A 41,599-nucleotide genomic window follows, 5' to 3' on the forward strand; every position below is an offset into this window, starting at 1 on the left:
TGCTGTTGCTGCACCGGCTTCGGCTGCTGGACGCGCGGCTGTTGCTGCGTGGTCTGCTGCTGAGTCTGCGCCCACTGTTGCTGCTGCGCCTGCTGCTGTTGTTGTGCCAGACGTTGACGCTGCAGCGTCTGCTGACGCTGCGCCGGCGTTTGTTCGTTCCACGGCACTTCGGTCAGCTGCGTGGGCTGCTGACGCATATCCGCCTGCATCTGCGCCAACAGTTGGCGCTGCTCGTCGGTTAGCTGCTCGGGTTTCATCACTTCGCCGCCGGCGGTCGGCTCGGTAGGCGCGCGAACGCCCGGCTGGCGGCTTTCCAGCTCTTTAATATAGCGCCAGCGCTCTTCCGGCTTCGGCGGAAGACCGTTGCCTGCCGCCTGGCGGTTTTGCAGCGCTTCCGCTTCTTCTTTCTTGTGATGGGTAATGAAATACAGACCACCGATAAAGGCCACCAGCACGGCCGCCGCGATCGCAACCATAGTCGGTGAAATCGCCGGAAGGCTACTTTGCTTGTTCCTTGAGCTTCGGGGGCTGCTCTTTTTGCGCCGCGAAGGAGCCGGTTGGCTGCGGCGTACATAATCTCGTTGTGCCACTATCGTTTCGCTGTCTTATATTCGTTCGTCAGCCCGCCATGTTACTTAAGCGGCGGGCCTTTGACCAGAAGAGCAGGCCCGAAAGCCTGATGGTTATCGTCTGATTTTTTGCGTACTGCCGCGAACGATCAGTTCGCAATCGAGCAGACGCGAGCCGCTGTTGACGTTACGGCCCTGCATTTGCTCGAGTAAAAGCAGCATTCCTTCACGGCCGATATCAAAACGCGGCTGTGAAACGGTGGTTAACGGCGGATCGCAAAATTCAGACAACGCGATGTTATCAAACCCAACAATCGATAAATCCTCCGGCACCCTCAGGCCGCGGCGTTTGGCCAGCGACAACGCGCCCAGCGCCATGACGTCGCTATGGCAAAAGACCGCGGTCGGCGGCACCGGCTGCGCCAGCAGTTGCTCCAGCGCGTTGGCACCGGCTTCAAAGGTAAAGTTGCCGCGGGCGATGTAGTGCGGATCGACGGTGATACCGCTGCGGCGCAGCGCCTGAACGTATCCCTGCAGCCGGTAATGGCACAGCGGCATATCCTCCGGCCCGGCGATACAGCCGATACGTTGATGCCCCAGTTCGTGGAGATAATTGACGGCATTAAACGCGGCGGTCAGGTTATCGATATGCACGGTAGGGAGCTCCAGCTCCGGCGCGAACTCGTTCGACATGACCATCGGCGGCAAATTACGCTGCTCTTCGACGCTGGCGTCGAACGGCAGGCGCGAGCTCAGCAGCACCATACCGTCAATTTGTTTGGTGATAATGAGATCAATAAAGGTTTTTTCTTTCTGATTCTGATGGGCGCAATCGCCGATCAGCACCAGATAGCCTTCGTCGGCGGCAGTCACTTCAATACCGCGAATCACCTCACTGAAGAAGGGATCGCAAATATCCGGCACGATCACAAGGATCGTCCGCGACTCATTGCGTTTCATGTTACGCCCGAGCGACTGCGGTAAATAGCCGACTTCCTGCGCCGCCTGCTCCACCCGACTACGGGTTGCCTGCGACACTTTGTCGGGATTCATTAGCGCACGGGATACGGTTGCCGTTGAAACGTTTGCCTTCAGGGCGACGTCTTTCATGGTGGCGGCAACCATTTGTTTTTTGGGCTTCACCTGGTTTCTCCTCGCTGACTGCGCAGACACATCCCTTGCGTGCTGACATCAGCAACATTTTTAACAGATAGTACAGCCTGAGAGTTACAGAATTTTCATGAAAAACGTGACGGTTGTTGAATTTTTCGATCCGCCTCGCAAGAGAAGACTTAGCCTTCAATAGGATCGACATCCAGTACCCACTTCACTTTACGCGCTTCCGGCAGGGTGTTTATCAACGCCAGCGTACCGCTGACGATATGCTGTAGACGTATGCGGGAAGGGTGCTGGAGTAGAATTTGCCAGCGCCAGCGCCCGCCGCGCTTCGGCGCCAGCGCGGGAACCGGGCCGAGTACCCACAGTTTATCATCAGCCAGCGGGCTGGCCTGCAGCAGGTTACGTAGCTGCTGTAAAAACAGCGGCGCCTGCTGGTTATTATGGTCTTCGGCGCGGATCAGAACGTGGCTGGTCCACGGCGGTAGCTGCATGGTTTGCCGCTCCGCCAGCGCCTGCTCGGCAAACGCATCGTAGCCTTTATAGAGCAGGGTCTGCAGCAGCGGGTGTTCCGGATGGTGGGTTTGCAGGATCACTTCACCTTGTTTGCCCGCGCGTCCGGCGCGGCCGGAGACCTGGGTATAGAGCTGGGCAAAACGCTCCGCCGAGCGGAAGTCGGCGGAAAACAGCGCGCCATCGACATCCAGCAGCGACACCAGGGTGACGTCCGGGAAATGATGTCCCTTAGCCAGCATTTGGGTACCAATCAGAATGCGCGCGCCGCCGCGATGGACGTCGGCAAGATATTGCTCCAGCGCCCCTTTACGGCTGGTGGTATCGCGGTCGATGCGTGAGATTGGTACATCAGGAAACATCGGCGCCAGCGCTTGCTCCAGCTGTTCGGTCCCCAGACCGACTGGCACCAGGTGCGTCGACCCGCAGGAAGGACATTGGCGCGGAATGGGGCGCTGGCTGTCGCAGTGGTGGCAGCGCAGATGGTGTTGCGCCTGATGCAGGGTGTAGTAACTATCGCAGCGCGGGCACTCCGCTATCCAGCCGCAGTCGTGGCACAGCAGCGCCGGGGCGAAACCGCGGCGGTTCAAAAACAGGATCACCTGATTGTCGGCCTGCAGATGCTGGCGCATGCGATTAATCAGCGCAGGCGAAAGCCCCGCCTGTAGCTGTTGGCCCTTTAAATCGAGCACGTGCTGCTGCGCCGGGCGGGCGTTGCCCGCGCGTTTGGTCAGCTTTAACTCACGGTACTTACGCTGGCGCACGTTGTAGAGCGTCTCCAGCGCCGGGGTCGCCGAGCCGAGGATAATCGGGATCTGTTCGCTGTGGGCGCGCCATACCGCCAGGTCGCGAGCGTGATAACGCCAGCCTTCCTGCTGTTTATAGGAGCTATCGTGTTCTTCGTCGATGACAATAACGCCGAGGTCTTTAAACGGCGTAAACAGCGACGAGCGGGTACCGATAACGATCGCCGCTTCGCCATTTTTCGCCTTTAGCCATGATGCGAGGCGCTCGCTGTCGTTCAGACCTGAATGCAGCACCTCCACCGGGGCGTTAAAACGCTGGCGGAAGCGGGCGATGGTCTGCGGCGTCAGGCCGATTTCCGGTACCATCACCAGCGCCTGTCGACCCTGCGCCAGCACGTTCTCCAGTACGCTAAGATAGACTTCCGTTTTCCCTGAGCCGGTAATACCCGCCAGCAGCCAGGCGGAAAAACGGTCCGAGGCGCTATGAATTGCCCCGACGGCGGTCGCCTGCTCGGTATTCAGACGCAGCCGTTCGCCGGGCACAGCGAAGCTGGTCCGCCAATCGCTAATGGCTGGGGATTCGCTGGCCAATTCCGCCAGCCCTTTGCCGCGCAGCGCCTGTAGCGCCGCGTCATTGAATTCAAGCTCTGCGACCTGATAGCGCCAGATTTTGCCCTGGCGCAGCGCCGCCAGCGCCTGCTGCTGCTTCGGCGAGCGTTTAAGGCTATTGATATCCAGCGCTTGTCCCTGTTCCGTCGCAAACCAGTACCACATTGGCGCGGCGCTGGCCGGTTTGCCCTGGCGCAGCATAATCGGCAGCGCGTGGAACAGCACATCGCCGATGTGATGATGATAGTAATCCGCGGCCCATAGCAGCATGCGCCAGACGGTAGAGGAGAATACCGGTTCGCTATCCAGCGCTTCGGCGACCGGTTTGAGTTCCGCGAGCGGGAGTTCGCTACGCTCGCTGACCGACACCACGATACCGATCCGCTCCTGTTTGCCGAACGGCACGCGTACGCGACAGCCCGCCTTGACCGGGATGCCTTCAGGCAACAAATAGTCAAAGGTGCGGGGCAGCGGAACGGGCAGGGCGACATGAGCGACGGACATGGAATCTTCCTGACTTGAAATCTGGCGGGTTAGTATACACATTACCGAAGGCGGCGCGGATAAGTTTGCATCTGCTGGTCAAATTCTGTATGATTCGCCGCCTTTGGTGCGCTTTATGCCGCATCAAACTCCCAAAACCCGGGAAATTCGTTAAGCCGGTATGCGCCAGCTGTGCGAAGGTCGTCGGGAAATTATTAATATCGCGTGGTGTCTGGCGTTAGGGCTGGAAGAGCGACGCGGCCTTAACTGAGGTTCTCCCATGAAAAAAGGTATTCACCCAAATTACGACGAAATTACTGCTACCTGTTCTTGCGGTAATGTCATGAAAATCCGTTCCACCGTTGGTCACGACCTGAACCTCGACGTGTGCGGTAAATGCCACCCGTTCTACACCGGCAAACAGCGTGATGTTGCTACCGGTGGCCGTGTTGACCGCTTCAACAAGCGCTTCAGCATCCCGGGCAGCAAGTAAGTTGCCAGAAAGAGCCGCCTCAGGGCGGCTTTTTTGTATCCTTCGTCTGGCAACGCGAGGAATAAAAAAGCGGAAGATATCTTCCGCTTTTTTTATGTCTTAGTATTCCCACGTATCCGGGTCGATGCCCAGTTCACGCATAATCTCTTTCGCCGCTTCCGGGATTTCATCGCTGCGCTCTTTACGCAGGTCTTCATCGTTAGGTAACGGTTGACCGGTAAAGGCATGCAGGAACGCCTCGCACAGCAGTTCGCTATTCGTGGCGTGACGCAGGTTGTTCACCTGACGACGCGTGCGTTCATCGGTGAGGATCTTTAACACCTTCAGAGGAATGGAAACCGTAATTTTTTTTACTTGCTCACTCTTCTTACCGTGCTCAGCGTATGGGCTGATATATTCGCCGCTCCATTCAGCCATGAGATACCTTAATCCTCTGTTTATTAGTTAAGGGCCAGAACATTACGCCCGGCCATAATTGCGCGTAGTTTACCGTATGAGCGTGCTTTCTGACATGAGATAAGCCGCCGCCGACGTGCGCTAATGCATATAATTTTAACGGCTATTTGTCTTTTGCTCAATCTATACGCAAAGAAGTTTAGATGTCCAGATGTATTGACGTCTATTGTGACAATGATTACTCTGAGGCCTGACTTCTCACCGAACAGCCCAGGAACTGTCCAACATGACGCGTAAACAGGCCACCATTGCAGTGCGTAGCGGTTTAAATGACGACGAACAGTACGGTTGCGTTGTCCCGCCGATCCATCTCTCCAGCACCTATAATTTCACCGGTTTCAATGAACCCCGCGCCCACGATTATTCCCGACGCGGCAACCCGACTCGCGATGTCGTACAGCGCGCGCTGGCGGAACTGGAAGGCGGCGCCGGCGCGGTACTGACCAATACCGGAATGTCGGCTATTCTGCTGGTGACCACGGTGTTCCTGAAGCCGGGCGATCTGCTGGTGGCGCCGCACGACTGTTATGGCGGCAGCTATCGTCTGTTTGACAGCCTGGCGAAACGCGGCTGCTATCGCGTGCGCTTTGTCGATCAAAGCGATGAACAGGCATTACGCGAAGCGTTAGCGGAACAACCGAAGCTGGTGCTGGTCGAAAGCCCGAGCAACCCATTGCTGCGGGTGGTCGATATTGCGAAAATCTGCGGGCTGGCGCGTGAAGCCGGCGCGGTGAGCGTGGTGGATAACACCTTCCTCAGCCCGGCGTTGCAAAATCCGCTGGCGCTGGGCGCCGATCTGGTGTTGCATTCGTGCACCAAATATCTCAACGGCCACTCTGACGTGGTCGCCGGGGTGGTGATTGCCAAAGATCCTGAGACTGTCACCGAACTGGCATGGTGGGCGAATAATATCGGCGTCACCGGCGGGGCGTTTGATAGCTATCTGTTATTGCGTGGTTTGCGTACCCTTTCTCCACGAATGGAAGTGGCGCAGCGCAACGCGCAGGCGATAGTCGACTATCTGAAAACCCAGCCGCTGGTGAAAAAGCTGTATCATCCGTCCCTGCCGGAAAACCAGGGGCATGAGATTGCGGCGCGTCAGCAAAAAGGTTTTGGGGCGATGCTAAGCTTCGAGCTCGATGGCGATGAGCAGACGCTGCGTCGCTTCTTGAGCGGTTTATCGCTATTTACGCTGGCGGAATCGTTGGGGGGCGTTGAGAGCCTGATTTCCCATGCGGCGACGATGACGCATGCGGGCATGGCGCCGGAAGCGCGTGCGGCGGCAGGGATCTCGGAAACGCTCCTGCGTATTTCGACCGGTATTGAAGATGGTGAAGATTTAATTGCCGACCTGGAAAATGGCTTCCGGGCAGCAAACGAGGAATAAAGATGAGTGTGATTGCGCAGGCAGGGGCGAAGGGTCGTCAGCTGCACAAATTTGGTGGGAGTAGTTTAGCGGATGCGAAATGTTACCTGCGCGTCGCCGGGATCATGACCGACTACGCGCAGGCAGGCGATATGATGGTCGTCTCTGCCGCCGGTAGCACCACCAACCAGCTGATTAGCTGGCTGCAGCTAAGCCAGACCGATCGTCTTTCTGCGCATCAGGTGCAACAAGCGCTGCGTCGCTATCAAATGGACCTGATCGCCGGCCTGCTGCCGGCGGACGCCGCCGACGCGCTGATCGCGACGTTTATTCACGATCTTGAGCGTCTGGCGGGCCTGCTGGATAGCGGCGTCACCGATGCGGTATATGCCGAAGTCGTCGGCCACGGCGAAGTGTGGTCCGCGCGCCTGATGGCGGCGGTACTAAACCACCTTGGCGTTGAAGCCGCCTGGCTGGACGCGCGCGCTTTCCTGCGCGCGGAACGCGCCGCGCAGCCGCAGGTTGATGAAGGCTTATCCTACCCGCTGTTACAACAGTTGATGGCGCAGCACCCCAACAAACGGCTGGTGGTGACCGGCTTTATCGCCCGTAACAATGCCGGGGAAACCGTACTGCTGGGCCGTAACGGTTCCGACTACTCCGCCACCCAAATCGGCGCGTTGGCCGGTGTTTCCCGCGTCACCATCTGGAGCGACGTGGCCGGGGTTTATAGCGCCGACCCGCGTAAAGTGAAAGATGCGTGCCTGCTGCCGCTGCTGCGTCTTGATGAAGCCAGCGAGCTGGCTCGCCTGGCGGCGCCGGTGCTGCACGCGCGTACGCTACAGCCGGTTTCTGGTAGCGATATCGATTTACAGCTGCGTTGTAGTTACACCCCGGACCAGGGTTCGACGCGCATTGAGCGCGTGCTGGCATCCGGCACCGGCGCGCGTATCGTCACCAGTCACGACGACGTCTGCCTGATTGAATTCCAGGTACCGGCCGGTCAGGATTTCAAACTGGCGCATAAAGAGCTGGATCAGATTTTTAAACGCGCGCAGCTGCGCCCGCTGGCGGTGGGCGTGCATGCCGACCGTAAGCTGCTGCAGTTCTGCTACACCTCTGAAGTGGCCGACAGCGCGCTGAAACTGCTGGATGAAGCGGGCCTGCCTGGCGAGCTGCGTCTGCGTCAGAAGCTGGCGCTGGTGGCGATGGTCGGCGCGGGCGTGACCCGCAATCCGCTGCATTGCCACCGTTTCTGGCAGCAGTTGAAAGGGCAGCCGGTAGAGTTTACCTGGCAATCGGAAGAGGGCATCAGCCTGGTGGCGGTGCTGCGCGCCGGCCCAACCGAGAGCCTGATTCAGGGACTACATCACTCCGTGTTCCGCGCTGAAAAACGCATCGGCCTGGTGCTGTTCGGCAAAGGCAATATCGGCTCCCGCTGGCTGGAGTTGTTCGCGCGCGAGCAGAGCACGCTTTCCGCCCGCACCGGCTTTGAGTTCCTGCTGGCCGGGGTGGTGGATAGCCGCCGTAGCCTGCTGAATTACGAAGGTCTGGATGCCAGCCGCGCATTGGCATTCTTTGAAGATGAAGCGGTCGAGCAGGATGAAGAGTCGCTATTCCTGTGGATGCGCGCGCACCCTTATGATGATTTAGTGGTGCTGGACGTGACCGCCAGCGAACAGCTGGCCGATCAGTATCTGGATTTCGCCAGCCACGGTTTCCATGTGATCAGCGCCAATAAGCTGGCGGGCGCCAGCAGCAGCGATAAATATCGCCAGATCCACGACGCCTTCGAAAAGACCGGCCGTCACTGGCTGTATAACGCCACCGTCGGCGCAGGCTTGCCGGTTAACCATACGGTGCGCGATCTGATCGACAGCGGCGATACCATCCTGGGGCTGAGCGGTATCTTCTCTGGTACGCTCTCCTGGCTGTTCTTGCAGTTTGACGGCACGGTGCCATTTACCGAACTGGTGGATCAGGCCTGGCAGCAAGGGCTGACCGAACCGGACCCGCGCGTTGACCTGTCGGGTAAAGACGTGATGCGCAAGCTGGTGATCCTGGCGCGCGAAGCTGGTTACAATATCGAGCCGGATCAGGTGCGCGTGGAATCGCTGGTTCCGGCGCATTGCGAAGAGGGCTCGGTCGACCACTTCTTTGAGAACGGCGAAGAGCTGAATGAACAGATGCTGCAGCGCCTTGAAGCCGCCCGTGAAATGGGGCTGGTGTTGCGTTACGTGGCGCGTTTTGATGCCAACGGTAAAGCGCGCGTCGGAGTAGAAGCAGTGCGTCAGGAACATCCGCTGGCGGCGCTTTTGCCGTGCGATAACGTCTTTGCCATCGAGAGTCGCTGGTACCGCGATAACCCAATGGTGATTCGTGGGCCAGGCGCAGGCCGCGATGTTACCGCCGGGGCCATTCAGTCAGATATCAATCGTCTGGCGCAGCTGCTGTAATCTGTCAGGCCGGCCCGCTGGGCCGGCCTTCATTATGCTGACTCCCGCGTCACCAGTTGTCCGGAAAGGGTAATACGCTGGGTAGGGAGAGCCGGTTCTTTGATCTTGCGGATAATTAACGCGGCGGCCTGACGGCCGGTCTCTTCGCTGGCGGAAGAGACATAGGTAAAAGACGGCGAAGTCAAATTCACATGCATCATATCTTCGAAGCCCACCAGCGCCACTTGTTGGGTAAGAAAGACGTCTTTTCCCACCGTTCGTCCTACCTGATGAATACCATTGAGGCAGCCAATCATCGCATCCGGTGAATGGCAGAGCAGCGCGGTAATGGCATTATTCTTTTCCAGTAACTGACGAGTGGCGATACTGGCGGCTTGGGTATTGTCGTGACAGGCGGGCGCAAACTCTTCGCGTACCGTCATGCCGTTTTTCTCCAGCGTGCTGTAAAAGCCGAGCAACCGCTGCTGACGAATAAGATCGTCTTCCTGACCGCCGATGTAGGCAATATAGCGATGACCACGCTCTATCAGATAACGCGCGGCGATGCTGGCGGCCTGACGATTATCGCGGACCACCTGATCGCGGTTGCCGGTTAACGGCGTTTGCGAGACCGTCACCAGAGGCAGGGGACATTGCAGCAGCGCTGCAGGCAGCGTATCGCGGGTGGTATCGGCATCAAGATAAATCACGCCGGCGACGCCCTGTTGTTTAAACGACAGCAGGCAGCGATCCAGATAGTCGCTATCGTTAAGCGGCTGGCCGAGAAATACCATATAGCCCTGTTTCTCCAGTTCCTGCACGATGTTGGCCATCACTTTGATGGAAAAACTGTCGTTGAAGTCGCGAAGAATCAGGCCGATTAGATTGGTGGTGTTGGCGCGAAGGTTGGCGGCGGCGACGTTATGCACATAGCCGAGCTCCTGGATGGCAGCATTGACTTTTTCGATGGTGGCGTCGGAAATTTTTCCCTTCTGACGTAATACCAGCGAGACCGTAGAAACGGAAACGCCGGCCAGTTTCGCCACATCTATAATGCTGACTTTCTTCAAAATCGCTCCATGAAAACTGTTGTATGACAGTCAGATAGCAGAAGATCGCTTCTCTGAGACAAGCGATCTTCCACACCATAACATCTTCTGGTTATTTGCCAATCATCCCCGACATGGTTTGAGCGATAAATTGCGCCCTGGCGCCAAAAATTATCTGGATACCGTTATCACCGACGAAGACTACGCCGCGCGCGCCGATACTGTTGAGGCCGTCTTTATCTACCGCATCGCGTTCGGCAACCTCCAGACGCAGACGGGTGATGCAGGCGCCCACCGAGTCAATATTCTGTGAACCGCCGAGTAAGCTGACAATTTCAGTTGCCAGTTCGGCGTCGGTTTTATCATTGGCCGTTACGGTGATATCGGTACGTCCCGGAGTTTTCACATCGAAGCGGCGGATCACGAAACGGAAGGTGAAATAATAAATCAGCGCCATCGGCACGCCAACAATCACCGCGCTGAGGAAGTTTGTCTGATAGCCGTTCATGGAAGGCAGAATACCGAAGGAGATATAGTCGATAAGTCCGGCGGAGAACGACTTGGCAATATGCGCGTGCAGCAGGTACATGGTCATGTACGAGAGCCCCGCCATAATGGCGTTAAAGACGTACAGAATCGGCGCCACGAAGATAAAGGTGAATTCGACGGGTTCGGTGATGCCGGTCAGGAAGCAGGTCAGCGCGGCGGAGAACAGAATACCGGCCGCGATTTTTTTATTTTTAGTGTGCGCTTCGTGATACATCGCCAGACAGGCGGCCGGCAGAGCGAACAACATCAGCGGGAATTCACCCTGCATAAATTTGCCCGCGTTTTGATAGCTGTCGGTGCTAAAGGATTTCACCCCTTCTTCCAGCATTTTAAACCAGATGGTCTGGTCGCCGTGGATCATCTGGCCTGCCTGGGTAGTGTAATCGCCGAAGGAGTACCAGAAGGAAGGGTACCAGATGTGGTGCAGGCCAAGCGGGATCAGCGCGCGTTCAACGAGGCCGAAAATAAAGGTGGAGGCGGCCTGGTTATCGCCGTTAATCACCATCGACAAGGAATCAATCCCGGCCTGGATATGCTGCCAGACGTAAGGTAGCAGCAGGCCGAGGATGAACGACAGGAAGGCGGTGGCGATCGCCACAAAACGCTTACCGGAAAAGAAACCGAGGAATTCCGGCAATTGCAGCGTGTGAAAGCGGTTGTAGCACCAGGCGGCGAGTATCCCGCAGATAAGCCCGCCGAAAACCCCCATCTGCAACGTCGGGATGCCGACCACCATCGCGTATTTGCCGCCCTGAGCGGCCATTTCCGGCGTAATGCCGAGTACGGTACCGATGGTAATGTTGGTGACGAAGACCGAGACCGCTGCCGATAGCGCGGCGATGCCGGATTCCGACGCCAGGCCGACCGCGGAGCCGATAGCGAAGAGCATCGGTAGGTTATCGAAAATAATACCGCCGGCATTCATCATCAGCGGTAAATGGAATTTATCCCCGAAGGCCAACAACAGGCCGGCGGCCGGGAGGAGCGAAATCGGCAGCATCAAGGCGCGGCCGATCATCGACAGTTTTGATAATGATTTTATGAACCCTGACCACAGACTCATGCTGATTACCCCGAATAGATATTATTGGCGAAAACGTGTTAAGTAGAACGTTATAGTAGAACGTTCTACTCACTGTGGATCAAGGTTGACGTTGCTGCAATAGTAATCGGCGTGCCAGGGGGGGAGATGTGCGATTTTTTGAACTACTTCAAATTACGCTGCGGACAAAATCTGAAAACAACGCCAGGGCGCGCCTGGCCTGACGCGAGATGAACTTTTTTCACTTTGACTGAAAATTCCTCACTGTTTACGCAGATTTTTCTATTGACGCCCGCACGCTTTTCCGTCATTTTTACATCTGGACGTCTAAACGTATAGAAGTTCGCAACACGACTGATAAATATAATGCGATTGATGAGGTAAGGTATGAGCTTTTTTCACGCCAATCAGCGGGAAGCCCTGAATCAGAGCCTGGCGGAAGTCCAGGGCCAGATTAATGTGTCCTTTGAATTCTTTCCGCCGCGTACCAGTGAAATGGAGCAAACCCTGTGGAAATCCATCGATCGCTTAAGCAGCCTGAAACCGAAGTTTGTTTCCGTCACCTACGGGGCGAACTCCGGCGAGCGCGACCGCACTCATAGCATTATCAAGGGCATTAAAGACCGCACCGGTCTGGAAGCGGCGCCGCACCTGACCTGTATCGACGCCAGCCGCGATGAACTGCGCGCGATTGCCCAGGATTACTGGAACAACGGTATCCGCCATATCGTCGCGCTGCGCGGTGACCTGCCGCCGGGTAGCGGCAAGCCGGAGATGTACGCCGCCGACCTGGTGACGCTGCTAAAAGACGTCGGTGATTTTGACATCTCCGTCGCCGCCTATCCGGAAGTGCATCCGGAAGCCAAAAGCGCGCAGGCCGACTTATTGAACCTGAAACGTAAAGTAGAAGCGGGCGCTAATCGCGCGATCACTCAGTTCTTTTTTGATGTCGAAAGCTACCTGCGTTTTCGCGACCGCTGCGTCTCCGCCGGTATCGACGTGGAAATTATTCCGGGCATTCTGCCGGTCTCCAACTTTAAACAGGCGAAGAAATTTGCCGATATGACGAACGTGCGTATCCCAACCTGGATGTCGAAAATGTTCGAAGGGCTGGATAACGATGCCGAAACGCGCCAGCTAGTAGGGGCGAATATCGCCATGGACATGGTGAAAATTTTAAGCCGGGAAGGGGTAAAAGATTTCCACTTCTATACCCTGAATCGCGCCGAAATGAGCTACGCCATCTGTCATACCCTGGGCGTGCGTCCGGCGTAATCACCTGCTTTACCTCTTGTTTCATCCTTATCTGGGCGGTGAACTGCAATTCACCGCCCCCTTTTTTAGCACGAAAAGTGCGCTCTGCCTTTAAGCAACCTTCCGCCAAAGCGAGTATAGTGCCCGCAAAAATCATGACGGTGGAGAAGTTATGACGGTTGCAAGGAACAGCAATCTCCTGGCCGGTTGCGGCCTCGTCCTGCTGACGCTTATCTGGAGCTACAGCTGGATTGCGATGAAACAGGTAACGCTCTATATCGGCGCCTTCGATTTTACCGCGCTGCGCTGTATCTTCGGCGCGATTGTACTGATGGCGGTGCTGGCGCTGCGCGGGCGCGGCATGCGGCCGACGCCGTTTGGCTATACCCTGGCGATTGCGCTGCTGCAAACCTGCGGCATGGTCGGCCTGGCGCAGTGGGCGCTGATGAGCGGCGGCGCCGGTAAAGTCGCTATTCTCAGCTACACCATGCCGTTCTGGGTAGTGATCATGGCGGCGCTGTTTTTAGGCGAGCGCATGCGGCGGCTGCAGTATGCCGCTATCGTCCTGGCGGCGTGTGGTCTACTGTTGGTGCTGCAGCCGTGGCAGTTGGATTTCTCCTCGATGAAAAGCGCGCTGCTGGCGATCCTCTCCGGCATCAGTTGGGGGGCGAGCGCGATTGTCGCCAAACGCATGTATCGCCGCTATCCGCGCCTCGATTTACTGTCGTTAACCGCCTGGCAGATGCTGTATGCCGCGCTGGTGATGAGCGTGGTGGCGTGGCTGGTGCCGCAGCGCAGTATTGACTGGCAGCCTGGGGTTTTCTGGGCATTGGGCTATAGCGCGATTCTGGCCACGGCGGTGGCCTGGAGTCTGTGGCTGTATGTCCTGCGTAATCTGCCTGCCAGCGTCGCCGGCCTGAGTACGCTGGCGGTGCCGGTCTGCGGCGTGCTGTTTTCCTGGTGGCTGCTGGGTGAAAATCCGGGGCTGGTGGAAGGCGGCGGCATTGTGCTGATTGTCGCGGCGCTGGCGATTATCAGCCTTAAAAAGCGCCACGTTCATGGGCAACACGTTGATCGGCCGGCGACGGCGGCAAAATAATCGTCACATGTGGCCGCATGGCGCGGCCACACCGTTTATCAATCTTATCCCTTAATGTGGTACAGCGGTTCACCCGCTTTCACCTGACCGTGCGCTTTGATTTCCAGCTGCGCGAACTCCTCTATATTGCTACAGAGCACCGGGCTAACCATCGAACGCACGTTAGCTTCGAGGTACACGAGATCCATTTCGAGAATCGGCTGACCTGCGACAACGGTAGCGCCTTCTTCCGCCAGACGGGTAAAGCCCTGACCCGCCAGCGCAACGGTATCAATCCCCATATGCACCACGATCTCAGCGCCGTCTTCGGTCTCAAGACAGAAGGCATGATCGGTGTTGAAAATCTTGATGAGAGTACCCGCCGCGGGTGAAACCACAATGTTGCTGGCCGGCAGGATGGCGACACCACCGCCAACGGCGCCGCTGGCGAAAGCTTCGTCAGGGACTTGCTCCAGCGCGACCAGTTCGCCGCTCACCGGGGCGACGAGCTCGATAATCCGCAATGCATTCGCTGCCTTGCGTGGATTATTGTGGGCCTGCGCGGTGACGCTGGGGAGCGTCTGCGCGGCATCGACGTGACCCGCGGTTTTCATGGCGGTGGCGATTTTTTCCGCCACGAAGCCAACGATTATCTGCACGTTGCTGGCGTTGAGGCGAATGACCCCGCTGGCTCCCAGGCGGCGGGCCAGCGCTTCATCGACCAGCGTTGCATCCTTAACGCCAAGGCGCAGGCGGGTGATGCAGGCGTCGATATTGGTGAGATTATCGGAACCACCGATAGCGGCAATGTACTGGCGCGCCAGCGCGCTGATATCCTGCTGTTTCGCGGCGCTCAGGTTCACATCTTCGCCATCGGCGGCGCTGCCGGCAACGGACAGCTCGCGGCCCGGCGTCAGCAGGTTGAAGCGGGTGATGGTGAAGCGGAAGACCAGATAATAAATCGCGAAGTACACCAGCCCCATGGGAATGAGCAGATACCAGTGGGTGGCCAGCGGGTTGCGCGATGCCAGTACCATATCGACCAGACCGGCGCTGAAGCCGAATCCGGCGATCCAGTGCATGCTGGCGGCGATGAAGACGGACACGCCGGTTAAAAAGGCGTGGATGACGTATAGCGCCGGCGCGACGAACATGAAGGAAAACTCCAGCGGTTCGGTGATACCAGTAAAAAAGGCCGCGAACGCGCCAGCCATCATAATACCCATCACCTTCGCTTTATTTTCCGCACGGGCGCATTGGTACATGGCTAATGCCGCGCCCGGCAAGCCGAACATCATGACCGGGAAAAAGCCCGCCTGGTAACGACCGGTGATGCCAACCACCGCTTTACCGGAGGCGATGGACTGCGCGCCGCCAAGGAAATTCGGGATGTCGTTAATCCCGGCGACGTCGAACCAGAATACCGAGTTCAGGGCGTGATGCAGGCCGACCGGAATGAGCATACGGTTGAAAAAAGCATAGATACCCGCACCCAGTGAGCCCAGTTTTTGGATATGTTCACCGAAGCTGACCAGCCCGCTAAAGACCACCGGCCAGATGAACATCAGGACAAACGCCACCACAATCATAGTGAATGAAGTGAGGATCGGCACCAGTCGGCGTCCGCTGAAGAACGAGAGCGCTTTCGGTAACTCCGTGCTGCTAAAGCGGTTATAGAGTTCCGCTGAAATAATGCCGACCATGATGCCGATAAACTGATTTTTAATCTTCGCAAAGGCCGCAGGCACCTGCTCGATTGGGATCTGCTGGATCATGGCGACAGCTGCCGGCGAACAGAGCGTGGTTAATACCAGAAAGCCGACAAACCCGGCCAGCGCGGCGGCGCCATCTTTATCTTTCGACATGCCGTAGGCTACCCCGACGGCAAACAGGACGCCCATATTATCTATAATGGCCGCACCGGACTGAATACATAGTGCGGCCAGCGCGTTAGAACTACCCCAGCCGTTGGGATCGATCCAGTAACCGATGCCCATTAAAATGGCGGCGGCAGGTAAAGTAGCGACGGGCACCATCAATGCCCGGCCGACTTTTTGTAGATAACCCAAAATATTCATATGAATTCCCTTAAAATAATAAATCCTGAAGCCGCATGTAATAAAGCGACTGACCTGTATAACGATGGGCAGTTAAAATTAAACAGTCTTATTTTTATTGTGGGTTATTTTTAAGGGATTTCAGGAGGTGTTTAATGTTAGCCAGGTCGCATTTTAATAAATATTAAAAAGGACTTGGGTTATTAATAAATAGAATGAATAACAAAGCAGCGGTTATTTTTCAATAACCGCCATTGTTAAATGATACGGAGGTGAATTAATTAACTTATTGACCAGGCTACCGTACCGCGACAATAGGTTGTATTCACCTGATAATTATCTTCAAGGACAACAATATCGGCATCGTATCCGCGCTGTAATTTCCCTTTTCGACTATCAAAACCTAATAACCGTGCCGGATTAATGGTGCAGGATTTTAATGCCGCGCTAAACGGCACCATTGCTCTTTCGACCATATTATATAAGCCGCGATTGAGCTGTAGCGTGCTGCCGACCAGGACGCCGTTATCCCGTCTGGTTGCGCCATCATCGCCAAGTACCATTGGCTCTCCGCCGAACATATAGCGCCCCGGAGGACAACCTTTCGCCTTCATCGAGTCGCTTATCATGATGATGTCATTATCATTTTTGCTGCGATAAAGGTGGGCGGCGGAAACCAGGCTGACAAAGATACCGTCGGCAATCACCTCGCCGTACAGGCCATCAAGATTCAGGGCGGCGCCAAGCAGGCCGGGCTCGCGATTGACGTATTTCGCCATGCCGTTATAGACATGGGTGACATTTTTAGCGCCGTTGGCGACCGCCGCCAGCGCCTGCTCGAAAGAAGCATCCGAATGGCCCATATTGACCACAATCCCTTTCTTCGCGCAGTAGCGGGTCAGCGCAAACTGATGGTCTTCTTCCGGGGCAAGGGTAATGGCGATAATGTGGTCGCGCGCCGCCTTTTCGAAAGCCTGAAACTGGGTGACGTCGGCAGGGCGAATCTGTTTTTCCGGCTGCGCGCCGCGGTAAAGTTGGCTCAGGAACGGGCCTTCGAGATGGATGCCCAGAATTTCCGCGCCGCTATATCCTTCGTCCATAACGTGGGAAATATTGTCCAGCGCCGCCAGTAGCGTCGCGTTTTCATCGGTAACGGTAGTCGGGCAAAAGGCGGTGACGCCTTCTTCCGGTAGGCGGGAGGCCCAGCGGCGTAGCCCCTGTGGGTCGTTTTCGTTGGTATCGTAATCCCAGGCGCCGTGCGCATGGCTATCGATAAGGCCTGGTATAATGCGCCGCGCCCCGAAATCCTTATCCACGCGGGAGCTAAGACCGGGCGTGATCGCGCCGATAAGCCCATTTTCAATGGTTATTTGCGCCGGGTAAAAACCCCCGGCAAGCCACACTCGTTCGCTCTGGATTATCATATGCTCACCTTTAAGCGCTGATAAGCGATGCCGCGTCACGGTCGCATATGATGGTGACGTCCGCATGCATCAGTAAGAAGGAGGCGGGGAATTGCGGATCGATGCGTGTGCATTGGTGCAACTGCTTGATAATTTCCGCTTTTGATTTACCGTTGGCAATCAGCACGATCTTTTTGCTGCGCAAGATGGTGCCCATGCCCAAAGTGATAGCCTGTCGGGGGACTTCGTCCTGGCTGGCGAAGAAGCGGGCGTTCGCCGCAATGGTCTCTTCGTTAAGGTCGATGATATGGCATACCGGGCTATGGGTAGCATGGGGTTCATTGAAACCAATATGACCATCGTGACCAATGCCAAGAACGGTAATATCGAAATCGCCATGGCTTTGAATCAGGCGTTCGTAGCGAGCGCATTCGGCCTGCAGGTCTGGCGCCAGAATATCCGGTACGAAGGTATTTTCTTCAGCCATGTTGGCATGCTGATAAAAGTGCTGTTGCAGGAAGTAATAATAACTTTGCGGATCGTTTTTGGCCAGCGGGATATATTCGTCGATATTAAACGAGAGGGCGCAGGAGAAATCGGCTTCGCCATCTTTCGCCATTCGGCTCATTTCGGCCAGGAGGCCGACGGGGGTTCCGCCAGTCGGTAAGGCCATTACTAAATCCGGTTTTTTATTCAGCTCCTGGGCAATATGTTGTGCTGCCAGGGCGCTCATTTTTTCGTAGGTGTCGGTAATAATAAAGTTCAACATGTTAATCCTTAACCGCCAATGGTGGCTTTTAATCCAATATCTTCAGCGTATTGTTTAATTTGTTCTGTTACGTCGCGTTGGCATGTCGGAATGTTGTGTAGAAAATAGGGCATACCAAGCTTTTGATATTTCCCGATGCCATAAATATGGTATTCGAGAATATCAACCTGTAAAACCGCCGGACCGAGTTTACGAATAAAGTCGAGACGCTGGCGAATATCCTCCGGATCGTCGTTACGCGTCGGCACGATCACCATTCGCGCGAGGATCGGCTTGCCCATAGCGGCGATCGCTTTGGCATTATCGAGGATCCGCCGATTGTCTACGCCGGTACAGGCAAGATGAGTCTCGGGGTTGAAAGCTTTAAAGTCGTAAGAGACCAGATCGACCGTTTCAATCAGCGGGCGCAGCTTTTCCCAGCGGATATTGCCTGCAGTATCGAGACATACGTGTACGCCCTGCGCTTTCAATATTTGCGCTGTTTCTTTGACGAACTCCGCCTGCAGCGCCGGCTCGCCGCCGGAAAAGGTCACGCCGCCAGTGCTTGAGTCGTAAAATGTCTTGTCGCGCAGTAGTAATTCCGCCAACTGGTGCGAGGTCATCTCTTTAGCGACTTTTTCATAACCGTCGTAGGGGCAGAGATCGACCATATCCAGGAGATTGCTGCAATTTCTACGGTCTATATTGACGCCATTGCCCGGTTCAGCAAGGGTAATGGCGTGGTTGTTCGCTGCCTGTACGCAGGTACCGCACTGGCGGCAGCGTTCTTTAAACCAGAAAACGTTATGGCCTGGCCCGATGGTTTCCGGATTCGCGCACCACTGGCAGCGCAGGTTGCACTGCTGCATAAAGACGGTGCTGCGTATTCCTGGACCATCTTTGGTGGAATAACGTTGAATTCGGGAAATCAGGCCAGTTCTCATCGCGTTTCTCTCTTACCAGCTCAGTTCGGTGCGCGCGATAATCGCATCCTGCGCTTCCGGCATCAGCGTTGAGAACAGCGCGCAATACCCGGCAACGCGCACCATCAGATTCGGGTAATCCTGCGGATTCGCCTTTGCGGCGCGCAGAATATTGGAATCAATGATGTTGAACTGATTATGGAAGATGTTTTTCTCACGGCTGGCTTCCATAAAGGCGGTAAATTTCTCCAGATTGTCGTCGCCTTCCAGCGCGCTTGGCGTGAACTTCATATTCAGCAGCTGGCCGCCGGCGATTTTCTGGTTCGGCAGTTTCGCAACCGAGTTAATGACCGCCGTCGGGCCTTCTTTATCCGCGCCGAGGCACGGAGAGGCGCCCTCGTTCAGCGGCAGCGTCGCCAGGCGACCATCCGGCGTGGCGCCGACGTCAAAACCATTCGGCACGTATGAAGTAATATTAGAGGTCGACATGGTATAACCGCAGCCTTTTGGCCCCTTACCATAGCGATCGGTTTTGTATTTCGGCAACAGTTTGAGATAAGACTCGAAGACATCGGCGACGATATGGTCGACATAGTCGATATCGTTACCAAACTTCGGCGCATTGCGGCACAGTTTGCGTACGCGCGCGCCTTCCAGACCTTCAAAGTTGCTATCCATGGCGTCACGTAGCTGTTGAAGCGTCAGGACTTTATCGTCGAAGACCAGTTTTTTCACTGCCGCCAGGCTATCGCCGACCACGGAAGGGCCAATGTTGGAGGAACTCACGAAGTCATATTCCGCGCCGCCGTTTTTCAACGTTTTACCGCGTTCCAGCGAGCAGTTAATCGTGGCGGAGGCAAAGGCATCGGCATCGTGGTATTTCAGCGCCCGGTCGCAGACCAGATCGCAATCTACCGCCAGATCGGAGTAGAACTCCAGCAGCTGGTTCCACGCCGCCCATACTTCATCGTAAGACTGGTAGTTTATTTCGCGGCCTTCTTTACCGTTGATTTTCACTAACTGCACGCCGGTCGCCGGATCGCAGCCGTTGTTCATCACCAGCTCAAGGATCTTGCCGAAATTCACATAGGTCATGCCGGTGGCGCGGTGCCCCCAGCGGCCTGGGATCGCGGTTTCTACGCAACCCATTGAAGCATATTCGCGGGCGACTTCTTCCGTCAGGCCCAGCGTCATCATGGCAGGGATAACCACTTCGTCGCAGAAGATCGACGGCATACCGAAGCCTTTACGAATGAGCTTTGCGGCATCCTGCATCAGCGAATGCGGGGTATCTTTTGAGAAACGAACGCTGAGGTTTGGTTCCGGCAGGCCGGTTAGCGCCATGGCTTCCAGCGACAGATAGGAAAGATCGTTGGTACCGTCGCTGCCGTCAGGCTTCATGCCGCCAACCATCAGGTTGGAATAGAGCGGATAGCCCCCGCTGTACTGAGTATGGCCCCACGGGCGTACTTTGTTCAGGCTGTTGGTCATGATGAAGAAGTGGGTCAGGATCTCCAGCGCCTTTTCTTTGCTGATTTTCCCGGCTTTGATATCGGCTTCGTAATACGGCCAGACGTACTGGTCGAAGCGGCCGAAGGAGAAAGAGTGGCCGTTGCTTTCAATCATCATCAGCAAATGGGTAAGGTAGACGGTTTCCACGGCTTCATAGAAGCTACGGGCTTTGCCTTCCATCAGATGGGCGAACATGTCGCTCATGGCCAGCAGTTCGTCGCGGCGTTTAGCATCGGACACTCTTGCCGCTTCGGTTTTAGCAAGCGCGGAGAAGCGTTTGCAGTATTTAAGCGCGGCCTCCATGGTAATAATGACCGCCTGATAGAAATCTTTTTGCTCGTCGGTCAGGTTGTCGTCATTTTCCAGGTGCTGTTTGGCGATATCGCGCATACCGCCATAGCCAACTTCCAGTACGAAATCATGGTTCGGAATGATATGGCCGTCGCCGGACATGCTAATGCCGCCGCGGTGCAGCACGCCCTGTTTTTCCGCCAGACGGTTAATTTGCGGTAGGTTGGCAAGCACTTCATCCTGATGGGTTTTTCCTTGCCAGTAATCCTGCAGGGTACGCAAGCGGGCTTTGGTGGATTCGGACACGCGGAAGCTATCACCGGAACGCTTATCAAATTCGTCCAGTTCATCGATAACCCAGTTAAAGGAGTATTCCGGGAACACCGGCGCGGCAAAATTGGCGCTCGCCTGGTTGCCGACAATCAGCATATCCGGTTCGATATAGATGGTCATTTTCTCCAGAATATCGGCTAACGCCAAAGCCCGGCGAATCACAATGGACTGGCCTTCGGAGCGTTTAAACGACTCGGTGATGATCTCTGCTCGTTCCGGGCATAGCGTCGCCACGCGATGGAACATCTGATCCTGTTTTTTAGCGATACGCGCGAAGTCGCAATCGTCGTTGGTAGGTTTGAAGCTCAGTAATCCGTTCATAAAGACCTCAATTCTGGAGGGGGTATCCCTATTCCACGCTTGAGGTGTTCTTTTGTCAATTTATTTATGATCTTTTGTGTTCTATTTATCATTAATAAATCTAAAAAGAACATTTAGAAAAAACGGAAAAGCACAGACGCCCGTTGCCGGGCGTGAAGTTATGCTGCGCTGTCGGCCAGCAACAGTTCGGTTTTTTGCGCAGTAAGCAGGGAGAGGATATCGGCTGGGAGGCCATCCTGACTGATAACGATGTCAAAATCGTCCAGTCGGGCATGGCCGGCAAGGAAAGTTTGCTCGAATTTACTTTTATCGGCGAGGAGGATTTTTTGCCGTCCGGCGCGCAGCAGCGCTCGCTTGACGTGGGCATCGGTCATTTTAGGGACCGTTAGCTCGCCGTGGTGGTTAATACCCTGGGTGCTGATAAAGACCTTATCGGCATGAATGGTGCTAAAAAACTCTGCGGTACTGAAAGAGATCATCCCCTGGGTATCATCTTCATATTCTCCCGGAGCGACGATTAACTTGATGTTTTTTCTTCCTTTTAGCAGGTTCACTACCGGTACTGAGTTAGTGATCACCATGATTTTTTTATCGAAAATTGATTGCGCTAGCGCCAGCAGCGTGGTCCCGCAGTCAATGATGATAGTGTCGCCGTCCTCAACCAGCTCTGCCGCTTTACGGCCAATCAGGTGTTTATCGTCAACCATCTGCACGGATTTAAGCTGAAAACTTGGCTCGACGCTGGCGCCGCTGGTCAGGTAGGCGCCGCCATAGGTCGTTTTGACGATTCCCTGTTTTTCGAAGAATGACAGATCCCGGCGGATAGTCATTTTGGTGACGCCGAACTTCTCGGCCAGTTCGTTTACAACGACTTTTTTGTCCTGTTGCAGAATGGCGTAAATGCTCATTCTTCTGTCTGATGATTGCATAACAACGATTTGCCCAAAGGAAAAACGCACTATAAAACACATCCCGTGTGCTGGCAATCGGCGATCAAAGGAACATAAAAGAACACGCCCGGCTGACGCCGGGCGTAACGGGAAAGGTTATTCCCACTCTTGCAGGAAACGCTGTCCATATTGGTCGGCCACCAACAGCGCGGCGTACACCTGGTCGGCGCTGGCGCCGCCCGGCATATTGTGGATAGTTTCGCCTTCGGCGCAGGCGGCTTCCGCGACCGTGCGCATTTTGGCCGGGATATCGCCTTTAATATCGAGCTGCGCCAGCGTGATGGGCAGACCGACGCTGTGACAAAGCGCCGCAGCGGTCTCAATTTCTTCCACCGGCGCGTTTTCCAGCACCAGCTGCGTCAGGGTACCAAATGCGACCTTTTCTCCGTGGTAGAAGTGATGGGCGTCCGGGATGGCGGTCAGGCCATTGTGAATCGCGTGCGCCGCCGCCAGCCCGCCGCTCTCAAAGCCGACGCCGCTCAGGTAGGTGTTGGCTTCGATCACCCGCTCAAGCGCTGGGGTAACCACATGCTGCTCGGCGGCAAGCATCGCCTTTTCGCCTTCTTCAACCAGCGTGTTGTAGCATAGCTCCGCCAGCGCCAGCGCCGCCTGGGTGCATTTACCACCCGCCATTGTAGTCGCGCCGCTGCGCGAGCAGGCGCGGGCTTCAAACCAGGTCGCCAGCGCATCGCCAATCCCGGCGGCCAGCAGGCGAGCTGGCGCGCCTGCGACGATCTGCGTATCGACAACCACCATGTTCGGGTTGTGCGGCAGCATCAGATAGCTTTCGAATTCGCCATCGTCGGTATAGATAACAGACAACGCGCTGCACGGCGCATCGGTGGAGGCGATGGTCGGTGCCACGACCACCGGCAGGTGCATATAGTGGGCCAGCGCTTTCGCGGTATCCAGCGTCTTGCCGCCGCCGATGCCGAGCACTGCATGGCATTGGGCGCTGCTGGCGATATCGCGCAGACGGTTGATTTCATTTTGCGAACATTCACCGCCGAACGGGGCGATTTCGGCCACCAGACCAGCGCCGCTCAGGCTGGTACGCAGCTGCTCTTCGGCAAAGCCGAGAACGAACTTGTCGCCGATGATTAGCCAGCGTTCAGCCAGCGGTTTGAGATATTCGCCGAGGCGCTTGATGGCGCCAGCGCCCTGGATGTATTTACCGGGTGATTGAATAATGCGATCCATTTCGATTCCTCCGCGATGACCGTGCAAGCCGCCTGTTGGCGGCCGACGATCGGATTACAGGTTCAACGTGCCAAATGCGTTATTCCAGTCCTGCTCAAACTTCTCTATGGCTGACTCTACCGCAGGGGTGCCGAGCATTTGTTGCGCTACGTCTAAGGGGAGGGTGATAGCTTCACAGCCGGCTAACAGGCAATCCAGCGCCTGGCGCGGGGTTTTGAAGCTCGCGGCCAGGACTTTGCTTTCCGGGGCGTGCATTTCCAGCAGGGATTGCAGTTCTTGCACCATGCGAATGCCGTCACCGCCCTGGGCGTCGACGCGGTTGACGTACGGCGCGACGTATTTCGCGCCGGCCAGCGCCGCGAGCAGCCCCTGGGAAGCGCTATAGACGGCGGTGCCAAGCGTAGGGATGCCTTCTTTTTTCAGCAGTTTGATGGCGGCAAGTCCTTCGGCGGTAACCGGGATCTTAACCACGATTCCTGGTACGGCGTTACTCAGGCGTTTGGCTTCTGCCACCATACCTTGCGCATCGCGACTCATGGTCTGCGCGAACAGAATACCTTCCGGGCCGACGGCTTTTTGCAGGCGAGGCAGCACACCCCAGACCGGGGTTTTGCCGGCGGCGATGATGCTCGGGTTGGTGGTGACGCCAGCCAGCGGATAAATGCGGGCCAGACGTTCAACTTCAGCGACATTCGCGGTGTCCAGATAGAGTTCCATAACCATTCCTCGATGTGTAATTCAATGATGTTGAGGTAAGGATACGGCTTCCGTTTGCCTGCCCGCCAGATGACAATTTTGCCAAAAACTGGATAAATGTACGCATTACGATTAAGAGTGATTTAGATCACATTTGTCCACGTAATAGTGCATCCAGGCTGAAATAGCCTGCAGGTGGAAATCAGTAACTTACAAAAATCTAGTTTTACGGCGCAGAGGGGTTTTCCGTCAGTTGGCTATGGTACTGGCGGCGATACTCGGAAGGAGAACGTTCAGTATTCTTGCGGAACAGGCGGCAGAAGTAATTGCTGTCGGCGAAGCCGCAGGCGTGGGCGATATCTTTTACTTTCATATCATGACCCTTCAGCAGCATGCGCGCCTGTTCGAGGCGGATATGATTGAGGTATTCGTTAAAGCCCATGGGTCCGCACTTCTGAAACAGATGTGAGAGATAGTTGGGAGAGAGATAAAACTCCTGGGCTACGGATTCCCGGCTCAGCGGCTCAGCGAAATGGACATCGATATACTGGCGGATCGCCTCGAACAGCGCCTGGCTGCGCGATGAGGTTTGCGCCTGGCTACCCAGCAGATCGGTACAGTGGCTGAGCAGACTACTCACGATGCAGCGGGCGGTTTGCTGCTCCTGCGGTTGCATGCGTATCTCATTTAGCGCCTGTAGCAGGAATGAACCCACGCGCGGCCCGCGGCGTGGTACCTGGATCTTCTGGACAAGAGTTAGCGCTTCTCCGTTCCAGCGCTGCAGCGTAAATTCCAACTGCTGTTTGCCAAACAGGATGCTTAAGAGCAGACAGGGCGTCTGCCAATGCGGCCAGTTCCAGCCATCGCCGGCAATATACAGTACATCACGCGCCTGCAGCGGCGCGGCGTTTTCGCCTAAGGCGAGATCGCGCAACTGCCCCTCAATGACGATATTCAGACGGGGGAAATCGAGCTGTATCACGGCTTCAGCAGGCGGTCGCATTGCGCCGGCAAAATGCACATCCGCAATGTTATTCGTTTTTTTTATCAATGAATCAATGAGTTGATTGATGCTATTGTCCATCATTGCCCCGTCAAATACGTCACGCGGTTCATCATACCGGACATTTTTCCAGCGGTAAAAGCGCGAACTCGTCGTTATTGCTTCTCGGTTGTGAAATGTTATATCGTAACATTTTGTCGCAATCAATATTCAACTCAGGAGAGAGTAATGACCCGAAAGATCCCCATGCTCGCGTTTGGCTTCGGCATGGCGCTTGCCAGCGTTCAGGCATTCGCCCACGGTAGCCATCATCATGGCCCGGCGTTAACTGAAACGGAACGCCGGGCCAGCGAAGGCATTTTTGCCGATAAAGATGTGAAGGATCGCGCGTTGAGCGATTGGGATGGCGTCTGGCAGTCAGTCAATCCGTACCTGCTGAATGGCGACCTTGACCCGGTTCTGGAGCAAAAAGCGAAAAAGCCCGGCGGCAAGAGCGTGGAAGAGTATCGCGCCTATTATAAGAAGGGCTATGCCACCGACGTAGAGCAGATTGGCATTGAAGATAACGTGATAGAGTTCCACGTCGGCAAGACCGTTAATAGCTGCAAATACCGCTACTCAGGCTACAAAATCCTGCAATATGCCTCCGGCAAGAAGGGCGTTCGCTACCTGTTTGAGTGCCAGCAGGCTGACGGCAAAGCGCCGAAATTCGTCCAGTTCAGCGACCATATTATTGGCCCGCGCAAATCGCAGCATTTCCATATTTTCATGGGGAATGAATCTCAGGAAGCCTTGCTGAAAGAGATGGATAACTGGCCGACCTATTATCCGTATGCGCTGCATAAAGAGCAGATCGTCGATGAGATGTTGCATCACTAAAATGAATGGGAAATTCCCCCGACCGGGCGGCCGGGGGAAACGATGATTAGCCGGTATTACGCATCCCAGCCGCGACGCCGGCAATGGTGACCATTAGCGCTTGCTCAACGCGCGCATCCGGTTCCTCGCCAGCCTCTTCGGCCTGACGCGAACGGTGCAGCAGTTCGGCCTGCAGGACGTTCAGCGGGTCGGTATAGATGTTACGCAACTGGATGGATTCGGCAATCCACGGCAGGTCGGCCATCAGGTGGGAGTCGTTAGCGATGGCCAGCACCACTTTGATATCGGCGGTTAACAGCTGACGCAGCTCTTCGCCGAGTTTCCACAGTTCCGGTTTCACCAGCCGCTGATCGTAGTACTCCGCCAGCCACAGGTCGGCTTTTGAATAGACCATCTCCAGCATGCCCAGGCGGGTTGAGAAGAACGGCCAGTCGCGGCACATGCTTTCCAGCTCGCTCTGCTTGCCTCCCTCGACTACTTTCTGCAGCGCGGCGCCGGCGCCCAGCCAGGCCGGCAGCATCAGGCGGTTCTGGGTCCAGGCGAAGATCCACGGGATAGCGCGCAGTGACTCGACGCCGCCGGTCGGGCGACGTTTTGCCGGGCGCGAGCCAAGCGGCAGTTTGCCCAGTTCCTGTTCCGGGGTCGCGGAGCGGAAATAAGGGACGAAGTCTTTGTTCTCACGCACATAGCCGCGATACATCTTACAGGAGACGTCGGAAAGCTCGGCCATGATCTCGCGCCACTGCGGTTTTGGTTCCGGCGGCGGCAGCAGGTTGGCTTCCAGAATGGCGCTGGTATACAACGACAGGCTGCTGATGGTCACTTCCGGCAGGCCGTACTTAAAGCGGATCATCTCGCCCTGTTCGGTGACGCGCAGGCCGCCTTTCAGACTACCCGGCGGCTGCGAGAGCAGCGCGGCATGGGCCGGAGCGCCGCCGCGACCGATGGAGCCGCCGCGACCGTGGAACAGCGTCAGTTCAATACCGGCTTTTTCGCAGGTTTTGATCAGCGCGTCCTGGGCCTGATACTGAGCCCAGGAGGCGGCCATCACGCCGGCATCTTTGGCCGAGTCGGAGTAACCGATCATGACCATCTGTTTGCCCTGAATAAAGCCGCGATACCAGTCAATATTCAGCAACTGAGTCATGACGTCGTTGGCGTTGTTCAGGTCGTCGAGCGTTTCAAACAGCGGCGCGACCGGCAGGGCAAAGCCGATACCGGCTTCCTTCAGCAGCAGATGAACCGCCAGCACGTCGGACGGCGTTTTGGCCATTGAGATAACATAGGCGGCGATCGAGCCGCGCGGCGCTTCAGCGATCACCTTGCAGGTGTCGAGGACTTCGCGAGTCTCTTCGCTTGGTTCCCACTGGCGTGGCAGCAGCGGGCGTTTGGAGTTCAGTTCACGGATCAGGAAGGCCTGCTTGTCGGCTTCCGACCAGCTTTCATAATCGCCGATCCCGAGGTAGCGGGTCATTTCGCCCAGCGCTTCGGTGTGGCGGGTGCTTTCCTGACGGATATCGATACGCACCAGCGGTACGCCGAAAGATTTCACCCGGCGCAGGGTATCGAGCAGTTCGCCGTTGGCGATGATGCCCATGCCGCAGGCCTGCAGCGATTTATAGCAGGCGTACAGCGGTTCCCACAGCTGTTCGTTTTGCGTGATAAGACCCGCTGGTTTCGGCAGTTTTTGCCCTTTCAGACGCGCTTCCAGCCAGGCCTGGGTCTCCATCAACTGGCTACGCAGTTTTTTCATCAGATAACGATACGGCTCTTGCGCGCCTTCCGCGCCGGCCAAATCGCGGAGCTCGTCGGTGCATTCGACCATCGACAGCTCGGAGATAAGCACCTGGATATCTTTCAGGAACAGATCGGTCGCTTTCCAGCGGCTGAGCAACAGCACGTGGCGGGTGATATCGGCGGTGACGTTCGGGTTGCCGTCGCGGTCGCCGCCCATCCAGGAAGTGAATCGTACCGGCACAAAATCAACCGGTAGCTGGTAGCCGAGGTTGGCTTCCAGCTGTTCGTTCAGCTCGCGCAGATAGTTCGGCACGCCTTCCCACAGGCTGTTTTCAACTACCGCGAAACCCCATTTGGCTTCATCGACCGGAGAAGGGCGGTGCTTACGAATTTCATCGGTATGCCAGGACTGGGCAATCAGCTGGCGCAGGCGGCGCATCAGCTGGTTGTGCTCATAGTCGGCGATATCTTTGTTATCCAACTGCTTAAGGCAGTTGTTGACCTCCACCATTTTGTGGATCAGCGTCCGGCGGGTGATTTCGGTCGGGTGAGCGGTTAATACCAGCTCCAGCGACAGGGATTCCACCGCTTTTTTTATGGTGTCTTCGTTGAGATTGGGTTGGTCTTTGAGTTTTCTCAGGGTACGCGCAATAACTTCCGGATTGCTGGCGGCTTCGCCGTTGGGCGAAATGCTGTGATATTGCTCAGCGGTATTGGCCAGATTCAAAAACTGGCTAAAGGCGCGCGCCACCGGCAGCAGCTCGTCGTTGGACAAGTTTTGCAGTGTGGTGAGCAGCTCCTGGCGATTGGCTTCATTGCCCGCGCGAGAAGATTTGGACAACTTACGGATAGTTTCGACTCGATCAAGAATGTTTTCTCCTAACGCATCCTTGATGGTGTCGCCCAGCACCTTACCGAGCATACTGACATTACTACGCAAAGCGGAATATTGTTCGTTCATGTTACCCCAGACACCCCATCTCATTTTATTTTGTTATATCCGGCGCTCCGTGAATTGAGCAGTGGATAAGCAACCCGTCTTTTATAAAGCCACGTAAATACCCCCGCGTCAATTGCTGCGAAATCGCTTCAGCAAACGAATAAATAGCGATAATTTGCGAAAGTTAACTCAGCGGTCGGCGGATAAGCATTACTTATGGAAGTGTGACGATCGTCACTCTCCCGCCTCCGGGCGTGAAGGCGGGAAAACGGCGGCAATTAATGCCAGCAGAAGTGATGGACAACCTGGGTGATGAGCTCGCGCGTTGGCTTAATAAACCGCGTCTCCAGATATTCATCCGGCTGGTGGGCCTGGTTGATGGAGCCCGGTCCTAACACCAGCGTAGGGCACAGCGTCTGGATAAACGGCGCTTCGGTGCAGTAGTTCACCACTTCGGTCTGCGCGCCGAGCAGTTTTTCAACCACTTCGACCAGCTTGTGGTCCGGCGGGCATTCATAGCCTGGGATCGGCGGATGCAGCTCAGAGACCGTCAGACGCCCTGGCCAGCGCTCGCTAACCGGCGCCAGCGCTTCATCCAGCAGACCGTTCAGGTCGTTAAGCGTCATACCCGGCAATGGACGAATATCCATGTGCAGCTCGCAGCAGGCGCAGATGCGGTTGGATGCATCGCCGCCGTGAATGGCGCCCAGGTTGAGCGTCGGATAAGGCACGGTGAAGGCAGCGTAGTGGTAACGCTCTTTTAAGTCATCGCGCAGTTGCATGATGCGGCCAATCGCATCGTGCATCAGTTCGATAGCGTTCACGCCGCGCGCCGGGTCGCTGGAGTGGCCGGACTGGCCCAGTACGCGTACCGCTGTTGAAATGTGGCCTTTATGCGCCCGTACCGGCTGCAGCGAGGTCGGCTCGCCGATGATCGCGCAGTCCGGGCGCAGCTGTGTGGTTTCAGCGAAATAGCGCGCGCCCGCCATGCTGGTTTCTTCGTCAGCGGTAGCCAGTATATACAGCGGTTTTTTCAATTTACTGACGTCAACGTCGCGCAGGGCATCGAGGATAAACGCGAAGAAGCCTTTCATATCGGCCGTGCCGAGGCCGTAGAGTTTGTTGTCGTGCTCGGTAAGCGTAAACGGGTCGCGAGTCCAGCGACCATCGTCGAAAGGCACGGTATCGGTATGCCCGGCGAGCAGCAGGCCGCCAGCGCCGTGGCCGGTACTGGCCAACATATTGAATTTATTACGCGTCTCCGGTACTGGCTGGATCTCGACGTTAAAGCCCAGATCGCGGAACCAGCCGCCGAGTAAATTGATTAAAGACTCATTGCTTTGATCCAGCGCTTCTTCGGTCGCGCTGATGGAGGGTGTGGCGATCAATGCGCGGTAAATCTCGATAAAGGGCGGTAAATTGTTTTTCATTGTTGACACACCTCTGGTCATGATAGTATCAATATTCATGCAGTATTTGTGAATAAAAATACAATATCGTTGAGCGCAATAAAACCCATCGAATGTAAGGAGATGCTCTTCCAATGCTAAATACGCTGATCGTGGGAGCTAGCGGCTATGCCGGCGCAGAGCTGGTGGCCTATGTAAATCGCCACCCTCATATGAACATAACCGCTTTGACCGTCTCCGCGCAAAGCAATGATGCTGGAAAGTTAATTTCCGATATACATCCGCAACTGAAAGGTATTGTCGACCTGCCGCTGCAGGCGATGTCCGATATCAGCGAATTTAGCGCCGGCGCGGATGTGGTGTTCCTCGCCACCGCGCATGAAGTCAGCCACGATCTGGCGCCGCAGTTTTTGGCCGCGGGCTGCGTGGTGTTCGATTTATCCGGTGCGTTTCGCGTCAACGATGGGGCGTTCTACGAAAAATACTACGGTTTCACGCATCAGCATCCGGACCTGCTCAAACAGGCGGTCTACGGTCTGGCCGAGTGGAACGTCGAAGCATTGAAAGAGGCGAATTTGATCGCGGTGCCTGGCTGCTACCCGACGGCGGCGCAGCTGGCGTTAAAACCGCTGATCGATGCCGGTCTGTTGGAGCTGAAGCAATGGCCGGTGATCAACGCCACCAGCGGCGTTAGCGGCGCCGGGCGTAAGGCGGCGATGAGCAATAGCTTCTGCGAAGTCAGCCTGCAGCCGTACGGCGTTTTCAATCATCGCCATCATCCGGAAATTTCTACCCATCTGGGCGCAGAGGTGATCTTCACTCCCCACTTGGGCAATTTTAAACGCGGTATTCTGGAAACCATTACCTGCCGTCTGAAGCCGGGCGTCGGTAAAGAGCAGGTTGCTGAGGTCTTCCAGCAGGCCTATGCCAATAAGCCGTTGGTCCGTTTATACGATAAAGGCGTACCGGCGCTGAAAAATGTGGTTGGGCTGCCATTCTGTGATATCGGTTTTGCCGTCCAGGATGAACATATTATCGTCGTGGCTGCAGAAGATAACCTGCTGAAAGGCGCGGCAGCGCAGGCCGTGCAGTGCGCTAACATTCGTTTCGGCTTCGCTGAGACGCAGTCTTTAATTTAAGGTGTGATGATGAACAATCCATTGATTATCAAACTTGGCGGCGTGTTGTTGGATAGCGAAGAAGCGCTGGAGCGCCTGTTTACCGCGCTGGTGCATTACCGCGAAACACACCAGCGTCCGCTGGTTATCGTCCACGGCGGCGGCTGCGTGGTGGATGAGCTGATGAAACAGCTTAATCTGCCGGTGAAAAAGAAAAATGGCCTGCGCGTAACGCCTGCCGATCAGATTGACATCATTACCGGCGCGCTGGCGGGAACTGCCAATAAAACGCTGCTGGCATGGGCGAAAAAGCATGGTCTTTCCTCGGTAGGGCTGTTCCTTGGCGATGGCGATAGCGTGAAGGTGACTCAGTTGGATGAAGAACTGGGCCACGTTGGTAAAGCGCAGGCAGGCTCGCCGACGCTTATCAATACGCTGCTGGCGGGCGGCTACCTGCCTGTGGTGAGCTCGATTGGCGTCACCGACGAAGGACAGCTGATGAACGTCAACGCCGATCAGGCGGCGACGGCGCTGGCGGCGACGCTGGGCGCGGATCTTATCCTGCTGTCCGATGTGAGCGGCATTCTCGACGGCAAAGGTCAGCGGATTGCGGAAATGACCGCCTCCAGGGCCGAGCAACTGATTGAACAGGGCATCATTACCGACGGTATGATTGTGAAAGTAAACGCGGCGCTGGACGCGGCGCGCGAGCTGGGTCGCCCGGTGGATATCGCCTCCTGGCGTCATGCCGAGCAGCTGCCGGCATTATTTAACGGTACGCCGATCGGTACGCGTATTTTGGCTTAAGATTGAATGCCCGGCGGCGCGTTGCTTGCCGGGGCAACAAGACCGTAGGCCGGGTAAGCGCAGCGCGGCCCGGCAGAACTCACGAATAAAGGAAGCATGTTATGGCACTTTGGGGCGGGCGTTTTACACAGGCAGCAGACCAGCGGTTCAAACAATTCAACGACTCTTTACGCTTTGACTATCGTCTGGCGGAACAGGATATCGTGGGATCCGTCGCCTGGTCCAAAGCGCTGGTAACCGTAGGCGTACTGACCGCCGATGAGCAGCTGCAGCTGGAAGAGGCGCTGAACGTTCTGCTGGAAGAGGTACGCGCCAACCCGCAGCAAATCCTTGAAAGCGATGCCGAAGATATCCATAGCTGGGTCGAAGGAAAACTGATCGATAAAGTCGGCCAGTTGGGCAAAAAACTGCATACCGGACGTAGTCGTAATGACCAGGTCGCCACCGATCTCAAGCTGTGGTGCAAAGAGACCGTCACCGAACTGCTGTCCGCGACCCGCCAACTGCAAAGCGCGCTGGTGGAAACTGCAGGCAACAATCAGGATGCGGTGATGCCGGGTTATACCCATTTGCAACGCGCGCAACCAGTGACTTTTGCGCACTGGTGTCTGGCCTACGTTGAAATGCTGGCCCGTGATGAAAGCCGCCTGCAGGATGCGCTCAAGCGCCTTGATGTCAGCCCGCTGGGCTGCGGCGCGCTGGCGGGAACCGCTTATGAAATCGACCGTGAGCAGCTGGCCGGTTGGTTGGGTTTCGCATCAGCGACCCGTAACAGCCTCGATAGCGTCTCCGATCGCGATCACGTGCTGGAGCTGCTTTCCGATGCCTCAATCGGCATGGTGCACCTGTCGCGTTTTGCCGAAGATCTGATTTTCTTCAATACCGGCGAAGCGGGTTTTGTTGAACTGTCTGACCGCGTTACTTCCGGTTCGTCGCTGATGCCGCAGAAGAAAAACCCGGATGCGCTGGAACTGATCCGCGGTAAATGCGGCCGCGTGCAGGGCGCGCTGACCGGCATGATGATGACCCTGAAAGGGCTACCGCTGGCCTACAACAAAGATATGCAGGAAGACAAAGAAGGGCTGTTCGATGCGCTGGACACCTGGCTCGACTGCCTGCACATGGCGGCGCTGGTACTGGACGGTATTCAGGTGAAACGTCCGCGCTGTGCGGAAGCGGCGCAGCAGGGCTACGCCAACGCTACCGAGCTGGCGGATTACCTGGTGGCAAAAGGCGTTCCGTTCCGCGAAGCGCACCATATCGTCGGTGAAGCGGTGGTTGAAGCGATTGCTCAGGGCAAAGCGTTGGAAGATTTGCCGTTAAGCGACCTGCAAAAGTTCAGCAGCGTTATCGGCGATGACGTCTACCCGATCCTGTCCTTGCAGTCCTGCCTTGATAAACGTGCGGCCAAAGGCGGCGTCTCGCCGCAGCAGGTGGCGCTGGCGATTGCCGACGCCAGACAGCGCCTGGTGTAAGAGATTGCGCGCGAGTGAATGAGCCTGGGTAACTCCCGGGCTTTTTTACGCAAAAAAAAAGCGGACACAAGGTCCGCAAAAGTTCACGTTGGCTTTAGTTGTTCGGGTAGGGAAACTGTGAGGCGACTCAATGATTTTCAGATGTTCTCCTCGTTTCTGTGGTTATTATTGAACAGAAAACTTGATAGGGATAATCGTTCGTTGCTATTCTATCTATCGCCATGGACTATCGTGGCGATGGAGGATGAATAATGAATATTCGCGATCTTGAATACCTGGTAGCGCTGGCTGAACATCGCCACTTTCGACGTGCGGCAGATTCCTGCCACGTCAGTCAGCCCACGCTCAGCGGACAAATTCGCAAGCTGGAAGATGAACTTGGGGTGATGTTACTGGAGCGCACCAGCCGTAAGGTTCTGTTCACTCAGGCGGGTTTGCTGCTGGTGGATCAGGCGCGTACCGTGCTACGCGAAGTAAAAGTGCTCAAGGAGATGGCAAGCCAGCAAGGGGAAACCATGTCCGGGCCGCTGCATATCGGCCTGATCCCGACGGTGGGGCCATATTTGCTGCCGCACATAATCCCGATGCTGCATCAGACTTTCCCGAAGCTGGAAATGTATCTGCATGAGGCGCAAACCCATCAGCTGCTGGCGCAGCTCGATAGCGGTAAGCTCGACTGCGCGATTCTCGCGCTGGTTAAAGAGAGTGAAGCCTTTATCGAAGTGCCGCTGTTCGATGAGCCGATGATGCTGGCTATCTACGAAGACCATCCGTGGGCGGAGCGCGATCGCGTGCCGATGTCGGATTTAGCCGGTGAAAAGCTGCTGATGTTGGAAGACGGACACTGTCTGCGCGACCAGGCGATGGGCTTCTGCTTTGAAGCGGGTGCGGATGAAGATACCCACTTCCGGGCGACCAGCCTTGAAACGCTGCGCAACATGGTTGCCGCCGGAAGTGGTATTACGCTGCTGCCGGCGCTGGCGGTACCGCAGGATAGAAAACGCGATGGCGTGGTCTATATTCCGTGCATTAAGCCGGAACCAAGACGCACCATCGGGCTGGTTTATCGTCCTGGTTCGCCGCTGCGTAGCCGCTATGAGCATCTGGCGGAGGCCATCCGTAGTACTATGGATGGCCACTTCGATAAGGCGTTAAAAGAGGCGGTTTAAGCCGTTTAACGCCGCTACCCGATAGGCTTCGGCCATGGTCGGGTAGTTAAAGGTGGTGTTAACGAAGTACTCAATGGTGTTACCGCCACCTTTCTGCTCCATAATCGCCTGGCCGATATGAATAATTTCGGCTGCGCGCTCGCCAAAGCAGTGGATACCGAGGATCTCTTTCGTCTCACGATGGAACAGAATCTTCAGCGTACCTACGCTCATACCGACGATTTGCGCCCGCGCCAGATGTTTAAACTGCGCGCGACCTACCTCATAAGGCACCTTCATGGCGGTAAGCTGCTGCTCGGTTTTACCCACTGAGCTGATTTCCGGAATGGTGTAGATCCCGGTCGGGATATCTTCAATCAGATGCGCGGAGGCTTCGCCTTTGATCAGCGCCTGCGCGGCGATGCGCCCCTGATCGTAAGCCGCTGACGCCAGGCTCGGATAACCGATAACGTCGCCGACGGCATAGATGTGCGGCAGAGCGGTCTGATACATGCTGTTCACTTTCAGCTGGCCGCGGCTGTCGGTTTGCAGACCGATATTTTGCAGCGCCAGGGTGTCGGTGTTACCGGTACGGCCGTTGGCGTACAGCAGGCAGTCAGCTTTCAGCTTCTTACCGGATTTCAGATGCATGATCACGCCATCATCGACGCCTTCGATTTTCTCGTACTCTTCGTTATGGCGGATAACCACGCCGCTGTTCCAGAAGTGATAGGAGAGCGAATCGGACATCTCCTGATCGAGGAACGCCAGTAGACGATCGCGGGTGTTGATCAGATCGACCTTAACTTCCATACCGCGGAAGATCGATGCGTACTCGCAGCCGATCACCCCGGCGCCGTAAATGATCACGTGGCGCGGTTCGTGGTGCAGGCTAAGAATGGAATCGCTGTCGTAAATACGCGGGTGGTGAAAATCGACGTCGGCCGGATGATACGGGCGCGAGCCGCAGGCGATAACGAATTTCTCGGCGGTGACCGTTTCTACGGTGCCATCGTGACACTCCAGCGCCAGCGTGTGCTCATCAACAAAGTGGGCGTTGCCCTGCAGAATTTCGCAGTGGTTGCGCTCATAGAAACCCTGACGCATATGGGTTTGCTGGTTAATGACGCTGTCGGCATGGTTGAGGATGTCGGCGAAGGAAGAACGGAGAAGACGGGAATGGTCGCTGTAGAGGGGGTTTTGGTTAAACTCGATAATACGGCTGACGGCATGGCGAAGCGCTTTTGACGGGATGGTTCCCCAGTGGGTACAACCACCGCCGACGTTATGGTAGCGCTCGATAACGGCAACACGAGCTCCCTGTTTCACCAGTCCCATAGCGGCGCCTTCGCCGCCAGGACCGGAACCAATCACTATTGCATCATAATCCCAAGAGTGTGACATGGCATTACTCACCTGTTTTATACACAAAATAAACACGATGATAACATTTGGCGAGCTTTAACCCAATTATCGTTGTGCTTTTTTGCGGCATAAAAGCAGAAACGGCTCATAAACAATCATTCACAATCCAGTACAAACCGATTAGTTTTAATCTCTGGTATAGTGCCGACAGGGCTATTGGAAGGATTCATACATCGTGATGGGCGTAAGAGCACAACAAAAAGAAAAAACCCGCCGCTCGCTGGTGGAAGCGGCATTTAGCCAACTTAGCGCTGAGCGAAGCTTTGCCAGCCTGAGCTTGCGCGAGGTTGCGCGGGAAGCAGGGATCGCGCCGACGTCCTTTTATCGTCATTTTCGCGATGTCGATGAGTTAGGCCTGACGATGGTAGACGAAAGCGGGCTAATGCTGCGCCAGCTGATGCGCCAGGCGCGCCAGCGCATTGCCAAAGGCGGCAGCGTGATCCGCACCTCCGTCTCTACCTTTATGGAGTTTATTGGTAACAACCCGAACGCCTTTCGCCTGCTGTTGCGTGAGCGTTCTGGCACATCCGCGGCGTTTCGAGCCGCTGTAGCGCGCGAGATCCAGCATTTCATCGCGGAACTTGCCGACTATTTAGAACTCGAAAATCATATGCCGCGCGCCTTTACCGAAGCGCAGGCTGAAGCTATGGTCACCATCGTATTCAACGCCGGTGCGGAAGCGCTGGACGTCAGTCCGGAACAGCGCCGACAGCTGGAAGAGCGGCTGGTACTGCAGCTCAGAATGATTTCAAAAGGCGCGTATTACTGGTATCGCCGTGAACAAGAAAAAATGTCACATCATTCCGAATAACGTGAAGGACGAGCAATGAAACACTCAGTTCAAGATAAAGGTTCGCTACTGCTGGCGCTGATCGCGGGTCTGTCCATTAATGGCACCTTCGCCGCGCTGTTCAGCTCAATCGTTCCCTTTTCCATCTTCCCGGTTCTGTCGCTGCTGCTGACGGTGTACTGCCTGCACCAGCGCTATCAGAACCGCAGTATGCCGGTCGGGCTGCCGGGGCTTTCCGCCGCCTGTTTTATTCTCGGCGTATTGCTGTATAGCACCGTGGTGCGCGCAGAATATCCGGATATCGGCTCTAACTTCTTCCCGGCCGTACTGTCCGTCGTGATGGTGTTCTGGATCGGTTACAAGATGCGCAACCGCAAAGATACCGCGGCGGAGTAATCCGCCAGGCAATAACCCGGCAACGTTGCGTTCGCCGGGTTTTTTTATGCGTTTATTTCTTCGTTAACAGCACGCCGCATTCCATATGGTGGGTATACGGGAACTGATCGAATAGCGCCAGGCGGGTGACATTGTGCGTCTGGCTGAGGGTTTCCAGGTTCTGGCACAGTGTTTCCGGGTTGCAGGAGATATAGAGAATTCGCGGATAGGCCTGAACCATTTTTTCGGTCTCGCTATCCAGCCCGCTGCGCGGCGGATCGACAAAAATGGTTTCGCACTGATAGCTTTGCAGATCGATACCCTGTAGACGGTTAAACTCTCGCACGCCGTTCATCGCCTGAGTAAACTCTTCTGCCGCCATGCGGATAATCTGCACGTTATCGATATGGTTGGCGGCAATATTGTATTGCGCGGAGGCGACTGACGGTTTAGCGATTTCCGTCGCCAGCACGCGATCGAAGTTACGCGCCAGCGCCAGCGAGAAGTTGCCGTTGCCGCAGTAGAGCTCCAGCAGATCGCCGGTGGAGCCTTTGGTGACGTCCAGCGCCCACTCCAGCATCTGAATATTCATCGCCGCGTTTGGCTGGGTAAAGCTGTTTTCTACCTGACGATAAATCATTTCGCGCCCGCCAACCGGTAGACGTTCATCGACATAATCCCTATCGAGCTCGATTTTGGTTTTAGTGGCGCGGCCAATCAGCTGCACGTTGAGATTTTGCGCGCGCAGGGCATCGCGCAGCGCTTCCGCGTGCTGGCGCCATTCGTCGTCGAGCTTCTTGTGATAGAGCAGCGAGACGATGGCCTGGTTGCTCATGGTCGTCAGATAATCAATCTGGAAAAGCTTATGGCGCAGGACCGGGTTATGGCGCACGCCGTCGAGCATCGCCGGCATCAGCTGGTTGATGAGCTCGCTGGCGGCCGGGAAGGTATCGACGCGAATACGCGACTTGGTCTGCTGATCGAAGATGATGTGATAGAGGTCGTCGCCGTCGTGCCACAGGCGAAATTCAGCGCGCATCCGGTAGTGGCTGACCGGCGAACGAAATACCTCCGGAACCGGCGCGGCAAAAGGGGCCATCATTTTCTGCAAACGGACGACTTTTTCTGCCAGTTGCGCTTCGTATTGCTCGGTAGGGAGGTGTTCGGGGGTCATGATGCATCCTGAATAAAATAAGTACGCGGGGATTGTAGGGAAAGCATTGGGGATGTCCAGCCCTGGTTGCGGATGAAATATCGTTATAGCAGTCTGGACATCTATATGTTTCTAATTGTAGCATCTTGCAACCGGTCCTCTGAGTTAATAGGGAATCCAGTGCGAATCTGGAGCTGACGCGCAGCGGTAAGGAAAGGTGAGAAATAAGCGCACTCGGTGCAGACACTGCGGTTAGCCGTGGGAAGTCATTATTTCTTGAAACCGCCTCCAAGCCCGAAGACCTGCCGGATACGTCGCATTTGGTTTCTATCATCGCGAGCTACTGATAGAGCCGGCGGCATCCTCTCTATATTATGGATGCTTTTACAATGATTAAAAAAGCTTCGCTGATGACGGCTTTATCCGTCACGGCATTTTCCGGCTGGGCGCAGGACAGCAATTCAAATACGTTAGTGGTGACGGCAAACCGTGTGGCGCAACCTATCGAGACCGTGCTGGCGCCGGTGAGCGTGGTGACGCGGCAGGATATCGATCGCTGGCAGTCAACCTCTCTCACCGATGTGATGCGCCGCCTGCCGGGCGTGGACATCGCGCAAAACGGCGGCATGGGGCAGCAGAGCTCTCTCTTCGTACGCGGTACCAACTCCAGCCATGTCTTAATCCTGGTGGATGGCGTACGTCTGAATCAGGCGGGCGTCAGCGGCTCTTCCGACTTAAGCCAGTTCCCTATCGCTCTGGTACAGCGCATTGAATACGTTCGCGGCCCGCGCTCGGCGGTCTACGGCTCAGACGCGATTGGCGGGGTGGTGAACATTATTACCACTCGCGACCAGGACGGCACCACGCTCAATGCCGGCGTGGGTTCAAATGGCTACCAGAACTACGGCGGCAGCACGCAGCAGACTTTCGGCGGTCATACCCGCGTCACCCTGGCGGGCGACTATACCTATACCAAAGGCTTTGATGTTGTCGCTGAAGGCAATACCGGCGGCGTTCGCCAGCCGGATCGCGATGGCTTTATGAGCAAAACGATCTACGGCGCGCTGGAGCATAGCTTCTCCAATGAGTGGAGCGGCTTTGTGCGCGGATATGGCTATGACAACCGGACGGCCTATGATGGCTCTCCTTATGGCGGCGTATTAGTCGACACTCGCCAGCTGTATAGCCAGACCTGGGATGCCGGCCTGCGTTTTAATCAGGATATCTTCCACTCGCAGCTAACTTCCAGCTATAGCCACAGCAAGGACTACAATTACGATCCGCGACTGGGGCGCTATGACACCTCGGCGACGCTGGATGAAGTGAAACAGTACAACGTGCAGTGGGCGAATACGGTCGATATTGGCCACGGCAACGTGGGCGCCGGAATCGACTGGCAGAAACAAACCACCGAGCCTGGCACGAACTATGTGACCGATGGCTATGAAATCCGTAATACCGGCCTGTTTATCACCGGCTTGCAAAAGTTGGGCGATTTCACTCTGGAAGGGGCGGCGCGTAGCGATGATAACTCGCAGTTTGGCCAGCACGGTACCTGGCAGAGCAGCGCCGCGTGGGAGTTTATCGACGGCTACCGCTTTATCGCCTCTTATGGCACCGCCTACAAAGCGCCGAATCTCGGCCAGCTTTACGGCTTCTATGGTAATCAGAATCTCGACCCGGAAGAGAGCAAGCAGTGGGAAGGGGCCTTTGAAGGCCTGACGTCTGGGGTGACATGGCGCCTGTCCGGATATCGTAACGACATCGACAATCTGATCGACTACGACTCGCAGCTGATGAAATATTACAACGTCGGCAAGGCGCGTATTAAAGGTATTGAAGCGACGGCGTCGTTTGATACCGGGCCGCTGGCGCACAGCATCAGCTATGACTATGTCGATGCGCGTGATGCGAAAACCAACGAGCTGCTGGTGCGCCGGGCAAAACAGCAGGTGAAATACCAGCTGGACTGGCAGATTTATGATTTCGACTGGGGTGTGACCTATCACTATCTTGGCACCCGTTATGACAACACTTACGACCCGGTAACCTATGCGCCTGAGAGCGTTAAGTTGGGCGGCGTAAGCTTGTGGGATCTCGCAGTTTCGTATCCAGTCACCTCACATCTCACAGTTCGTGGTAAAATAGCCAACCTGTTCGATAAAGATTACGAGACAGTATATGGCTACCAAACTGCAGGACGGGAATACACCTTGTCTGGCAGCTACACCTTCTGATCCACGTCCCACCGTGCTGGTGTTTGATTCCGGCGTCGGTGGGTTGTCGGTATATAACGAGATTCGGCAGCTGCTGCCGGATCTACATTACATTTATGCTTTCGATAACGTTGCTTTCCCGTATGGCGAGAAGAGCGAAGAGTTTATCGTTGAGCGTGTTGTTGAGATCGTGACTGCCGTTCAGCAACGCTATCCTCTGGCGCTGGCGGTCATCGCCTGTAATACCGCCAGTACCGTTTCCCTGCCAGCCCTACGTGAAAAGTTCGCTTTCCCGGTGGTCGGCGTGGTGCCGGCAATTAAGCCTGCCGCGCGCTTAACGGCAAACGGCATTGTTGGCCTGCTGGCGACGCGCGGTACCGTCAAGCGTCCTTATACCCGTGAACTCATTGACCGCTTTGCCAATGAATGCCGCATCGAAATGCTGGGTTCCGCTGAACTGGTGGAACTGGCAGAGGCGAAGCTGCACGGCGAAGCGGTACCGTTGGAAGAGCTGCGTCGAATTCTGCGCCCGTGGTTACGGATGCAGGAACCGCCCGATACGGTCGTATTAGGTTGTACGCACTTCCCACTACTGGCGGAAGAACTGCAACAGGTTATGCCGGAAGGAACGCGGTTTATCGATTCCGGCGCGGCGATTGCTCGACGCACCGCCTGGCTGCTGGAGCATGAAGCGCCGGATGCCAAATCGAATGATGCCAATAAGGCTTTTTGCATGGCGATTACCCCGGATACTGAACAGCTTTTACCCGTTTTACAGCGTTACGGCTTTGAAACGCTGGAAAAACTACCGCTTTAATGGCGTTTTGCGCAAAAAAAAGACGGTTGAAAAGTTTTTTGAAAACAGGGCTTGTCAACGTCTCAGAACTCCCTATAATGCGCCTCCACTGACACGGAACAACGGCAAGCAAGCC

At 55.9% G+C, this 41,599-nt stretch carries 33 protein-coding genes and 1 riboswitch (1 of these 34 running past the window's edge); of the genes, 14 read left to right on the forward strand and 19 right to left on the reverse strand.

From position 1 onward, the window contains the following. The 3 genes from ftsN to priA form a co-directional block, all read right to left on the reverse strand. A protein-coding gene (gene ftsN / locus PGS10_RS23185; protein ID WP_072048011.1) for a cell division protein FtsN crosses the window boundary here: on the reverse strand, nt 1-590 show its 5' portion. 379 nt of this gene lie to the left of the window's left edge; only the first 590 of its 969 coding nucleotides appear in the window; its start codon is at nt 588-590; its stop codon lies off the left edge, out of view. Between the two features lie 93 nt (nt 591-683). After that, complete coding sequence (cytR, locus tag PGS10_RS23190) at nt 684-1,712, reverse strand: DNA-binding transcriptional regulator CytR (protein WP_015368928.1); 1,029 nt, start codon at nt 1,710-1,712, stop codon at nt 684-686. 149 nt (nt 1,713-1,861) lie between these two features. Further along, nucleotides 1,862-4,057 carry a primosomal protein N' gene (priA, locus tag PGS10_RS23195; RefSeq protein ID WP_316423563.1) on the reverse strand — a complete coding sequence of 732 codons (2,196 nt, stop codon included), beginning with the start codon at nt 4,055-4,057 and terminating at the stop codon, nt 1,862-1,864. Nucleotides 4,058-4,316: 259 nt separating this feature from the next. On the opposite strand from priA, the gene rpmE reads away from it, so the two are divergent. Continuing rightward, on the forward strand, nt 4,317-4,529 hold the full coding sequence (gene rpmE / locus PGS10_RS23200) for a 50S ribosomal protein L31 (RefSeq protein ID WP_015368925.1): 213 nt from the start codon (nt 4,317-4,319) through the stop codon (nt 4,527-4,529). A 99-nt stretch (nt 4,530-4,628) separates the two neighbouring features. Here rpmE and metJ read toward each other — a convergent pair whose 3' ends face one another. Next, nucleotides 4,629-4,946, reverse strand: coding sequence for a met regulon transcriptional regulator MetJ (metJ, locus tag PGS10_RS23205; protein ID WP_004107547.1), 318 nt, complete (start codon nt 4,944-4,946; stop codon nt 4,629-4,631). A gap of 265 nt (nt 4,947-5,211) precedes the next feature. Between metJ and metB the strand changes: the two genes are divergently transcribed. Beyond that, nucleotides 5,212-6,372 (forward strand): cystathionine gamma-synthase, encoded by a 1,161-nt coding sequence (gene metB, locus PGS10_RS23210; protein ID WP_015368924.1) that lies wholly within the window; start codon nt 5,212-5,214, stop codon nt 6,370-6,372. A gap of 2 nt (nt 6,373-6,374) precedes the next feature. Further along, nucleotides 6,375-8,807, forward strand: a complete 2,433-nt coding sequence (locus tag PGS10_RS23215) for a bifunctional aspartate kinase/homoserine dehydrogenase II (RefSeq protein WP_045395300.1) — start codon at nt 6,375-6,377, stop codon at nt 8,805-8,807. A 32-nt stretch (nt 8,808-8,839) separates the two neighbouring features. Here the strand turns inward: PGS10_RS23215 and malI are convergent, their stop codons facing one another. Further along, on the reverse strand, nt 8,840-9,856 hold the full coding sequence (malI, locus tag PGS10_RS23220; RefSeq protein ID WP_213317843.1) for a Mal regulon transcriptional regulator MalI: 1,017 nt from the start codon (nt 9,854-9,856) through the stop codon (nt 8,840-8,842). Nucleotides 9,857-9,947: 91 nt separating this feature from the next. Beyond that, nucleotides 9,948-11,447 (reverse strand): PTS transporter subunit EIIC, encoded by a 1,500-nt coding sequence (locus tag PGS10_RS23225; RefSeq protein ID WP_047066295.1) that lies wholly within the window; start codon nt 11,445-11,447, stop codon nt 9,948-9,950. A gap of 366 nt (nt 11,448-11,813) precedes the next feature. Between PGS10_RS23225 and metF the strand changes: the two genes are divergently transcribed. Together metF and PGS10_RS23235 are read left to right on the forward strand one after the other, a co-directional pair. Beyond that, nucleotides 11,814-12,701, forward strand: coding sequence for a methylenetetrahydrofolate reductase (metF, locus tag PGS10_RS23230; protein ID WP_015368922.1), 888 nt, complete (start codon nt 11,814-11,816; stop codon nt 12,699-12,701). Between the two features lie 151 nt (nt 12,702-12,852). Beyond that, the gene (locus tag PGS10_RS23235; RefSeq protein WP_316423565.1) at nt 12,853-13,779 is read left to right on the forward strand and encodes a DMT family transporter; all 927 of its coding nucleotides are present in this window, start codon (nt 12,853-12,855) and stop codon (nt 13,777-13,779) included. A 44-nt stretch (nt 13,780-13,823) separates the two neighbouring features. Here the strand turns inward: PGS10_RS23235 and nagE are convergent, their stop codons facing one another. From nagE to PGS10_RS23280, 9 genes are all read right to left on the reverse strand, one after another. Further along, nucleotides 13,824-15,836 (reverse strand): N-acetylglucosamine-specific PTS transporter subunit IIBC, encoded by a 2,013-nt coding sequence (nagE, locus tag PGS10_RS23240; protein WP_047047228.1) that lies wholly within the window; start codon nt 15,834-15,836, stop codon nt 13,824-13,826. 260 nt (nt 15,837-16,096) lie between these two features. Continuing rightward, nucleotides 16,097-17,239, reverse strand: coding sequence for an N-acetylglucosamine-6-phosphate deacetylase (gene nagA, locus PGS10_RS23245; RefSeq protein ID WP_316423566.1), 1,143 nt, complete (start codon nt 17,237-17,239; stop codon nt 16,097-16,099). A gap of 10 nt (nt 17,240-17,249) precedes the next feature. Next, a complete protein-coding gene (gene nagB, locus PGS10_RS23250; RefSeq protein ID WP_289578454.1) occupies nt 17,250-17,987 on the reverse strand; it encodes a glucosamine-6-phosphate deaminase in 738 nt (245 codons plus the stop codon). Between the two features lie 8 nt (nt 17,988-17,995). Beyond that, the gene (locus PGS10_RS23255) at nt 17,996-18,910 is read right to left on the reverse strand and encodes a glycyl-radical enzyme activating protein (protein WP_045395313.1); all 915 of its coding nucleotides are present in this window, start codon (nt 18,908-18,910) and stop codon (nt 17,996-17,998) included. Nucleotides 18,911-18,922: 12 nt separating this feature from the next. Continuing rightward, on the reverse strand, nt 18,923-21,346 hold the full coding sequence (locus PGS10_RS23260; RefSeq protein WP_047047239.1) for a glycyl radical protein: 2,424 nt from the start codon (nt 21,344-21,346) through the stop codon (nt 18,923-18,925). Nucleotides 21,347-21,504: 158 nt separating this feature from the next. Continuing rightward, a complete protein-coding gene (locus tag PGS10_RS23265) occupies nt 21,505-22,254 on the reverse strand; it encodes a DeoR/GlpR family DNA-binding transcription regulator (RefSeq protein WP_045395317.1) in 750 nt (249 codons plus the stop codon). Between the two features lie 138 nt (nt 22,255-22,392). Then, entirely contained in the window at nt 22,393-23,496 is a 1,104-nt protein-coding gene (gldA, locus tag PGS10_RS23270) for a bifunctional L-1,2-propanediol dehydrogenase/glycerol dehydrogenase (protein ID WP_047047243.1), read from the reverse strand. Nucleotides 23,497-23,550: 54 nt separating this feature from the next. Next, nucleotides 23,551-24,213 (reverse strand): fructose-6-phosphate aldolase, encoded by a 663-nt coding sequence (gene fsa, locus PGS10_RS23275; RefSeq protein WP_316423567.1) that lies wholly within the window; start codon nt 24,211-24,213, stop codon nt 23,551-23,553. A gap of 205 nt (nt 24,214-24,418) precedes the next feature. Continuing rightward, the gene (locus tag PGS10_RS23280) at nt 24,419-25,399 is read right to left on the reverse strand and encodes a helix-turn-helix transcriptional regulator (RefSeq protein WP_289578476.1); all 981 of its coding nucleotides are present in this window, start codon (nt 25,397-25,399) and stop codon (nt 24,419-24,421) included. Nucleotides 25,400-25,423: 24 nt separating this feature from the next. Here PGS10_RS23280 and zinT point away from each other — a divergent pair, with 24 nt between their 5' ends. After that, complete coding sequence (zinT, locus tag PGS10_RS23285) at nt 25,424-26,074, forward strand: metal-binding protein ZinT (protein WP_047078375.1); 651 nt, start codon at nt 25,424-25,426, stop codon at nt 26,072-26,074. A 46-nt stretch (nt 26,075-26,120) separates the two neighbouring features. Here zinT and ppc read toward each other — a convergent pair whose 3' ends face one another. Continuing rightward, on the reverse strand, nt 26,121-28,772 hold the full coding sequence (gene ppc / locus PGS10_RS23290; RefSeq protein WP_015368915.1) for a phosphoenolpyruvate carboxylase: 2,652 nt from the start codon (nt 28,770-28,772) through the stop codon (nt 26,121-26,123). 257 nt (nt 28,773-29,029) lie between these two features. Next, nucleotides 29,030-30,181 (reverse strand): acetylornithine deacetylase, encoded by a 1,152-nt coding sequence (argE, locus tag PGS10_RS23295; protein ID WP_015368914.1) that lies wholly within the window; start codon nt 30,179-30,181, stop codon nt 29,030-29,032. A gap of 113 nt (nt 30,182-30,294) precedes the next feature. Here argE and argC point away from each other — a divergent pair, with 113 nt between their 5' ends. The 4 genes from argC (at nt 30,295) to oxyR (ending at nt 34,729) form a co-directional block, all read left to right on the forward strand. Further along, nucleotides 30,295-31,299, forward strand: coding sequence for an N-acetyl-gamma-glutamyl-phosphate reductase (gene argC / locus PGS10_RS23300; protein WP_047066280.1), 1,005 nt, complete (start codon nt 30,295-30,297; stop codon nt 31,297-31,299). 9 nt (nt 31,300-31,308) lie between these two features. Beyond that, the gene (gene argB / locus PGS10_RS23305; RefSeq protein ID WP_015368912.1) at nt 31,309-32,085 is read left to right on the forward strand and encodes an acetylglutamate kinase; all 777 of its coding nucleotides are present in this window, start codon (nt 31,309-31,311) and stop codon (nt 32,083-32,085) included. Between the two features lie 101 nt (nt 32,086-32,186). Then, nucleotides 32,187-33,560 (forward strand): argininosuccinate lyase, encoded by a 1,374-nt coding sequence (gene argH, locus PGS10_RS23310; RefSeq protein WP_047066278.1) that lies wholly within the window; start codon nt 32,187-32,189, stop codon nt 33,558-33,560. A gap of 251 nt (nt 33,561-33,811) precedes the next feature. Next, on the forward strand, nt 33,812-34,729 hold the full coding sequence (oxyR, locus tag PGS10_RS23315) for a DNA-binding transcriptional regulator OxyR (RefSeq protein ID WP_045395327.1): 918 nt from the start codon (nt 33,812-33,814) through the stop codon (nt 34,727-34,729). On the opposite strand, the gene sthA is transcribed toward oxyR, so the two are convergent. After that, nucleotides 34,712-36,112: a Si-specific NAD(P)(+) transhydrogenase gene (gene sthA, locus PGS10_RS23320; RefSeq protein WP_316423568.1), complete on the reverse strand. Its 1,401-nt coding sequence runs from the start codon at nt 36,110-36,112 to the stop codon at nt 34,712-34,714. The two genes, oxyR and sthA, sit on opposite strands and share 18 nt — an antisense overlap. A gap of 196 nt (nt 36,113-36,308) precedes the next feature. Here sthA and fabR point away from each other — a divergent pair, with 196 nt between their 5' ends. Together fabR and PGS10_RS23330 are read left to right on the forward strand one after the other, a co-directional pair. After that, complete coding sequence (gene fabR / locus PGS10_RS23325) at nt 36,309-36,944, forward strand: HTH-type transcriptional repressor FabR (RefSeq protein ID WP_015368907.1); 636 nt, start codon at nt 36,309-36,311, stop codon at nt 36,942-36,944. A 15-nt stretch (nt 36,945-36,959) separates the two neighbouring features. Then, nucleotides 36,960-37,319, forward strand: a complete 360-nt coding sequence (locus tag PGS10_RS23330; protein WP_316423569.1) for a YijD family membrane protein — start codon at nt 36,960-36,962, stop codon at nt 37,317-37,319. Between the two features lie 52 nt (nt 37,320-37,371). Here the strand turns inward: PGS10_RS23330 and trmA are convergent, their stop codons facing one another. Next, a complete protein-coding gene (gene trmA, locus PGS10_RS23335) occupies nt 37,372-38,472 on the reverse strand; it encodes a tRNA (uridine(54)-C5)-methyltransferase TrmA (protein ID WP_020077583.1) in 1,101 nt (366 codons plus the stop codon). Between the two features lie 115 nt (nt 38,473-38,587). Then, nucleotides 38,588-38,775, forward strand: a riboswitch (cobalamin riboswitch). 65 nt (nt 38,776-38,840) lie between these two features. Here trmA and btuB point away from each other — a divergent pair. Both btuB and murI read left to right on the forward strand, forming a co-directional pair. Next, nucleotides 38,841-40,688: a TonB-dependent vitamin B12 receptor BtuB gene (gene btuB / locus PGS10_RS23340; RefSeq protein ID WP_063414030.1), complete on the forward strand. Its 1,848-nt coding sequence runs from the start codon at nt 38,841-38,843 to the stop codon at nt 40,686-40,688. Further along, nucleotides 40,633-41,484 (forward strand): glutamate racemase, encoded by an 852-nt coding sequence (gene murI, locus PGS10_RS23345; protein ID WP_015703959.1) that lies wholly within the window; start codon nt 40,633-40,635, stop codon nt 41,482-41,484. The genes btuB and murI overlap by 56 nt, the downstream gene beginning before the upstream one ends. The last annotated feature ends 115 nt before the right edge of the window (nt 41,485-41,599 follow it).

The organism is Klebsiella sp. 141153 (assembly GCF_032601995.1).
In the GTDB taxonomy this organism is placed as follows: domain Bacteria; phylum Pseudomonadota; class Gammaproteobacteria; order Enterobacterales; family Enterobacteriaceae; genus Klebsiella; species Klebsiella aerogenes.

Coding starts and splice junctions, on each gene's coding strand:
- metB (WP_015368924.1), top strand. CDS start 5,212: ATGACGCGTAAACAGGCCACCATTGCAGTGCGTAGCGGTTTAAATGAC.
- zinT (WP_047078375.1), top strand. CDS start 25,424: ATGACCCGAAAGATCCCCATGCTCGCGTTTGGCTTCGGCATGGCGCTT.
- trmA (WP_020077583.1), bottom strand. CDS start 38,472: ATGACCCCCGAACACCTCCCTACCGAGCAATACGAAGCGCAACTGGCA.
- PGS10_RS23265 (WP_045395317.1), bottom strand. CDS start 22,254: ATGAGCATTTACGCCATTCTGCAACAGGACAAAAAAGTCGTTGTAAAC.
- PGS10_RS23330 (WP_316423569.1), top strand. CDS start 36,960: ATGAAACACTCAGTTCAAGATAAAGGTTCGCTACTGCTGGCGCTGATC.
- PGS10_RS23255 (WP_045395313.1), bottom strand. CDS start 18,910: ATGAGAACTGGCCTGATTTCCCGAATTCAACGTTATTCCACCAAAGAT.
- PGS10_RS23260 (WP_047047239.1), bottom strand. CDS start 21,346: ATGAACGGATTACTGAGCTTCAAACCTACCAACGACGATTGCGACTTC.
- nagE (WP_047047228.1), bottom strand. CDS start 15,836: ATGAATATTTTGGGTTATCTACAAAAAGTCGGCCGGGCATTGATGGTG.
- btuB (WP_063414030.1), top strand. CDS start 38,841: ATGATTAAAAAAGCTTCGCTGATGACGGCTTTATCCGTCACGGCATTT.
- ppc (WP_015368915.1), bottom strand. CDS start 28,772: ATGAACGAACAATATTCCGCTTTGCGTAGTAATGTCAGTATGCTCGGT.
- argC (WP_047066280.1), top strand. CDS start 30,295: ATGCTAAATACGCTGATCGTGGGAGCTAGCGGCTATGCCGGCGCAGAG.
- murI (WP_015703959.1), top strand. CDS start 40,633: ATGGCTACCAAACTGCAGGACGGGAATACACCTTGTCTGGCAGCTACA.
- priA (WP_316423563.1), bottom strand. CDS start 4,057: ATGTCCGTCGCTCATGTCGCCCTGCCCGTTCCGCTGCCCCGCACCTTT.
- sthA (WP_316423568.1), bottom strand. CDS start 36,112: ATGTCACACTCTTGGGATTATGATGCAATAGTGATTGGTTCCGGTCCT.
- metJ (WP_004107547.1), bottom strand. CDS start 4,946: ATGGCTGAATGGAGCGGCGAATATATCAGCCCATACGCTGAGCACGGT.
- argB (WP_015368912.1), top strand. CDS start 31,309: ATGAACAATCCATTGATTATCAAACTTGGCGGCGTGTTGTTGGATAGC.
- gldA (WP_047047243.1), bottom strand. CDS start 23,496: ATGGATCGCATTATTCAATCACCCGGTAAATACATCCAGGGCGCTGGC.
- rpmE (WP_015368925.1), top strand. CDS start 4,317: ATGAAAAAAGGTATTCACCCAAATTACGACGAAATTACTGCTACCTGT.
- PGS10_RS23235 (WP_316423565.1), top strand. CDS start 12,853: ATGACGGTTGCAAGGAACAGCAATCTCCTGGCCGGTTGCGGCCTCGTC.
- oxyR (WP_045395327.1), top strand. CDS start 33,812: ATGAATATTCGCGATCTTGAATACCTGGTAGCGCTGGCTGAACATCGC.
- PGS10_RS23225 (WP_047066295.1), bottom strand. CDS start 11,447: ATGAGTCTGTGGTCAGGGTTCATAAAATCATTATCAAAACTGTCGATG.
- fsa (WP_316423567.1), bottom strand. CDS start 24,213: ATGGAACTCTATCTGGACACCGCGAATGTCGCTGAAGTTGAACGTCTG.
- nagB (WP_289578454.1), bottom strand. CDS start 17,987: ATGTTGAACTTTATTATTACCGACACCTACGAAAAAATGAGCGCCCTG.
- nagA (WP_316423566.1), bottom strand. CDS start 17,239: ATGATAATCCAGAGCGAACGAGTGTGGCTTGCCGGGGGTTTTTACCCG.
- argE (WP_015368914.1), bottom strand. CDS start 30,181: ATGAAAAACAATTTACCGCCCTTTATCGAGATTTACCGCGCATTGATC.
- metF (WP_015368922.1), top strand. CDS start 11,814: ATGAGCTTTTTTCACGCCAATCAGCGGGAAGCCCTGAATCAGAGCCTG.
- argH (WP_047066278.1), top strand. CDS start 32,187: ATGGCACTTTGGGGCGGGCGTTTTACACAGGCAGCAGACCAGCGGTTC.
- PGS10_RS23215 (WP_045395300.1), top strand. CDS start 6,375: ATGAGTGTGATTGCGCAGGCAGGGGCGAAGGGTCGTCAGCTGCACAAA.